Annotated in this window: 52 protein-coding genes and 1 tRNA gene (1 of these 53 running past the window's edge); 24 read left to right on the top strand and 29 right to left on the bottom strand. The window is 30.5% G+C overall.

The genetic code is table 11. From position 1 onward, the window contains the following. Positions 1–205: 205 nt before the first annotated feature. Positions 206–820 (bottom strand): hypothetical protein, encoded by a 615-nt coding sequence (locus tag ACXLDF_RS10265; RefSeq protein WP_457558433.1) that lies wholly within the window; start codon positions 818–820, stop codon positions 206–208. A 212-nt stretch (positions 821–1,032) separates the two neighbouring features. Between ACXLDF_RS10265 and ACXLDF_RS10270 the strand changes: the two genes are divergently transcribed. Then, positions 1,033–1,890, top strand: coding sequence for a phosphorylase family protein (locus ACXLDF_RS10270; protein ID WP_457558434.1), 858 nt, complete (start codon positions 1,033–1,035; stop codon positions 1,888–1,890). Here the strand turns inward: ACXLDF_RS10270 and ACXLDF_RS10275 are convergent. From ACXLDF_RS10275 to ACXLDF_RS10290, 4 genes are all read right to left on the bottom strand, one after another. Then, positions 1,887–2,978 (bottom strand): phosphatase PAP2 family protein, encoded by a 1,092-nt coding sequence (locus ACXLDF_RS10275; RefSeq protein ID WP_457558435.1) that lies wholly within the window; start codon positions 2,976–2,978, stop codon positions 1,887–1,889. The genes ACXLDF_RS10270 and ACXLDF_RS10275 overlap by 4 nt on opposite strands. A 267-nt stretch (positions 2,979–3,245) precedes the next feature. Further along, the gene (locus ACXLDF_RS10280) at positions 3,246–4,493 is read right to left on the bottom strand and encodes a hypothetical protein (RefSeq protein WP_457558436.1); all 1,248 of its coding nucleotides are present in this window, start codon (positions 4,491–4,493) and stop codon (positions 3,246–3,248) included. 104 nt (positions 4,494–4,597) lie between these two features. Next, positions 4,598–4,927: a hypothetical protein gene (locus ACXLDF_RS10285; protein WP_457558437.1), complete on the bottom strand. Its 330-nt coding sequence runs from the start codon at positions 4,925–4,927 to the stop codon at positions 4,598–4,600. After that, a complete protein-coding gene (locus ACXLDF_RS10290) occupies positions 4,915–5,640 on the bottom strand; it encodes an oxygen-binding di-iron domain-containing protein (RefSeq protein ID WP_457558438.1) in 726 nt (241 codons plus the stop codon). Before ACXLDF_RS10290 ends, ACXLDF_RS10285 begins: the two co-directional genes overlap by 13 nt. Before the next feature lie 371 nt (positions 5,641–6,011). Here ACXLDF_RS10290 and ACXLDF_RS10295 point away from each other — a divergent pair, with 371 nt between their 5' ends. The 3 genes from ACXLDF_RS10295 to ACXLDF_RS10305 all read left to right on the top strand — a co-directional run bounded on the left by ACXLDF_RS10295 (position 6,012) and on the right by ACXLDF_RS10305 (position 10,103). After that, complete coding sequence (locus ACXLDF_RS10295; RefSeq protein WP_457558439.1) at positions 6,012–8,306, top strand: hybrid sensor histidine kinase/response regulator; 2,295 nt, start codon at positions 6,012–6,014, stop codon at positions 8,304–8,306. An 87-nt stretch (positions 8,307–8,393) separates the two neighbouring features. Beyond that, complete coding sequence (locus tag ACXLDF_RS10300; RefSeq protein WP_457558440.1) at positions 8,394–9,032, top strand: DUF47 domain-containing protein; 639 nt, start codon at positions 8,394–8,396, stop codon at positions 9,030–9,032. A 63-nt stretch (positions 9,033–9,095) separates the two neighbouring features. Next, the gene (locus tag ACXLDF_RS10305) at positions 9,096–10,103 is read left to right on the top strand and encodes an inorganic phosphate transporter (RefSeq protein WP_457558441.1); all 1,008 of its coding nucleotides are present in this window, start codon (positions 9,096–9,098) and stop codon (positions 10,101–10,103) included. A gap of 237 nt (positions 10,104–10,340) precedes the next feature. On the opposite strand, the gene ACXLDF_RS10310 is transcribed toward ACXLDF_RS10305, so the two are convergent. Further along, positions 10,341–13,493: a hypothetical protein gene (locus ACXLDF_RS10310; RefSeq protein ID WP_457558442.1), complete on the bottom strand. Its 3,153-nt coding sequence runs from the start codon at positions 13,491–13,493 to the stop codon at positions 10,341–10,343. Between the two features lie 315 nt (positions 13,494–13,808). Between ACXLDF_RS10310 and infB the strand changes: the two genes are divergently transcribed. From infB to ACXLDF_RS10340, 6 genes are all read left to right on the top strand, one after another. Beyond that, positions 13,809–15,602, top strand: coding sequence for a translation initiation factor IF-2 (infB, locus tag ACXLDF_RS10315; protein WP_457558443.1), 1,794 nt, complete (start codon positions 13,809–13,811; stop codon positions 15,600–15,602). Positions 15,603–15,820: 218 nt separating this feature from the next. Next, positions 15,821–16,243: a 30S ribosomal protein S6e gene (locus tag ACXLDF_RS10320; protein ID WP_457558444.1), complete on the top strand. Its 423-nt coding sequence runs from the start codon at positions 15,821–15,823 to the stop codon at positions 16,241–16,243. A 47-nt stretch (positions 16,244–16,290) separates the two neighbouring features. Continuing rightward, complete coding sequence (locus ACXLDF_RS10325) at positions 16,291–16,473, top strand: 50S ribosomal protein L24e (RefSeq protein ID WP_457558445.1); 183 nt, start codon at positions 16,291–16,293, stop codon at positions 16,471–16,473. Positions 16,474–16,659: 186 nt separating this feature from the next. Then, positions 16,660–17,331, top strand: a complete 672-nt coding sequence (locus ACXLDF_RS10330) for a cobalamin B12-binding domain-containing protein (protein ID WP_457558446.1) — start codon at positions 16,660–16,662, stop codon at positions 17,329–17,331. After that, entirely contained in the window at positions 17,331–18,356 is a 1,026-nt protein-coding gene (locus tag ACXLDF_RS10335) for a uroporphyrinogen decarboxylase family protein (RefSeq protein ID WP_457558447.1), read from the top strand. Before ACXLDF_RS10330 ends, ACXLDF_RS10335 begins: the two co-directional genes overlap by 1 nt. A 53-nt stretch (positions 18,357–18,409) precedes the next feature. After that, positions 18,410–19,336 carry a PAS domain S-box protein gene (locus ACXLDF_RS10340; RefSeq protein ID WP_457558448.1) on the top strand — a complete coding sequence of 309 codons (927 nt, stop codon included), beginning with the start codon at positions 18,410–18,412 and terminating at the stop codon, positions 19,334–19,336. 30 nt (positions 19,337–19,366) lie between these two features. On the opposite strand, the gene ACXLDF_RS10345 is transcribed toward ACXLDF_RS10340, so the two are convergent. Then, positions 19,367–20,179 (bottom strand): ABC transporter ATP-binding protein, encoded by an 813-nt coding sequence (locus ACXLDF_RS10345; protein WP_457558449.1) that lies wholly within the window; start codon positions 20,177–20,179, stop codon positions 19,367–19,369. Between the two features lie 24 nt (positions 20,180–20,203). Next, positions 20,204–23,074, bottom strand: coding sequence for an FtsX-like permease family protein (locus ACXLDF_RS10350; protein WP_457558450.1), 2,871 nt, complete (start codon positions 23,072–23,074; stop codon positions 20,204–20,206). A 157-nt stretch (positions 23,075–23,231) separates the two neighbouring features. Between ACXLDF_RS10350 and ACXLDF_RS10355 the strand changes: the two genes are divergently transcribed. The 4 genes from ACXLDF_RS10355 to ACXLDF_RS10370 all read left to right on the top strand — a co-directional run bounded on the left by ACXLDF_RS10355 (position 23,232) and on the right by ACXLDF_RS10370 (position 26,219). Beyond that, positions 23,232–23,702, top strand: coding sequence for a hypothetical protein (locus ACXLDF_RS10355; RefSeq protein ID WP_457558451.1), 471 nt, complete (start codon positions 23,232–23,234; stop codon positions 23,700–23,702). A gap of 791 nt (positions 23,703–24,493) precedes the next feature. Then, the gene (gene rpl7ae, locus ACXLDF_RS10360) at positions 24,494–24,862 is read left to right on the top strand and encodes a 50S ribosomal protein L7Ae (protein WP_457558452.1); all 369 of its coding nucleotides are present in this window, start codon (positions 24,494–24,496) and stop codon (positions 24,860–24,862) included. 13 nt (positions 24,863–24,875) lie between these two features. Next, positions 24,876–25,115, top strand: a complete 240-nt coding sequence (locus tag ACXLDF_RS10365; RefSeq protein ID WP_457558453.1) for a 30S ribosomal protein S28e — start codon at positions 24,876–24,878, stop codon at positions 25,113–25,115. 150 nt (positions 25,116–25,265) lie between these two features. Continuing rightward, on the top strand, positions 25,266–26,219 hold the full coding sequence (locus ACXLDF_RS10370) for a hypothetical protein (RefSeq protein ID WP_457558454.1): 954 nt from the start codon (positions 25,266–25,268) through the stop codon (positions 26,217–26,219). A gap of 137 nt (positions 26,220–26,356) precedes the next feature. Here the strand turns inward: ACXLDF_RS10370 and ACXLDF_RS10375 are convergent, their stop codons facing one another. Continuing rightward, complete coding sequence (locus tag ACXLDF_RS10375) at positions 26,357–27,940, bottom strand: amidohydrolase (RefSeq protein ID WP_457558455.1); 1,584 nt, start codon at positions 27,938–27,940, stop codon at positions 26,357–26,359. A gap of 589 nt (positions 27,941–28,529) precedes the next feature. Between ACXLDF_RS10375 and ACXLDF_RS10380 the strand changes: the two genes are divergently transcribed. Next, complete coding sequence (locus tag ACXLDF_RS10380) at positions 28,530–28,766, top strand: DNA-directed RNA polymerase subunit N (protein ID WP_457558456.1); 237 nt, start codon at positions 28,530–28,532, stop codon at positions 28,764–28,766. 66 nt (positions 28,767–28,832) lie between these two features. Then, a complete protein-coding gene (locus ACXLDF_RS10385) occupies positions 28,833–30,329 on the top strand; it encodes a M20 family metallopeptidase (protein WP_457558457.1) in 1,497 nt (498 codons plus the stop codon). A 131-nt stretch (positions 30,330–30,460) separates the two neighbouring features. Here ACXLDF_RS10385 and ACXLDF_RS10390 read toward each other — a convergent pair whose 3' ends face one another. Both ACXLDF_RS10390 and ACXLDF_RS10395 read right to left on the bottom strand, forming a co-directional pair. Continuing rightward, positions 30,461–31,189 (bottom strand): hypothetical protein, encoded by a 729-nt coding sequence (locus ACXLDF_RS10390; RefSeq protein WP_457558458.1) that lies wholly within the window; start codon positions 31,187–31,189, stop codon positions 30,461–30,463. A gap of 316 nt (positions 31,190–31,505) precedes the next feature. Beyond that, entirely contained in the window at positions 31,506–32,879 is a 1,374-nt protein-coding gene (locus tag ACXLDF_RS10395) for a hypothetical protein (protein ID WP_457558459.1), read from the bottom strand. Positions 32,880–33,010: 131 nt separating this feature from the next. Here ACXLDF_RS10395 and ACXLDF_RS10400 point away from each other — a divergent pair. Next, positions 33,011–33,113: transfer RNA gene (locus ACXLDF_RS10400), tRNA-His, on the top strand. 167 nt (positions 33,114–33,280) lie between these two features. On the opposite strand, the gene ACXLDF_RS10405 is transcribed toward ACXLDF_RS10400, so the two are convergent. Next, entirely contained in the window at positions 33,281–34,585 is a 1,305-nt protein-coding gene (locus tag ACXLDF_RS10405) for a hypothetical protein (RefSeq protein ID WP_457558460.1), read from the bottom strand. A 405-nt stretch (positions 34,586–34,990) separates the two neighbouring features. Here ACXLDF_RS10405 and hisS point away from each other — a divergent pair, with 405 nt between their 5' ends. Beyond that, positions 34,991–36,385 carry a histidine--tRNA ligase gene (hisS, locus tag ACXLDF_RS10410; RefSeq protein ID WP_457558461.1) on the top strand — a complete coding sequence of 465 codons (1,395 nt, stop codon included), beginning with the start codon at positions 34,991–34,993 and terminating at the stop codon, positions 36,383–36,385. 49 nt (positions 36,386–36,434) lie between these two features. Here the strand turns inward: hisS and ACXLDF_RS10415 are convergent, their stop codons facing one another. Both ACXLDF_RS10415 and ACXLDF_RS10420 read right to left on the bottom strand, forming a co-directional pair. Further along, positions 36,435–37,454, bottom strand: coding sequence for a metallophosphoesterase family protein (locus ACXLDF_RS10415; protein WP_457558462.1), 1,020 nt, complete (start codon positions 37,452–37,454; stop codon positions 36,435–36,437). A 43-nt stretch (positions 37,455–37,497) separates the two neighbouring features. Further along, positions 37,498–38,076, bottom strand: coding sequence for a hypothetical protein (locus tag ACXLDF_RS10420; RefSeq protein WP_457558463.1), 579 nt, complete (start codon positions 38,074–38,076; stop codon positions 37,498–37,500). Positions 38,077–38,165: 89 nt separating this feature from the next. On the opposite strand from ACXLDF_RS10420, the gene ACXLDF_RS10425 reads away from it, so the two are divergent. After that, entirely contained in the window at positions 38,166–38,993 is an 828-nt protein-coding gene (locus tag ACXLDF_RS10425) for an HAD-IIA family hydrolase (protein ID WP_457558464.1), read from the top strand. A 138-nt stretch (positions 38,994–39,131) separates the two neighbouring features. Beyond that, a complete protein-coding gene (locus tag ACXLDF_RS10430) occupies positions 39,132–39,872 on the top strand; it encodes a HEAT repeat domain-containing protein (protein ID WP_457558465.1) in 741 nt (246 codons plus the stop codon). 95 nt (positions 39,873–39,967) lie between these two features. Here the strand turns inward: ACXLDF_RS10430 and ACXLDF_RS10435 are convergent, their stop codons facing one another. The 5 genes from ACXLDF_RS10435 to ACXLDF_RS10455 all read right to left on the bottom strand — a co-directional run bounded on the left by ACXLDF_RS10435 (position 39,968) and on the right by ACXLDF_RS10455 (position 43,910). Further along, positions 39,968–41,806 (bottom strand): bifunctional N(6)-L-threonylcarbamoyladenine synthase/serine/threonine protein kinase, encoded by a 1,839-nt coding sequence (locus tag ACXLDF_RS10435; RefSeq protein WP_457558466.1) that lies wholly within the window; start codon positions 41,804–41,806, stop codon positions 39,968–39,970. A 71-nt stretch (positions 41,807–41,877) separates the two neighbouring features. Then, positions 41,878–42,123 carry a 30S ribosomal protein S27ae gene (locus ACXLDF_RS10440; protein ID WP_457558506.1) on the bottom strand — a complete coding sequence of 82 codons (246 nt, stop codon included), beginning with the start codon at positions 42,121–42,123 and terminating at the stop codon, positions 41,878–41,880. Positions 42,124–42,347: 224 nt separating this feature from the next. After that, positions 42,348–42,695: a 30S ribosomal protein S24e gene (locus ACXLDF_RS10445; protein ID WP_457558467.1), complete on the bottom strand. Its 348-nt coding sequence runs from the start codon at positions 42,693–42,695 to the stop codon at positions 42,348–42,350. 120 nt (positions 42,696–42,815) lie between these two features. Further along, positions 42,816–43,496, bottom strand: coding sequence for a DUF359 domain-containing protein (locus tag ACXLDF_RS10450; RefSeq protein ID WP_457558468.1), 681 nt, complete (start codon positions 43,494–43,496; stop codon positions 42,816–42,818). 84 nt (positions 43,497–43,580) lie between these two features. Then, positions 43,581–43,910: a hypothetical protein gene (locus ACXLDF_RS10455; protein ID WP_457558469.1), complete on the bottom strand. Its 330-nt coding sequence runs from the start codon at positions 43,908–43,910 to the stop codon at positions 43,581–43,583. Positions 43,911–44,091: 181 nt separating this feature from the next. Here ACXLDF_RS10455 and ACXLDF_RS10460 point away from each other — a divergent pair, with 181 nt between their 5' ends. Then, complete coding sequence (locus tag ACXLDF_RS10460; RefSeq protein WP_457558470.1) at positions 44,092–44,424, top strand: iron-sulfur cluster assembly protein; 333 nt, start codon at positions 44,092–44,094, stop codon at positions 44,422–44,424. 67 nt (positions 44,425–44,491) lie between these two features. Here the strand turns inward: ACXLDF_RS10460 and spt4 are convergent, their stop codons facing one another. Together spt4 and ACXLDF_RS10470 are read right to left on the bottom strand one after the other, a co-directional pair. Continuing rightward, positions 44,492–44,680, bottom strand: coding sequence for a transcription elongation factor subunit Spt4 (spt4, locus tag ACXLDF_RS10465; protein ID WP_457558471.1), 189 nt, complete (start codon positions 44,678–44,680; stop codon positions 44,492–44,494). A gap of 74 nt (positions 44,681–44,754) precedes the next feature. Continuing rightward, a complete protein-coding gene (locus tag ACXLDF_RS10470) occupies positions 44,755–45,333 on the bottom strand; it encodes a DNA-directed RNA polymerase (RefSeq protein WP_457558472.1) in 579 nt (192 codons plus the stop codon). Positions 45,334–45,556: 223 nt separating this feature from the next. On the opposite strand from ACXLDF_RS10470, the gene ACXLDF_RS10475 reads away from it, so the two are divergent. Next, complete coding sequence (locus ACXLDF_RS10475) at positions 45,557–47,305, top strand: hypothetical protein (protein ID WP_457558473.1); 1,749 nt, start codon at positions 45,557–45,559, stop codon at positions 47,303–47,305. Between the two features lie 107 nt (positions 47,306–47,412). Here the strand turns inward: ACXLDF_RS10475 and ACXLDF_RS10480 are convergent, their stop codons facing one another. From ACXLDF_RS10480 to ACXLDF_RS10505, 6 genes are all read right to left on the bottom strand, one after another. Continuing rightward, a complete protein-coding gene (locus ACXLDF_RS10480) occupies positions 47,413–49,044 on the bottom strand; it encodes a mucoidy inhibitor MuiA family protein (protein WP_457558474.1) in 1,632 nt (543 codons plus the stop codon). 12 nt (positions 49,045–49,056) lie between these two features. After that, the gene (locus ACXLDF_RS10485) at positions 49,057–49,779 is read right to left on the bottom strand and encodes an HAD family hydrolase (RefSeq protein ID WP_457558475.1); all 723 of its coding nucleotides are present in this window, start codon (positions 49,777–49,779) and stop codon (positions 49,057–49,059) included. Positions 49,780–49,952: 173 nt separating this feature from the next. Then, complete coding sequence (locus ACXLDF_RS10490) at positions 49,953–50,363, bottom strand: hypothetical protein (RefSeq protein ID WP_457558476.1); 411 nt, start codon at positions 50,361–50,363, stop codon at positions 49,953–49,955. A 156-nt stretch (positions 50,364–50,519) separates the two neighbouring features. Continuing rightward, positions 50,520–51,656: an HgcAB-like fusion protein gene (locus tag ACXLDF_RS10495; RefSeq protein WP_457558477.1), complete on the bottom strand. Its 1,137-nt coding sequence runs from the start codon at positions 51,654–51,656 to the stop codon at positions 50,520–50,522. Then, a complete protein-coding gene (gene cpaM / locus ACXLDF_RS10500) occupies positions 51,653–52,315 on the bottom strand; it encodes a corrinoid protein-associated methyltransferase CpaM (protein ID WP_457558478.1) in 663 nt (220 codons plus the stop codon). Before cpaM ends, ACXLDF_RS10495 begins: the two co-directional genes overlap by 4 nt. Positions 52,316–52,358: 43 nt before the next feature. Beyond that, positions 52,359–53,132, bottom strand: coding sequence for an HAD family hydrolase (locus ACXLDF_RS10505; protein ID WP_457558479.1), 774 nt, complete (start codon positions 53,130–53,132; stop codon positions 52,359–52,361). Positions 53,133–53,246: 114 nt separating this feature from the next. Between ACXLDF_RS10505 and ACXLDF_RS10510 the strand changes: the two genes are divergently transcribed. Both ACXLDF_RS10510 and ACXLDF_RS10515 read left to right on the top strand, forming a co-directional pair. Beyond that, positions 53,247–53,750, top strand: coding sequence for a hypothetical protein (locus tag ACXLDF_RS10510; protein WP_457558480.1), 504 nt, complete (start codon positions 53,247–53,249; stop codon positions 53,748–53,750). Positions 53,751–53,908: 158 nt separating this feature from the next. Beyond that, complete coding sequence (locus ACXLDF_RS10515; protein WP_457558481.1) at positions 53,909–55,945, top strand: Eco57I restriction-modification methylase domain-containing protein; 2,037 nt, start codon at positions 53,909–53,911, stop codon at positions 55,943–55,945. 47 nt (positions 55,946–55,992) lie between these two features. Here the strand turns inward: ACXLDF_RS10515 and ACXLDF_RS10520 are convergent, their stop codons facing one another. Together ACXLDF_RS10520 and ACXLDF_RS10525 are read right to left on the bottom strand one after the other, a co-directional pair. Next, positions 55,993–56,421, bottom strand: a complete 429-nt coding sequence (locus ACXLDF_RS10520) for a hypothetical protein (protein WP_457558482.1) — start codon at positions 56,419–56,421, stop codon at positions 55,993–55,995. Positions 56,422–56,534: 113 nt separating this feature from the next. Then, positions 56,535–57,671, bottom strand: the 3' portion of a protein-coding gene (locus tag ACXLDF_RS10525) for a lycopene cyclase family protein (RefSeq protein ID WP_457558483.1). It continues 108 nt past the right edge of the window; only the last 1,137 of its 1,245 coding nucleotides appear in the window; its start codon lies beyond the right edge, outside the window; its stop codon occupies positions 56,535–56,537.

Here is a 57,671-nt window from a genome sequence, read left to right on the forward strand (position 1 = left end):
CAAATTTTTAATCAACAAATTTTAAAATTCGATGGTATATTTGTAAATGAGTAAATTATGCAGCATTTCCAATTTTTAGTTAATCTCTCAAATGTTGACTAAGACTCATAAATCTATCTATATAATCAAGAAATAAAATCAAAAAATGCATTTAGGTCAAATATACAAAAAATTCAATAACAAAACAATCAAATATGATAAAAATTTATTTTGTTGATTTGCGTTCTGGAAATAAGCGTTTAACTAATGTTGCAGTTTTTGTTTCAAAATCGAAATTAATCAAATTAGCCTTATGTAATTCGTGACAAGCCCGAAGAATGATTGCTCCTCCAATACCTGATGCGTTTTTCAATTGTTCTATGGTCATTTCACTTGATTCGCCATGCAGCAAAAGCAAAATCTTAAAATGAGCTTCTGTGGAATATACTTCGCGGAATAAAGATGTGTATATAGCTAAAGTGGCACGCATGTCTTGAATGCTCACATTTTCATCCCCACTTGCCAATTTGGTTAGTTTTTCAAGTTCAAGTTTGACATTTGCATATTCTTCAAGTAGTTGATGCTGTTCTTGTGTTAAACCAGAGATAGCTTTTTGTTGTTCTTTGGCTTTTTTCTGCAGTCGAATCTTTTCTTCTTCTAAATATTCCTGCTGTTCCCGTAATTCAATTATATCCAGTTTGGTCGTAGAAATCACTCTTTCAACTTCATTGATTAGATGTGATATGTTAGTTTTTGTTGTACGAACTAATTTTAAAGCTTCATCAAGTTTATCTAGTTCTAATCCATTTTTATTTAAATTAGATGACGGTTGCGCTTCCATATCTACAATATTGTGTTTTACAAATTTAAATACTCCTCTTCATAAAAGTGATCGCTATTTATTCCAATTTTAATTTGAAATCAAAAAAAAACATTCAAAATTTTACTTTCAAATGAATAATTACATAAGAATTCATTTTAGATAATATTTTCAACTGAAGAAAAGTCTTCTTCCAAAAATTGAAATCATTAAAAATATTTTATTTACTAATAATGAATGAAAATAAAAATCACCCGATGTCCCAATGGTTATCAGAAAGCTTGCAGAAATACAATATAAGCGATTATGAAATTATCCAATCCTTCTTAGGATGTAAACCAAAGGAAATTCTTTCAAAAGTGATTATGGCTCCTTATTGGGATCCAGAATTTTTTAAAGAAATTTGGCCTAATCAAAAAACACTTGTTATTAATCGCGTATGGCAGATTTCTTTAGATAAAACATCATTTACATTCATAAAAACTGGTATAGGGGCACCATTATTTGGAGATATTGCTTTTTTGCTCACACTACCATCAGTTCATTGTGAAGAAGTTCTGTTTATTGGTTCAGTTGGTGGGTTAGTTCCTCATCTTAATATTGGTGATCTTGTAATACCAACTGAATCAATATCAGGTTTAGGTTTTTCACGCTATCTTTCACCAAACCAACTTAGTGAAAAAGATTATTTTGGTCAAATTTCAATGCCCGATTCGCAAATAACGACAAAACTTCAAATTGCTGCAAAATCTATAATCCAAAAACAGAATTCAATACAATCTGAGAAGCAATCACAGAAAACCGAATTACATTTGGGGAAAATATTCAGTACTGATACAATTGTAGGGCAGTTTGCACATATTGAAGAATTTGTGAACATGGGATGCATTGGAATTGAGATGGAAACTGCAATCTTTTTTCATATAATGAAGGAAGCAAAAATCCCCGCAGGAGCCTTGTTATTAGTTTCAGATAATGTTATTACTAAAAAATCGCTGTTTAGTGGGCGAACTAAAGTAGATAAAGAAAAAAAGAGAGAAGTAAAGCGGTTATTAATTCCTGAAATTATAAAAAAGATGTATGAATTTTAATTTTCAGTATTTTTTATCGTATTTTTTACAGGATTTTTTTCAGATTTTTTTTCGTTAACTCCTTTAAAATTTTTAAAAAGCCAAACAAAAAAGCCAGGAAGTCCTAAACCTAGCACAATAGCAAAAAGAAAATAGCGGACACCCCTCATGATAGGATTCCATGCATCAGGAAAAATTTCGAATAAAAGACTTAATCCAAAATAAAATCCAATCCCAATAACAATCCCAATTGTTCCTGCAATAATTTTTTGTTTTAGTGAAAGTTTCTTCGGATTATAATGAATATATCGATGTTCGATAGGAAAAGTAATGCTTAGTCCAATAAATAGTCCTGCGGGTTGAGCCATATCTTCAACTTGTTCCCATAAAGCACTAGGATGGATCAAATAAAGTAAAATAGAACAAATCGACCATAATAGAAGACCTGAAATTACTCCAATCCAAATTCGTTTTCCCATCGACCAAGGTGCAGCACTAATTTTTGGTTCCCAGTACGAATACAATAATAGCAAAAAGCCAGCGAGACCAAATCCTCCAATAATATCACCTAAATCGTGAACACCAATCACTAACCTTGAAATTGGCACTAATACTATTAACAAAGTGGTTCCAATCCCAACTAACAACTTAGAGCGTTTTGATTCAAATTCTTGCACATTTAACCCTACATATCCCCAAAAAGAGACAGTTCCTGTAGTATGCCCACTTGGAAAGCCATAACTTGCTTTAATTGTGCTTGTACTTGGGCGTGGATCTTGAAATGTAAGTTTAAAGAAATTTGTAAAATTGAGTGAAATCAGAAAATTGAAGATAATCCGTTCGGCAAATTCTTTATCAATTGTGAGGTAAATCAATAAAAAGAAGACAATATAGGCATAATCACTACCTAATTCAGTAATCACTTTAAAAATAGAATAAATAGTTGGATTCTGGCTGTAAAGGGGCTCATTGAGACCAATTTTTATTAAAACGATTCCTATAATAACAATTGTAGCAATAATTGAGCTAATAATCCAAATGTCCTTCGAATTAACCCGATGGTGTGGACTGGTAGAATAATTGGAATGTGATAATTCATTTATTGGCATAAATATTTATTCATCAAGGAACTATAAAAAAATTAGCTTAATATAGGCTTGTTCTAATCCATTTTAATATGATTTTCATTTGTTCTTATCAAAATTTTCTACACGTTGCATTTCTGCTAATAATTGTTTTATTCATATATTAAACTAATCTACACCGAATTAGGAACTAAACAGTGTAAATTAGTTTAGAAACTTAAAAAATTAAAGAATTAAAAATAGAAAATTATAAAATCCCAACTAAATATACAAAAAAAAATAATCAAATAATTAATCTACGCATGCACCCTCAATCGCTGATAATAATGGATTTAAAATAACTAAATCTTGAGGATGAATGATGTTTAAATAATGATTCATTAATTTTTCATGTAAAATTGTATTTAATTGGCGTTTATATTTTGAATAATAAAAATCAACTAATGTACGTTCAAAAATGATCCAAATGTCCATGAAATGAGCCATTTCACTAGCAGTTGAATATACATTTAATATATTATCCTTTTTTATCCAAATCAGTTTAGCGTCCATCTGAATCCGAGAAGTAATTTCTGGAAAATCAATTTTATCCAACAGAAATCGAAGATCTACAGTAAATTTTTTTGGTTTTACAATTGATTGCAGTATTTGTAAAAATTCTTCGATTAAATCAACTAATAGCAATATTTTACGTTGATTATCAGGAATAATTATTATATAACCAGATTGCTCTAAACTGTTAAGAACGTCCAAAATTCCTTCTCCATATTTAGATTGTAGTCGAAAAACAGCTTGATGAGATTTTAAATCTGTAAATAACTCAATCAATTCAAAATCTTGATATTTATTTTTTAGAATTTTATATTCATCAGATTTTCCATTAATAAGATTAATTAGCTTTTCGCTACCACAAATATAATCCCTGTGTTCAATCATCATATCAAAATGCAGCATTTTCTGATAAAAACAATAATTGAATACTTCTAGAATAGTCTCTTCTTTCTCTCTAGAAAACCTTGGAAGGTTTTGTATCTCAGTTTTTCCGTCAATTTCTGTCAGAAAAGGAAATTTGTGCTTAAGATGGACCCATTCGGATAAATTCTGATCATTAATATCTAATACAGGAATCCAATCGAGAGAAATTGGTTTTCTAAACAAAATATAGATTAGTTTTATTTTAAAATCTTCATATACTTCTGGATCTTGCCTTGAACTTGAATCCATTGGATAATTTGAAGCAAAATAAGAAAGAAGGGAGAGAATCTGGTCTTTATAAATAATTAAGTCTTGATCTGAGATAATAGCAATAATTAATCCTTCAGATTTGAATAGAGAAATTTTCTGGGAACCGTTATCAATGACGAAATGAGTGGATTTATTCTGAAAAATATTTTGAGAAAAACCATCAATAGCACTTAAAAATCCAGATAAAAGGACTTCGTCAAGTACCAATTGATTTTGATTAAAATCAAACATTACTTTAGCTAAGCCGTATTGATCAAATACAAAAGCTTTTTCGACTTGGTATTTTTGATGCATTGCAAGTATTTCCTATAATAACTTTTATTGAAATGTAAAATAAAAAATAAATTGAATTAAAACAAAATGTAAATTATTTATATAATATAAATTATGTTGAAAAATTATTTTCTCCGAAATCGCTTGAAAATACTTCTTCTCTTTTTTGAGCTTCTTTTCGTCAATAATTCTTCTGGTACAGGAATTTGGTTTTGCCTGGCTAATACTATAGCGGTCATTTTTGCAGGAAGATTACGAGAACCATAATTGACAAGTAGTTTATTTACTGCTTGAATGTGATTATCTTCTAGCCAATCAATTTCATTCTGATCAGTTAAAGCAATACCTGATTCATAGCAAATTTTAGCCATTAATTCTTGCCCGTATAAACCTAATCCACGGGTGACCATTAAATTTACAAAATTCATTAGTTTTTTGTCATCTAAATCAGCCATGATCCCACCTCGAAATTTAAAAGTGCTTCAACACACTTTGGAATAAAATCTTCTTTTATAATTGAACCATGTTGTGGACAGATCATTTTTATTTCAAAATCCTTGATTTTATTTGCAAAACTTTCAATCGCAGACTTATGAGCAATATAAGGTTCATGAAATATCCGCATAGCCTCGATGTAATTTTCATTAGCATATAGATGCCAATCAACTGAAAATGCGGCAAAAATATCACTAGAAAAGAGAGTTTTTGTTTTCATATCATAAGAAACATGTGCACCTGCAAAATGCAGATACGGAGAGGTTATAAACATTAATTCTCTTCCATTATCTAATTGTAAAACATCTCCATCTTCAATTGTTGTAATTTCAGTTCGAAATCCATAATAAGGTAAAAGTAATGAAGTTCTAAGAGTTGAAATTATCTCAAAATTATCTACTCCAATAATTTCTTCAAATAGAGGAATTGAAGCAGCTAAATCTGGATCTTGATGATGAACAACTATATAGTTGATTTTTTCTATTGGGACGACTGATTCGATTTTCTGTTTTACAATATTAAAATGTTCTGGAAGACGTGATCCTGGATCAAATAAAACAACAGAATCACCTTCAATTAGCAGATATGGATTATTAGAAAAACCTGCCTTAGGATCTCCAAATCCAACCCAATATATTCCATCATTCACTTGAATTGCTTTATTGTTTTCCATTTTACATAGCACCAAAAGATAAATAGTAATTTGTTGGTAAAAATATTACTGATTAATTCTGTTTTGTATAAATCTCTTAAAAAAAAAACTCTTTAAAATTATAAAAGGAGAGAAATTTTTCATTTCAACTAATTAAGTTAAAGAAATAGATATATTATCACATAAATGGTATTAATTATAAATTTTAAAAAAAACATGACCTTTCACATTAATCTTCACCATCTAAATGAGTGATATTATGTCAGAGTGCTAGATGAGGGAGAAAGATTATCGTGAAACTTCATGAAAAAAAATAAAAATAACAACATACAATTATCATGAGAATAAACATTAAATAATTGAGCTTGCTATAATTAAGGAATATATTTACAATGAACAAAACAAATCCATCGTTTAATGCCATAAAGTATTTTTTAAGCAAATTTCCTTATGCAGCGGTCATTTCTGATAAGAAAGATAACAATTTATATGTCAATCCTCAATTTACAACATTGTTAGGTTATACCATAGAAGATATATCAAATACAAAAAAGTGGGAAGAACTTGCATATCCTGAAAAAGAATATCGAAATATAATTCAAGATATAATTCCTGAAATTTTAAATCATTTTAATAATATTATTGAAGATACTTCACCAAAAAGATTACAACATGTAAAATGCAAAGATGGTACAATTAAATCAATAATTTTTCAAGATATTCTAATTTCAGATGATTATTTTATAACAATTTTAGAAGATATTTCAGAAAAATTCCAAACACAACAATCTCTTAAACAGACTCAAGAACGTTATCAGCGAATTGTACATCATCTACCTATCCCTCTTGTAATTTCTAATCAGACTCAAGAAATTTTATATGTAAATAAAAAATTTGAAGAGACTTTTGGCTATACGATCAAAGAGATCCCAAATAATCAAAAATGGATGGAATTAGCATACCCCGATCCAAAATATAGAGAAAAAATCCGAAATCAAGGAGAAAATCAGCGAAACGCCTCTAAAAAACCCCGGGAACGACAAGTAACATGTCATAATGGAAAAATAAAATGGGCAATACTGGAGGAAATTGAAATTGGACAAGGAGAGTACTTAACAACATTTCGAGATATCACAGCACAAAAACAGGCAGAAGCAATCGCGCAAGATAAAGCGAATGAATATCGCAAAATTGTTGAAGATGCTAGCGATTTGATAATTTTAGTTGATATAAATCGCATTATTATTGAAATTAACCCAGCATGTGAAGAATTACTTGGTTATTCTCGTAAAGAAATGATTGGGCATGATTTTCGAGAATTTGTAGATAATCGATATTGGGATCGTATGGATAAAATGGGTAATCTTAAATTTTCAGGTCAATTGTCTCAAACGACTTATGAAATTGAAATGATAAAAAAAAATGGTCAAAGATTTTTTGTTGAAATAAATACCAGATTTTCATATAAAAATGATAAAATGATTAATGCTACTGCAATAATTCGAGATATTTCAAGACGAAAAAAGGAAATTGAAGAACAAATCCATAGAGAGAAAATTGAATCAATTGGCTTATTAGCAGGAGGAATTGCTCATGATTTTAACAATATCTTAACCAGCATTTTAGGTTCAATCAATCTTCTTCAAATTAGTAAAGAGATACAAAATAGTAAAGAAAATCAAGAATTGTTAGCAGATTTAGAAAAAGCAACAATTAGAGCAAGAGATTTAACAAATCAACTTCTAACATTCTCAAAAGGAGGAACACCTGTTAAAAAATTAGAATCCATTAAAGATATTCTATATGATACAACAAAATTTGTTCTTCGAGGTTCAAAAGTAAAGTATCATTTTGAAATTTCAAAAAATTTACCAAATACTCAAATTGATGGAATACAAGTATCTCAAGTAATTAATAATTTAGTGTTAAATGCCCTTCAAGCTATGCCGAATGGAGGAAATTTGTATGTTCGAGCCCATACTGTTAAGATTACTCATGATGATGCGATTCCTTTAACACCAGGAGAATATATTCAAATAGAAATTGAAGATACTGGAGAAGGAATTCCCAACGATCTCCAAAAACACATTTTCGAACCATATTTTTCTACAAAACCTACAGGTTCTGGATTAGGTTTAGCCACAGCATACTCAATTATTAAAAATCATAACGGTTTCCTTACATTTCATTCAATTGAACATGAAGGAACTATTTTCCTTATTTTATTGCCAATATTAAAAATTCATCAATCATCTGCACCTTCAACTATATCTTTATCAACATCCATGCAAATTAAAAAAATACTTTTCCTTGATGATGACAAATCAATTCATAATATTATGCAACGATTTTGCGATCATCTAAATATTGATTTAGTATCTGTTTATTCAAGCAAAGATGCTTTATTTTTATTAAAAAAATCCCTAAATTCAAAAGAGAATTTTGATGTTATTATTACCGATCTTACTATTCCAGGAGATATAGGTGGTGATACAATCGTTAAAATGATTAAAAAAGTTGATTCAACAATGCCAGTTATTGTTTCAAGTGGTTATTCAACTGATCCCATAGTAGCAAATTTCAGAGAATACGGATTTGATGGATTTTTGAAAAAACCCTATACAATTGATCAATTAAAACAAGTTCTTACTTCAATTACACAAAAAAATTCTAATCAATATTCATAATATTTTTCTCTTGATAAGTGCGAATAAGTCTAAGCTTGATTCGATATAAAGATCATATTAATTAAAACTGCTGAGAATTATTTTTTTATGTCAAAAACAGATAAGCTTAAGCTACGCAATCTTTTTGATCAAGACAGTGATTTATTGGAAAAAGCCTTTCATACAATGTGTACTTCATTAAATGCATATATCGAAGAAAATGATGAAGAAAAACAAAAAATGGCGCGTGAAACGATTAGAATTGAAAAAGAGCAAGATGCTCTTCGTTCACAGATGATCAAACGCTTATTTTCTAAAGAAACAATGGTTTTTTCACGAATGGATCGATTAAAAATTATTGAGCAAATGGATAAAATTGTGGATGAATGTGAAATTGTTGTACGCAAACTTCTTCAATATAATCCATCAATACCTTTGAATATGAAAGAAAAATTGATTTTAATCTCAAATAATAACAGAAGCATAGGCACAGAATTAAAAAATCTTATTCAAACTGTTTTTGATGATTTTTCACAAACTGATGCATATATTAAGAAGATTACTGATCTACGAAGAGAAATTCGTGAGATTCACTGGAAATTACTTGAAGAAAACTATAAATCTAACAATAACTTTATGATTTTCTGTTATTTTCGTGATTTAATAAAAGCAATAGCAAAAGTGGCAGATAGAAGTGAAGAATTTGCAGATCAACTATTCGGTTTCATTTGTAAGTATTCATTGTAGCTTATGTATAATTAAAGATTTTATTAAAATAAATGTAAAATAAAAACCCAGGATGATTAAAAAATGGAACCTCTCGTTATTCTTCTTTTGGTGTTAATGGTGGCACTAGCATTTGCAATTGGAGCCAATGATGAGACAATGGCAACAATCGTGGGCAGTCGTGCATTAAATCTTAGGACAACAGTTATTTTAGGAGCATCTTTAGTATTCATTGGTGTGTTGCTATTATCAGCGAAAGTTGGAGAAACTATAGGAAAAAATTTGTTGGGAACAACTGTACAATATGAAGTTTCCATGATGTTGGCCATTTTGGTAAGTACATCCATCTGGTTGGTTGTTGCATCTCAAACTGGCTCTCCGATATCAACAACACACTCAGTAGTTGGATCAGTGTTTGGAATTGCTGTAATGTATAGTATTCAAAATTCAATATCTTTTGCGAATACACTTAATTGGAGTAAAATGGGTGATGTTGCTCTAGGTTGGATAATTTCTCCGATCTTAGGGTTTTTAGGAGCTTATCTTATTCAATTAATTGTCAAGAAATTCATAAAAATAAATTTGAAAGGCTTGGATAAGCTTGAACACACAGAAAAATCATTTATGTGGTTACTAATTATTTCAGTGTGTTGGACTCAAATCTCCCGTGGGGGAAATGATTCAGCAAATGCGCTTGGAATCTTGTTTGGACTAGTGAATAGTGGAGATGTTGATCCAAGTCTTCAATTTTGGTTAGTAGCATTAACTGGTATGGTTTTAGCAGCAGGATTAGTTATTGTAGGAAAGAATGTTATTGCTAATGTTGGGAATAATTTAATCGAAATGCGCCCAAGTGATGCCTTCAGTATACAAATTTCGACCAGTATTGTGATATTTTTGGCAACAATCTTAGGATTACCAGTATCAGGTAGCCATATTTTGATTTTCGCGGTAATTGGGGCAGGCCGGGTTAAAGGTGAACGACCTGATAAAAAATCGTTTCGTAAAATGGTTCTCAGCTGGATAATAACTTTTCCTGTAGCTGCAATTTTGTCTATGTTATGCTATTTAATTTTTGGAGCAATTTTTTGAGATTTTTACAATTTTATTAATATCATCAATAATTTTCTCTGTACTTAAGAAAATTAATCTTTGTGCGAATAAATTCATATTGAAAACAGTGTTAAAACTTATTCGCACATAGATAGCAGAAATTTGAAAAATTTTATTTTTGATATTTATCAAAAGCTAGCAAAATTTTTACAAAAATAAATAAAAAATAGACTTCACAAACAGATACGTAAAATAAAAATAAGAAAAACAAAAAAATTAAATTGGTCGTGAATTAGCTTGGAAAATTGGATAAATGAAACTGCCAAAAATCTGTGCGTAGCCTTCTAATATTGAAACAATTGCAATAAGATCTTTTTCATCTTTAGCTTTCGGACAGAGGACAATTTCTTCACCATCACGAGCTAATGCGTAAAAGTCGTTAGCACCTTTCAGATTCCTAAATTGAATATTACCGAAAACTTTCATTTTTTCTACAATAGGACCGTATTTTCCCAAATCCCAATTTGTTGTATATAAAAATCGTGCGGATTTTTTCTCATAAGCAACTTGTGAGAGAGCTTCTAATACTTTTGGTTCTACAGTTGGAGTAATGATTGTTATGGTGCTTTTCGTGCGTTTCATTGAAGCAATTATGGATTCAATTAATGCCTGTGTTCCAAAAACATGCCAAGTTGCACTTCGACCTAAAGAAGGAACTTTGCGAGAAGCTTCACTGATCGCACTTAGTTCATCTACATCTTCTTCGGCAATTTCAACTGCTTCATCAATGGAATTCATAAAGTTAAGCGTGAAATCAGCAATAGCATCCTTTGTGTCTTGGATGTTTTCATGAATTGTTTTAATCAAGTCGGTTTTCAAATTATTAAGTTTTTCTTGATAATCAGCTTTTCGTTTCTCTAACAACACATGCAGATCATTCTCTAATTTGTTAAATTCCTCTGTAACTAGCGAAATTTGTGAATCAATATCATTCTTTTGTTTTTTATCAAGTGTTTGAATAATTTCTTTAAACTTAGTGATATGATTATCAATTTGTTCTTGTTGAACTTTATTAATTTGGGCAACTTCTTCTGTAAAAAGTTCAATTTCTTTATCTAATTTTTGTTGTTGTAATTCATTTAATTTTTCAAATTCTGTTTTAACGAATTGAATTTGTTCATCTATTTTTTGATGTTGCATTGAATTTAAATTGTGTACATCATCTTTAATAAGCTGAATTTGATTATGTAAACTTTGTGAAATGGTCTGTTTAGTAGAATCAAAATCCTTTCTGACGATATCAAGTTGTGAATCATATACTTTTCGTTTTTGGTTTTTGAATTCACTCATTTCAGTAGCTAATAATGTTGCATGCTCATTATTATTTGAAATAACTTGTTGTCTATAATTTGCTACGTTCTGATCATGGGTTTGAACAATTCCTGTTACTTTTTGTTTTCCAGATACATGTCGCGAATCCATAGAACTATACCATTGATCAATTTTACTATTAGCAGTAGAATTGCTCTCATCGCTAAATTTCAGAACATTTTGTCTGTGTTTGTTAAAAGCTAATTCAAAATCATCATGATGAGAGTGAAGAGAACTTTCTAATTTATCTTTAAGTTGAGTAGTTGTTGTTTGGCAGTGCTCAACATTCATTTGAAAAAGTGAAGTAGTTTCTTCGTTAAGATCATGAGCAAGATCTTCTAATTCAAGACCCAAAGTTTCTTTTTGTTTTGTATCTAAAGCATTTATTTCTGAAGTCATTTTTTGAGTTTCAGCTGAAACAATTGAATCTATATCTTGCTTAATTTGAGTGGTTGTCTCTCCTGTTTTTTGGATATAGCTAGCAGTACTTTCTTCAAAATTCGCTTTCATTGAACCTGATATTTTTCCGACTCTTTCTTGGATTTCTTTATAGTTTTCTAAGAATTTCTTATGTTTACCAAAAAGCAGAGCTTTCCATGCACTACCACGTTTTGCAAGATCATGAGCTAATCCTTCATATCGATCACTTGTATCTTTCAGATTATCCATCAATTCTATAGCTGCATTTTTAAAAGCGAGTACTTGACCAGCTAATTCACTGTGGCGTGTTTCAACTCTCTCTTTTATATCATTTTGTATTTTTTCAGTATAATGTTTATTATTTTCGATTTGAATAGTTAGTAAATTAGAAAACTCATTTTTCAGATCATCAACTACATTCTTCATCCGCATTAGATATTTCTCTAATGTTTCCTTCACTTTTGGATGTAATTCAGAAACATTTTCTTTATGTAATTCTACATGTTCATCCAATTGTTGTTTACACTCGTTCTCTAAGGAATTAACACGCTCAGAAAAATCCTTTAAAATATCATCAACAATTTGATTCCATACATTTTTATGATCTACTGTTGTGTTATCATAAGTCTGTTTAAATTCTTCAGCAATTTGCTTTAAATCTTGATTTAAAGTATCGATCATTCCATGCATTTCAGTTTCAAATTCTTGATATTGAGTTTTATGTAAACTAGTAAAATCATCGATTTGAGCATTAAAATTCTCTTTATCTGTTTTAAATTTGGTAATGTGATCATCTATTGTCTGATTTACTTGTGAATCATGAGAATTAACTGCATTTTTGAATTGATCATAATTATGATCAATATGTTCATGTAAATCTTTTTCTAAGTCTAATGATGTTTTTTCATAACGATCTCGACTATTATACATGATGTTTTGGATTTCATTCTCTACATTGGTGCTAGTTTCTTGAAATCGATCTCTGGCTAAGAATAATCCTTTTTGGATTTCATCTTCTACATTTTTACAAGTCTCTTTCAGCCTATCTCTTGCATCTTCTGTTGTTTTCTTAACTTTTTCAGTGTATTCTATTCTTGTAGATTCAAATTCATCTCTTGCTTGAAAAGTAGATTGTTCAATTTGCTTTTCTAATTCGTTACTTGTCTCAGTATACCGATTAATCGCATTTTCTATTAAAGTCTTTTTCTCAACATCTTGTTGATCACTTTCTCTAAAAACATCAGAAATTTGAGTTTCAACAAAAGATTTAACTTGTTCAGTTGTTGATTTTTCACTATCTTCAAGATTTTCAAATCTTGAAGCTTGATCGCTTAAAACATTATCTTTTATTTCAGAAATAACATCTCGAAAATGCAACGCTTCCTTTTCAAATAATTCTAAATAAGGTTCGAGAGGAATATATCGATCTACTATTCCAGGAATTTTATGAATGAATTTTAATTGCTCTAATTTATCCACAATTGGTTGAATTTCCATTAAGTTATTTTTATTCAAAATTCCTGCAATTTCTGAAACTGTTACTTGTGTATATTTTAAAACCACAGTATAAACATCTAATTCAGCTTCAGAAAGGCCATAATGCTCATAAATTTTAGGGATTCTTTCTTTCAGAGACATATTTTATTCCTTCTTTATATTACTTTCTTACACTATTCTTATTTACTATTAAATTATAGATTTTCGTTTCACTCTAAAATATTTATCCTTTTAGTAAAATCAAAGAACTTTGTAAAAAATTATGTTGAATTTCTATTTTCTCATTTTGTATGCAGAATCTCTTTTTTATCTATATTATATTTGCAATTTTATAAATTAATTGCATTTGATCTTGGATAAAATAATAGAACAAAAAAATCTAAGGCGATTTCATACTTAAGAAAAAATTAATGAATTATTATCACTTATTTCAATTATTTCAAAGGAGGAATTCTGATGTCACATTCTAAACAAATTCGAGCACCAATTATCACTGTTTTAGGTCATATTGATCATGGTAAAACATCTCTTCTCGATTATATCCGCGGAACAGTTGTGCAACAGCGAGAAGCTGCAGGGATCACCCAACATATTGGAGCCTCCTTTTTCCCAATGTCTGAAATATTAGATTTTTGTAAAGCAAATGAAGCTCTTCGGAAAAAAATAACCATTCCAGGATTATTAATTATTGATACTCCAGGTCATACAGCATTCATGAACCTTCGAAAGCGTGGAGGTGCAGTAGCAGACGTTGCTATTTTAGTTATTGAAATGCCAACAGGTCCTATGCAGACAACATGGGAGGCAGTCCGCATTTTACGGGAACGAAAGGTACCATTTATCATCGCTGCAAATAAAATTGATCGAATTGATGGTTGGAAATCAATCCCAAATGCTGATTTCATTCATTCTTATAATAAACAAAGTAAATGGGCAAAAGAACTTCTCGATAAATATATTTATGAGACAATTGGATTGTTTTATGAAGAAGGATTTCCTGGAATAGAACGCTATGACCGGATTTCAGATTTTACTAAAAATCTTGCTATTGTACCGACAAGTGCAAAAACAGGAGAAGGTATTCCCACTTTGTTAATGGTTCTATTGGGAATTGTGCAACAGTACCTTCAACATAAAATTAAATATACAGATGGTCCTGCTCAAGGTGTTGTTCTAGAAGTAAAAAAGGAACAAGGTTTCGGAATGACACTGGATACAATTATATTCGATGGACATTTGGCAAAAGGGCAGACGATTGTAGTGGGAAGCACAAATGGACCAATTACAACTCATGTGCGCGCCTTGTTAACTCCAAAAGATATGGATGAAATTCGAGATCCAACTAATAAATTCCAGCAAAATGACGTTGTATATGCTGCAGCAGGAGTCAAGATTTTAGCACCGAATATTGAAGATGTGGTTGCGGGATCGCCTATTAGAGCCGTAGATTCCGAAGAAAATCTTAAAAAAGTAATAAAAGCAGTTGAAGAAGAACTTGAAACGATAAATATTAGTACGGATGAAGAGGGAATTATTTTGAAAGCAGACACTTTAGGTTCTTTAGAAGCTGCAGCAGGTTTATTTCATCAATATCAAATACCAATAAGAAAGGCCCAAGTTGGAGCAATCACCAAAAAAGATATAATGGATGCTGTTGCCGCGCGAGAACTTGACGAATATTCAGGACAAATATGCGGTTTTAACGTTAAAATTCTTCCCGACGCAGAAATTGAGGCACAGAATCAAGGGATTCGTATTTTTTCAAGTCCAGTGATCTATCAAATAGTCGAAGAATATATTGAATATATTGAAAAGAGAAAAAGCGACGAAATAGCCAAAGCTATGAATGATTTGATCCTACCAGGAAAAATAAGCATTCTTCCCCAATATATCTTCCGAAGATCAAATCCAATGGTGGTTGGTGTCCGTGTAGAAGGAGGAGTAATTATTCCAAAACAAAAACTTATCAATCAGGATGGAAAAGTTGTTGGAACTCTACATTCAATTACCATGAATAATAAGCCAATTCATTCAGCGAAAAAAGGGGACGAAGTCGCAATATCGATTACAGGAGCTGTATTAGGCCGAAATGTCCAAGAAACGGATAAATTATTCATTCGATCACCCGAAGGAGATATTCGTTTGTTACGAACAAAATATCGGAGTGAATTAACACCTGATACAGTCGATATATTAATTGAATATGTCAAAATCATGCGCAAAATTGAATCTCAATATTGGGCATTATAGAGAAGGAAATTAATAAGTGCGAATAAGTTTTCTTTTTGCGATAATCACCAAACTAATCCAAAATTTTTTTTATTTTGCTACATTTTTATATTCAGAACCCACTCCTTCAAAATCCTGAAACTAAGGAACGATGATTAAAACTAATATTGACTTATGATTTTATCTCGTGAGGGACGGTCTGGGTTGTTCAATAACAACCTGACAATGTGGTGACAATTATGAGCGAAGAAGGAACGTATAAAATAAATATTTCCGCAGCAGGAAAAGATGCCCCAGAAGAATTTAGAGGACAAACCAAAGTCTTAGTTTTAGAACCAGCCAAGTTTCAACCTTTAATTGGAAAAACCATCGGTGAAACCTTTAATGGTGGAATTATCGGATTACCAGGCTATCAGTTAAAAATTACTGGTGGTAGCGATGCTGGTGGAATTCCAATGCGCCGAGATGTGCATGGTCCCGTAAAAAAAAGAATTCTTTTAAGTAAAGGTCCTTGCTATCACCCTAAGCATAAAGGTGAAAAGAAGAGAAAAATTGTTCGAGGTAATGAAATCACCGATAATATGACCCAAATCAATACAGTTGTTGTTAAATATGGTAAAGAGAAACTCTTTACTGCAAAAAAGGAGGCAGATTCGGAATAAACGCTCAATAGAAATGAGAAAATTCTGAATTTATGGAAGTGATTAAAATGGTTAAAATATTAAAATGTTCATATTGTGGTAAAGAAATTCACCCAGGAACAGGTACTACATATGTAAAAAATGATGGTACAATTTATCAATTCTGCACTAAAAAATGCAAAACTATGAGATTGAAATACCGAAAACCTGCCAGAAAAGTTCGTTGGACCAATTACTTCGGAGAAAAATAAGATAAATTCATTATATTCAAAAATTATCTATCCATTTTTTTTGTTTTAACACTTTTTTGAAAAAGTATCTTATTCTTTTAAAAAAATCAACATATTTTTATCTACTTTTCAATAAAAAATTGGAATATTTCTTCTAGTTAATTTATAAATAAAGATCAAAAACTGAAAATGGCATAGGTGTAAACAATGAAGGAAAGATTAGAGAAAGCATTACTTGAAGTGAATTATCAAGATGTTCACGAAATTTTTCAAAAATTGCTTGCTCAAAAATCTCCATTGACAAAAATATTAAGAATTATTCATTCAGTAATGGAATCAATAGGTGAAAAATGGGAACAAGAAAAAATTGCATTATCGCAAGTTTATATGGCAGGAAAATTAATAGAAATGGAAATTGAACTACAACTTAAAAATCGAGAATATGATAATATAATTAATAATCAAAAATGGCAAAAAAAAGTATATACTTGTGTTTATGAAGATTACCATGCCCTAGGTTTATTAATTTTAAATTCAACATTACGAATAGCAGGATTCCAAGTCGAAAATTTAGGAATTGGACTCACTGAAGAAGAATTATGCAATTTAGTATCATCAAAGCAAATTACATTGTTACTTATATCAACTCTTATGTTGGCATCGGCTAAGCATTTAAAAACGACAATTCAATCTCTTCGTAAAATCAACCCAAATATTAAGATTCTTGTAGGCGGTGCTCCATTTAATCTACAACCTGATCTATGGATACAAATAGGAGCAGATGGATCAGGAATATCACCATATTCTATTATACCAATTTTAGATCAACATTTTCAATCTATTCAATCTTCTAAAACATCAATATCGGAGGGATTATAATGGACTCAATGGAACGTATCTTTGCAGCTGTTCAGTATCATGATCTTGATAGAATACCATTTATTCTTAATTTAACACATCATGGTGCAAAGATCCTTAATTTATCGATTAAAGAATACTATTCAAAATCAGAATATATGATCAAAGGTCAAAAACGACTCTGGAAAAGATATAAAGATGATGCGGTAATTGGGATATCGTATTTTGCTTCAGAATTTAAAGCGTGGGGAGGAGAAGTAAAATTTTTTTCTGATGGCCCTCCGAATTCAATGCGCCCTTTTTTATCAAATCTAGATTCAATATTCTCAATAGAACCACCACAAATTGATGAAATTCCAGAATTTAATGAAACTTTGAAGACAATTCAAGGGCTTCACGAATATTTTGGAGATTCAGTTCCAGTTATAGGAGGTATTCTATCACCATTTTCATTTCCAATAATGCAAATGGGATTTAATAAATACATAGAATTATTATACCAAGATCCATCAATATTTGATGAATTAATGAAAAAAAATATTTTATATTCCACAAATTGGGCAAATCGGCAGATTGAAGCAGGAGCAACAATGATAATATATTTTGATCCCATGTCGAGTCCTTTCATAATTCCAAAATCAAAATTTGTAGAAACTGGTTATCAAATTGCAAAAAAGATACTCCCAAAAATTAAAGCACCAATAATTTACCATTTCGCTTCCAGTCGTTGTCAAGAACTCCTTTCAGAGTTATTACAATTACCTATTTCAGGCATAGGTATTTCAAACCAAGATAATATTAAAGATAGTCTAAAAATAGTTGATAAAAAAGTAGCTTTGATCGGTAATCTTAGTGGAATCAACCTGGTACATACTTCTCCTGAACAAATAATTGAAGAATTAAAGACATTATTGAGCTTAATTTCTCCTGGAAAAGGATTCATTGTCTCAGATCATCATGGAGAGATCCCTTATTTTGTTTCAGATGAAATTTTAACCACAATTTCCCATTTTTTCCATCATTCAGCAAAATATCCACTAAAATAAAATCATAAAAAACTCATTTTTTAAATCAATTTTCAAACAGAGATGAATAAAAATTGAACCAGATTGCAGATTTTGCATTTGTATTAGATATGATTACGAAAATCACTCAATTTGCAAAAAAAGATAACATTTTAAAAAAAAGCAAAGAAGTTTTTCAAATGCTTTTTGCACCAAAAATTATTGAATACTATAAGGAGCTTCCAGAACATCTAAAGTCTCAATGTAATGAACTTGAAACTGTACCATTTATGTGGATATTTGAAGAAACAGCATTAATTATCCCAATAAAAAGGAATGAATATCAGTTTGGATTTATTTATATGGAAGACTTTAAATTTCCAGAATATCGCAAAAGATACCTTACACCTGCACTTTTAGTTACTAAAGTCCTTGCACTCAGCTTACAAAACTCAGAAAATTTTGAAAAAATCGCAAAATCAGAAGAGAAATTTCGCCTTTTTATTGAATATACAGTCAATTGGGAATATTGGTACCACCCTATGAAAGGATTTCTTTACATATCTCCCTCGTTTGAAACAATCACAGGATACACTCCAGAAGAAGGGTATGCAGATCCAAATATATTAGATCGAATTATTTTCCCAGAGGATCTTCCATTATTTCATGATTTTTTTTCTCTTAATAAAAAAACAATTGAATTTAGAATTAAAAGTAAATCAGGTAAAATTGTTTGGATTGCACATAGTGCTACTAAAATAATTTCAGAAACGGGAGAATTCATGGGAATTCGAGCAAGTAATGCCGATATAACAGAGAAAAAGCAGAAAGAATTTGAAGTTGATAGACTTAAAAGTATGATCCCCATTTGCGCAAGCTGTAAAAAAATTCGCACTGATGATGGATATTGGAATCAAATTGAATCATATATATCTTCGATTTCAAATATTGAGTTTACCCACTCTCTTTGTCCCGAATGTGCTAAAAAAATTTTCCCAGAAAATGAAGAAGAAGAAAGATAAGAAGAAATATAAGAAAAAAGAGATATATTTTTATTTGATTTTTTTAAGCTTATTTGTTAAAAAGTAGATTGTTTCTTGAATTTCATGCTTGATTTCATCGTTTCCATAGGATTTTTCGATCTTATCTTCTAAGTATAATTGAAAATTATCTTTTTCATCAAATTCTGGGGTCTCAATGTATGAAATTTGACCGTCTTTAATATGGAAAACCCTATCTGCTATGTATTGCATGTTTGGATCATGAGATACAATAATTATTATTTTTTCTGGAAATTTTTTGATGATTTGGCGAAAAAGCCGCATGATTTCCTTTTTAGAAGAAGTGTCTAACTCTCCTGTAGGTTCATCACATAGAATCACCTCAGGATCTTTAGCTAAAGCCATCGCAATTGCTATTCTTTGCTGTTCTCCTCCACTCAACTCTGATGGATAATGGTGTCTTCGATCATACAATCCAACTAATTCTAAATATTTTTTGACAATATCTTTTATTTCTTCTCGTTTTTTCATTTTCATTTTAAGAGGAAATGCAATGTTTTCTTCAGCAGTCAATTCTGGTATAAGATTAAAAAATTGAGCAATATAACCCAAACTATTTAATCGGTAATCATCCCATTCCTTTTCAGATAATTTAAAAATCTCTTTTTCATTAAGAAATACTATTCCTGAAGAATTATCTATAATTCCAGCCAAGATATTAAGTAAAGTTGTTTTTCCACAACCGCTTGGTCCCATTATGAGCGAAATTTCCCCTGCTCTAAAATTAGCGGTCAAATTATTTAAAGCATTTACCTTTATTTCTCCACGTTTATAGATTTTACTCAAATTTATGATTTTTAGCATTTTTATCCCTCAAATAAATATATATTAATCAAAGCTACATCTCTCAGACTTTCTTTTTGTTTTTAAAGATTTAATTTGTGATACTGTTATAAGAGTTAAACTGACTAAAAAAATGAATGAAACGATTACAGATACTAAAATCATTTTCAAATATGGAAATTGGATGTGATATGGATATTCTCCAAAGTTATTCAGGAATCCAAAAAGGCCTAAATTTCCAACAATAGAAAGAATAGCACCAAATATACCTATTCCAAGATATACCATATATTCTTTCATGGTGATTCTAACCAATAATTTCGAATTTCCTCCATTAATATATATTTTTTCCATATCGTCTTTTAAATTTAAAATTTGTAAATAAAGAATCCAAATAATACCTCCCATTATTATTATCAAAAATTGGCATGTTACAATATCCATGAAATCAGAATAATTTACATCAATTCTATCATACCTTAAATGGAGGGAAAAGGTTGAATCAATTAGTGGATTACCTGAAACATTTGTATTTTTCATATAATTCATTAATGATATATATTGTTCTTCTAAGTTAGCATTTACACTATCAGAAATTCTAAAACCATAAGTTATTTCATCACAAATAATTGAAGGAAAATTGTCAATATTGCAATAAAAAAAGGGAGAACTCGTAGTATCATAAGAAAGAAATGAATTGAAAGGAGAACGAGTATAATACCCAATAATTATGAATTCTTTTTGATAAGTTTTGGTTTCATTAAGAAAATATATAATAGTAATGTTATCACCAATATTCAAATTTTTTTCTTCTAAAAATCCCTTTGTGGCAATTAATGTATTATTTTGTTTCAAATCTTCCATTAATTTATCGAATTTTGATGAAAACCACGAGTTAGGCAAATCTTTAAAGTAATTTTTCCATAGATTTATATCAATTCCCCTTATCCAACAATTGGATATTCCAGTTTCATTATACTGGCATGATATTTCAGGAATATAGATAAAATCTTCATATATATCATGATTCAAATTATCTTCAAATTCAGATGTGATTTTTTGAAAATCAGATTGAGTGGATATATCTATATCAGTATAACTAAATGCTATATCAGATTTTCCATTTAAAAATAATGCCATTTCATTTTCCCGTTCAGTATAGGTATTTGTAATTGTAATGATTTGAAATACTAAGCCAAGAGAAATTGAAATAAGGAATATTATTTTAATGTTCTCTTTGATTTTTCTTTTAAATTTTGAAATAAGAAACTCATTCTCAAATGAAACTTTATCTTTCATAAGATGTTTCAAAGATTTCGTTATTTTCTCAATATTTAGTAGTATTAAGAAACAGAAAGCGCTAATAATGAAATATGGAGTAAATATTGATATAAAGCTAAAAAATGGGAATAAATAATAAGATAAGACACTTATAAATACATTCTCAGAATTAATAAAAGAACGATTTTCAAATTGAGAAAAGATTAAGAGTATTATCAAAATTAAAAATAATATATTAAATCGCTTTTTGCTTGTTTTAATTAAAAAAAAATCTTGAAACTGTTCTTCACTACGGGATAAAAACTGTGAATTTTTCATAATTTTCTTTAATTGAATTCGTGATGAAATCAAGGACAAAACAGTTCCACCTACAATACTGATAGCTAATAATGATAGATTGAAACTTTGCATGCTTAGTTCTTTCGATCTTTCAAAATTGTAAAAATAGAATTTTAAAAATTTACCTTGTAAAAAGATAGTAATGAAAAGCCCAAAGAAATAAGATAGCAAACCTCCTAAAATTCCCTCGAAAACTGCCTTACTTAAATATTTTCTAATAATTACATCTCGAGGAACACCATTTATTCTTTTAATCAAAATCGAATCAGAATCTCTTTGGAAAATAGATTTTTGAATTATCCCTAAAAACCAAACACCCACAAAAAAAGCAGGAATAGATAAAAGTATTTGAAGATATTTAAAAATCTTAATCTCTTGCTGAAAGGTGTTTATTTTATCAAGAAGGAGTGGTTGAAGATAACTTAGATGATAAGCATAATTATCTATAATAGAAGTTTGAAAATCATTAAATAAGCTTTTTATATCCTTATAATTTCTATTAACTAGAATATCTTGTGGAAGTTTTACATTTAATGCTATTTCAAAACTAAAATCCCTTAAATTACTCGGCCGAAATTGTGTGTAAATATTCTCATAAAAAAAACCAATATCCATTAAAATCAAGCAGTTTTGTTCGGCGTACGGCCAATTATTATATAGAATCGATAATTGAAAAAATCTTTCCCATGAATTAACTTTTAACTCCCCTCCAATAGATGTTGAAAAATTAAAAATCGAATTGTAATAACCAGTTTTATTTATAAGAGCTTCACCAGTAAAATCATCATATTCAATTGGCACAAAGTTTACATTTTCTCCGATACTTAAATTAAAGTAATCCAAACAATAATTGTTGGGATAAATTGAGTTTTTATCCAGATTTCCCATATCCTCTGAAAGTAAAGAACGAAATGAAGAATTATTAAAAATATCATAATCAATCGCAAATATAAATATTTCATTAGTTGGAAAATTATTTGCAACAAATAAGGATTTAAAAATATCCGTTGTAAGAAAAGCGATATCAGAAGAAATTTTAGCTGATGCGAACATGGTCAATGAAATTCCCATTTCTTTAACAATCGATTCTTTATAGGAGTTTTCCATATACGTCTCAAGCTTATCGTATTGTCCTTGACATTGCATATCTACAATTTGATCTTGAATGATTAAATTTTGCATTGAATTTATACTACTATCCAAATAGAGATTGGTGCTAATTACACCGATCATTGATATAATTATCGCAATTATCTTGAAAATTTCAAATTTATAATTTTTTAATTTTATTTTCATAAAAATCATAGTTATGAGAGATTTTTGGTAAAATTTCCAAATTAAAAAAAAAAAAATGAAGTTATTAATTTTTCGATTAACTGCTGGAAAAATAAAATATTTGCATGATAACCATTATATATTATTCCTTTTTTTATTTTTATTTGGGTGGAAACTTATGAGATTGAAGAAATCATCCAAAATACTAACAGCATTTTTCATTGGATTTACCATTATTTTTTCAATGAATTATGTATCTGCTTATGCCTTTGCAACAGAAATTAATATTGCATATGGTACGTGTTCAAATACAAATACTTCACTAATTGAAAAAAACGATGGAACATTTCTAATAGTTGTATGTAAACAATCTTGGGGTATTGGGAAGATAGATGTTTTAATTGACATTAAACAAGATAATGCACAATATATGGATTATGACTATCATTTTTATGATGGATCTGGAAGAGTTATGATCCGGTGGAAAACAAATGAGGGTTGGTCGGTTTGGAAATATGCTCAGATAGGAAGCTGGACAAACGCAAGATTACCCGATGATGTACGAGGAAAAAATGTTGTTCAAATTGAATTTAGAAAAACTCTTTTAGGATACTTTGAATTCAAATTAGATTTTTTAAGGTTAAAGTAAATTTCAATTAATATCATCCTTTTTTATTTTCAGTCTTTAAAATTTTTTTCTAACCTTTAATGAACTGCCTTATTTTTTTTTGTAAAAATTACTTATTCTCTCAGCTCTTTCTTCCAATGATTCAATCTCAGCTATGCGCTGATGGAACACGAATTATACCGCGTTTTCTTGATTAAAGAATTGAAGGACCACCATCCATATGATTAGTTGACCTAACTTGATATTAGGTCATAAATTTATAATAATAGGCAAGTTTAACGGTTAAAAACAGATTATAATAAGCATTTTGATGATGAAACACGTGTAAAAATAATTAAAGAATATGGTTCTGGCTTGAATCTGATGTGCAGAAGATTGTAGCGTTTATTGAAGCAAATTGAACAAAAGAAGGAGTCAAGGGTAATGATTTCCTATAAACATTAGCTTACAAAATTAGGATTTCCTTTTTTGGAATATGCATGTGGAATTTATGATGCCCTAATTATAGAAGTAGAGCATAGGATGGATATTTCATTAGAAGAGCAATTGTTAACAGACTTAATAACACTGATTAGCGTTGTTTTCAATTAATAAAATTATATCAGTTTCAGGTGCTTCAGAAGAAGGGCTACAGTCAGGAAAATTGAGAAAAGCAGAAATAGGTAAGATAATCGAAAGATATATAAGAAGAGATCAAACCGAAAAATTTTATTTTTACGCAACTTTTGCTTCTATATTGGTTAAATGCGTTTAACCGATGAAGTAATGATAAGAAGCCCTAATAGGCAACTTTGAATGAGGTTGACACACAAATGTCCTACATCGATATAGAAATTCCGGATGCTCTTAAAACTAAAATCTTAGACCTTGTGAAAACTACGGTCAATAAGCAAGGCAAAATCAAAAAAGGCATGAATGAAACTACAAAAGCTATTGAACGAGGAATTGCAAAATTGGTTGTGATTGCTGGCGATATATCTCCAGCTGAAATTGTTATGCATCTCCCTGCTATTTCAAAAGAAAAGAAGGTACCATATGTTTTCGTAAATACACGGGCTGAATTGGGGAAAGCTGCAAATATTAGTATTCCTTGTTCTGCCTTAGCAATTACAAATGCACCAAAAGAGATTGAGAGCGATTTAAAGGATATTATCAAAAAAGTAGCTGCATTGCGAAAGTAGGAGGGAATAAATCATGGCAAAGAAATCAAATGAAGATACCTCCTTTCAAAATCGGGGCCAATGCAATGCTCAAATCATCCAAATTATCGGCCGTACTGGATTAACAGGAGAAATTTTGCAGTGCAAGGTGCGAGTGCTAGACGGTCGAGATAAAAATCGGATCATTACTCGAAACATTAAGGGACCGGTTCGATTAAATGATATCGTGATTCTTCGAGAATCTGAACGAGAAGCTAAACGAATTCGAAAATAAACTTATAATCTTGCTTCTCTTTTCTTTTTTTTTACTATTTCTTTTATTTCTTTTAATTATTTCTTTTAATCTATTTTTTCAATCAAATATTGCAATCAAAATACTATTTACGAACGCTTTTTAGGAAAAAAATCTAATTATTCTATAATAATGGTAGATTCTCTCGTAACTCGAACTCTTAATGTTGATTTTCTTTATTTTGATCTACTTTTCTTAATTCTTTGGATTGGATATATGATTTATAAAAAATATTGGATCCCGATAATATGGGGCATTCTCGGATGGGTAATATATCTGTACGTTGATTATTATCTTTGGTATATTGTAATGGGTGTTCGTGAATATGATGGAAATATTGCACCTACGTTATTTTTTCAATGGTTTTGCTTCTCAGCAGGGTTTGCTCAATTTTCTTATGTTGCAGTAATGTTTGAAAAGCGTAGCTGGCGAGAAGTCTTATTTTGGACATTATTCTTCTATATTGGCTGGAGTGCTACAGGAATACTTTCCCAAATAATCCCATGGAATGATACAATATTACGAGTTAGTCGCAATATGAACAAAGACAAACAAAGAATTCTTTTTACGATTATGACAATATTTAATATTATTCTTGCACTCTTCTTGAAAGTATTCAAAAAAATAAAGTGGGAAGACTTTTTCTACCTATTTGCTGCGGGAACATTAGTAGAAATGAATTTAGAACTGTCCTTAGCTGTATCTGGTATACGGTTAGAACAAGGAAGCTGGAGTTTTGAGCTTTTTATCGTCAATACACTGATTGAATTTAATATGGGAATTGTTCTGATGTATTTACTCTGGGGGTTAATATTCAAAGGTCATTCTCGAATTTTTGATCCGATGCTCAAATGGAGAGATAGAAAAAAAATCAAAACTAATTTTAATTATATATACTATCTTTGCACCAATTCACATGGAAAAACGAAAATGAAAGAAGTAAAAGGAAAAAAGCGAAAATTAACAACATTTATTTCTCATTTGCTTTATAATGCTAAAGGATATTCAAAAATATACCCACATGAGCAAATTCAAGAAGAAATGAAATATATTAAAGAAAGATACAGTATAGATTGGTGTAAATAAGTTTCTATTTGCCATAATTATGAATGAAATTCAAAAAAAGATGAGAATTATTGTAAAAAGATGAAAAGATTTTATTTATTTATTTCAATAATCACATTTGCCTCATCAGATTAAATTAATTGGATCATTAAAAAAAATTACATTGGAAGTTTTCTTCCACACATCGCATGCCACAACATTGAACAAATACCCATTCCTTCTCTATAGGGGTTCCCAGCCAAAATTAATTTTTCGACCTGTAATTCCCTTAATTGTTTAGGTTCTAATTTCAATGGATTTTTATTTAAAATCACCATATCAGCAATTTTTCCAATTTCCAAAGAACCTCGCTCTTTTTCTTCAAAACTGGTGTATGCAATTTCATATGTATACATCCTTAACGCCTCTTGAATTGTTAGCGATTGTGAAGAATCATAAGGATGGTTACATGCACCATATATGCCTTCAATGGGATCGGGATGCGTTACTGGCCCATCTGACCCTCCACTTAAATGAACACCGGCATCTTTAATCATTCGCAAAGGAGAACTCGATTTAACTCGATCACCTAAAATTTGATTTAAGTAACTTTCTGGTTCTAGAGGTGAAACTAAAAATCCAGGTTGTAAAGTAATCCCAATTCCCAATTTTTTGCACTTTTGAATATCTTCTGGAGAAATCAAGCAAGCATGAATTATTGTATGGCGATGATCCTCTCTGGGGTAATCCTTTAGCGCTTCTTCCAAAGCGCGTATGGCTTGTTTTATTGCAGCATCTCCAATAACATGCATAGCAATTTGTAATCCTGCTCGATTTGCTTCTTTAGTAAAACGAATTACTTCCTCATCAGAATAAAAAAGGATCCCCTTGTTATTAGGATCATTAGTGTAAGGCTCAATTAAAGCAGCATCGCACGCACCAAAACAACCATCTAAAGCAGTTGCAAAGCATCCACCAATTCGTGGTAATTTTCGCTTTTTTACCTTTGAAATATCCATGGTTTGAAAGAATAATCGAGTCTGTATGGAATTTTTGTGAGCTTGTGCGCGACCTATAAGCAATGCTAAAGTTACATCCAAATCATTAGGGAATCCAATACTTTCAACCGAATGAATCAACCCAATTCCATATTTCGCTATTTTATCGTATCCTTTTATAATACAATTTACTAATGTAATTGGAGAGATATATGAAGTGGCATAATCTAATCCTTCATAATAGGCTTCATTAAATAAATGCCCGAGATCAGACTTAAATCCTCTTGCTCGTTTTACTTTTTCAGGAAATTTCTCCATCATGGCGGAGTTTGCAACCAGTGAATGACCGTCGTATCCAATAATAATTAGAGGTTTTTCAGAATAAATTTCATCGAGTTCTTTACGGGTAATAAGCCGTTTTTCTTCAACACTGTGCTTGGAAATCCCAAAACCAGCGATTATCTTAAATTTTTTAGCATTAGGTAGAAAATTTCGGATGATTATACCAATATCTTCGAAATTTTTTGCATCACGCACATCAAAATAAGCCGATGCGATCGTTGCCCAATTCGAATAATGGATATGACCATCGCCGAAAGCAGGAAGAAGTGCTCGATTCCCTAATTCGATTTGCTCACCTTGATTTTTATATGTATCAGGAATTTCATCACCCACATAGCGAATGCGACCACTATCAGTAATTAAATAAGAATAGACATGATTTTTTGCATCGCATGTAATAATATTGCCGTGATAAATTTTCATAATTATTTTTAAATTTGCTCTGCGAGTTAAAAAAAGCACTGTTTTTATTTGAAATCATATTCATTTGCTAATATATTAACAAAACTAATTTTTATATAGTTTTTTTACTATCTCATAAAAAAGAAATCTAAGAAAAAAAAAATCAAATTTAAAATTGGAAAAATTTCTGATTCTGCATCTTTATCCTATCCGGGTTAGAGAATTCGCTGTTAATTTTCATTGTATCTTTGTCACCTCGTATAATTTATTTTTTCATAAATACTTTTAATAAAATAGTAATTGAAAGATTTAATCATATATTATAAATTGAAACGTTAGAATTTAGATGTTATTATTATAACGTTTAAAATTTTTTTATAAACTACCACATTAATTATAAGTCAATACTTAACAATACTTCTTTCTTACAATTACTATAAAAAAATGGCATTTTTTGTTGTCTAAATATAGGAATCATCATTTTAGGAAATCCTGTATACTATTATTTAAGATTCGCTAAACAATGGCTAAATTCAGAAATTCAACTATTTTTTTCTTGAATTTTTCTGAATCTTACACAAATTTTATACCCTATGCTACCTTATTTATCATGAACTTATTCGCACTAATTCAACTTGTGATAAAAATGATTATACCTATGCGTTGTTTCTCATGTGGAAAACCTATCGCTCATTTATTTGAACCATATAAACAAATGCGCAAAGAAGGGATACCCATTGAAGAAATCTGGGAAAAGCTCGGGATCACTCGATTTTGCTGCCAACGAATGCTAGTAAGCCATGTAAATATCATCGACGACTTGCTAAATTTTAATCGTTTACAATAATATTCTTTTTTTCACTTGATTACATAACATAGATTTTTTGGTGTCAATCGAATAATTTCAAATATAATGAAAGAAAAACAAATCACTCCATTTGAACCACTATCTAATAAAGAACAAAAATTGCTAGTTATGGTGGATAACCATAGAAATGAACTTGTTGATTTGCTTATAGATTTGATTAAATTCGACACTAGAACATATAATGAAAATTATTTCAGCGATCTTCATCCGATTGTGAAACATTGCAGTGATTTTTTTAAAAAATGGGATATCAACACAGAAATAATAGAATGTCCCCATCAAGGAAATGAAAAACAATATACTTGGCCAAATTTAATTGTTAATCTTAAAGGAAATAAACCGGGACGCCGGTTAGGATTTATGGGACACTTAGATGTTGTTCCTTTTAATAAAAACACTTGGAAAATAATCGAAAATCCGTTAAAACCAGAAATAATTCAAGGAAAAATATACGGAAGAGGCGCGATCGACATGAAAAGTGGTGTTGCTGCCCAAATGATGGCAATAGCTCTATTAAAACAATCTAAGGTTGAATTTTCTGGAGAATTACAGATGATTTTAACACCAGATGAAGAAATCAGCGGAAAATACGGTGCGGCATTTTTATCCAGTAAATTTCCAGAAGTAGTGGCTGCAGATGCGCGAATTATTGGAGAGCCAACAGGGCAACCCCCAATTAAAAGCCCAGCTATAATTATAGGGGAAAAAGGTGCAAATTGGATTCAATTACACTTTCACGGAGCTTCTGGACATGGATCTCAACCAAAGCCAAAATCAAATGCACTAAATAAAGCCGCTCGATTTATTAATAATGCCCAAAAGGGATTGAAATTTCACGATCCTAAACCGCCAGTTACTTTTTCAGACCTTATTAAAGGAATTTTAGCAAGGTACAACATTTCGACACTGCTTGGTTCTCTATTTTCAAAATCAAAACCAGATAAAAAAGGAAAAACTCGCGATTACAATGAAGATGGACTCACATTAAATGCATACTTTCATACTACTGTCAGTTTTAACCAAATTCAAGCAGGAACAAAATCAAATGTCATTCCAGACGATTGCACATTAATTATGGATATTAGAGCATTACCAGGTATTTCCCTTCAAGTAATCATTGATGATATCATTCGTTTTGCTAATAAGTTACATTATAAAATTGAAGTTCCTGTAAATTTTTACAATAAAAAAATTCATAATCACTCACGTTATGTTCGAAATCGATTAGTTGACATTACTTTAAAACCAATAATTATGAATACAGGCGAAATAGAATCTAAAGACAACGAAATTTGCACTATTTTAGCTTCCCAATTTGAGAAAATATATAAAACTAAGCGTTTATTCTTTCTTTCTCCTGGTATGACCGATGCAAGTCATTTTCGAAAAACAGGTATAAAGAATATTGTTGTGTTCGGACCCAGTGGAGATAATGCCCATAATGCGGATGAATTTGTCTATATTGATGATTTAGTAAAATGTACAAAGGTATACCTTCTTACAGCATATAGATTTTTAAATAAAACACCAGAGATTGACTAATAACATTATAATTGTTAGCTAAAGATAAAGATCTCAAGAAAGTATGACCAAAGAAATAAATTGATTTTAGAAATAAATACAGGAAAAAATTAAATAAAAAATCAAAAAGACATAATTGTTACTTTAATACTCTAAAAATCAAAGGTAAAATCATCCTTTTTCTTCTTTTTCTTCTTTTTACCCTTTCCTTCAGTGCGAGGTCTTGTTTCATATGGAACATAACTTGCAAAAGCAGCCCCTGATTCTACAGATAAAGAATCATCTTCATCCTCATGTCTCCATCCCAATTCTTTTTTAGAAAAACTGAATAACAAAGCATGAAATACCCAAAAAATAGTTAAAACACTTTGCATTACAAAATACATGCTTATAAATCCATTATCATCATTGTATTGAGCCAAAAGTCCAATCCCAACAACACCTTGAATCCCTACAACTAATAAAAAGAGTAAAATTCCAGTGATAACTGTAATTACATTATGTTTTCTGAAACTGATGCAACCAAGCATGTAAAGCAAAGAAGAAAGGATATAAACTCCATTAAAAATAATTAATGTTCCTCCATACATTAAGTTAAAGAGCCAAAAGATCAATTCCATCAAAAAGGTGATTATAAAGAAAATATTACCTATTATCATCATACCTGTACTTTTAACAAAACCTGAAAAAAATACTAGCAACATTCCAAAGATAAAAACAGCATGGCTAACAATTATTAAAGGAACTGGTGTTCCAATTACAGATGAAGCATTTCGAAAATCTATCCATAAGTTAACTGTAATAACTCGAAAATATGCAAATGAACGAAGAAAAGCTCCTAAGGCAGCAATAATAAAACCAATTAAAGCACCAATTTTCATATTTTTCACTTTTATAATTTTATTTGTTATCAAATTGGGAATTTAAAGAAGGTTCCCATCTTGACGTTTACTTTATAAGATCGTCACTAAAGCCTAATAAGTTTTTTGTATCACATACAAAAAATGAAAAAAGGATTCAAATTCTTATTTTTTGAATTCTCTGAATGCAAGAGTATTTTTTCTGGATTCTATTAAAAATATCAAAAAAGAATAAAGTAGGAATTTCTTTTTATTATTGATAATATATACAATCCTACATTTTAGATAGATAATTCTTGAAAATTGTAATTATTTGTTCAATTGATGCAAATAATTTTTAATAATTTACCCAATTAACATGATAAATCATATTTTTAAAATTTAAACGACTTGTATTTGGATCTTTTTCCAAATGATTTAATCTTAGCACCATCCATTCAAAACTTCCCTTAAAATTCACTTTTCCCCACAACCATATTAGAATATCATAGAAAATAACAGTAATAACAGCAAACATTAACACAATCCATTCTTTTCCATATGGAAGACGCTCATTAAGGAGATTGGTTGATGGAACAGTAAAATTGAAAATAATTCTTGGAGCTAAAGACCAAATTTGTAGTGCAAAAATTGTCATTGGAATCATTCCCCATCGCCGAAAATATCTGGTGAATAGATGATTTCCAAACTTTGCACCGTTTCCGCGAAATTCAACCAACCACAGGAGTACATTCACCACACTTATTTGTGTCCAAAGCAGTAATAGATAATATCCCATCGGTGGTCTTTCAAAAGTAATATTAAAATTTCCAAAAATCATTATTCCGATTGTTATCAAAAATATCATTGAATTACCATAAAAAATATACCGTGGAGTCTTTTTAAAGGGTTTTGGTGCTGATAGCATTATCCCAATAATTGCCCCAGCAAAAGTAGTGGAGATAAATGGAAAAATGGGATAAAGATCACCTGCAATTATCACACAAAGATATGTCACAAATGATGCATTTGTATATTGTAAATATTCACTAGGCCATGTTGCATGATAACCTGAAGGTTCATATGGGATCCAACTTAAATTATCAATCCAATTCCAAATCAATGGAGTAAATCCCAACACAATCATAAAGAGAATTGCATATATCGTAATATTTCTACGATATTTCGATACTCCATTATTTATACTTAAGAAATAAAGGATAATTGCGTTCAAAATATATGTATATCCAATTATCTGCAGTGCTTCCATAATAAAAAGACGCCTCCAAAGAAATGGCATTATATTCAACAATTTTTCAGCTCGAATTGATGAACCAAAGTAGCCATAATAACCAAATGCTTCTGTAAGATATCCTACTATTAAAATCCCAAATCCAGTAAGAAATTGCTTCTTCAATAAGTTTTTTACAGATTTACCTTTTATTGTAGATTTAAAAAAAGTTAAAGTAGTAACAATCCCAGAAAGAAGCACAAAATATCCCGCCCAACTTCCAAAAAATGCTAATAAAACTAAAGATCCCGCAAGAAAATAGGGAATTGAACCATTAAACATCGTATCCATATCAACCCATGAATAATCATAAATATGGTTGAATACATGAAGGAATACCATCATCCAAACAGCTAAACCACGCTGAAAATCCAAGGAAGCAATTCGATTCAACGATTTTTGAGTAGAATTTTCTTTTTTTATCAACTCTTGCTTACTCATATTAAATCATTAAAGATCTATCTATTTAAAAGTTCAATTCTTCAACATCTGCTTTAATTCCGAAAGTTAATCAATGTAGAGGAAATTTTTTTAATTATCTTTCTTTGCATACATCATTTAGTATTTAAAAAAGCCCGGTATGTTAGTCGTAGACTGCAGGGTTGTGGTGGAAAATACACTTCGTTTAAACACAAATCCCCTGTGACCGTGGTTCAATTCCGCGCCGGGCTACCATTCTACTTTTCAAACGGGTTAATATTTTCAACAAGACAAAGGAATATAAGCGTTAAAATTGCTGAAGAAAACTTAAATTTACAAAAAATAGAAGATTTCTTTTACTTTTAACATTGAAAGACAGAAAATGGTATAACAAAAAAGATATAAACGTCTTATTCAATATTTTATGATATTTTTTCAAGTTCAGCAAGTTCAGATGAATTTTGGTTTGAAATTCGTTCCATTTGGTATTTCTCGCTCTTTTTTCCTGAAAATTTGCCTGCAATCCAAATTAAGCACCATTCCACAGAATACTTATAACCTACTTTTTCCCAGAATTTAGCAGCTACCCCCCATAAACCAGCCAGAACAGTACCCAATACAATTACCCACACAATAGAACTATTCCAATTATGAAATGCAGGGATTAAATTTAATAAACCTGTTATCAACCCAGAGAAAAACGCTTCAAAAATATATACTGTGAGTGAAATCATTCCATAGCGAGTGATAAAACGGAATCCTTTAATACGGCGTATTTTTCGATCATAAGGTGCGAAATCGACGATAGATAATGCCAGGCTAAAGAAAAGAAATACCACGCCTAACTGACTAATATGCCTAAAGAAATCTTCCAACAGAGCAATTCGAGAAGTTTCATAGATTAAGCTTGGATGAATCCCCCCAAGAGAATACAAGCCAAGAAATCCAACTCCGAACCAAAATATTGTTTGAAACCATGTATACTCCAAAATATATTTAGGTTTTTCTTTTCGTGCTAAAGCAATACCCAAAATAGCCCCAAAACAAGCATAAGCTACAAATGGGAATAGAGGAAAATTATCATATACAAAACAACCGAGAATCCATGCTAATACATAGCGGTGAGAATCGATTAATGAATCAACTGCAGGAGCCCCCATCCAACGGAAAGGTAATGTTAATAATAAAATTAATGAACCCATACAAAAGAGAATAACATAGACTTGACGATTTTTCAATCCACTTGTAAGTCGAGAATTAAGAATTCGCATAATAAGGGGGACTAAGATAGAATTTAAACCTAAAATTGTCAAAGCAGAACTACTTACAAGCCAAAATGGCTCTGAAAAGGTGGGATTTCCATTTTTAACTAAAAAATATAACCAACCAGAATCGCCACTTAAAAATATTCGAAACACGAAATTCAGCGCGATTAAGAATATTCCGAGAAATAAACCATAGTAAGTTAGCTGGGCGGGAGTATTTTTTCCTGATTCTATACGTCGATAAAACATATAGCTGTTAACTGCCCCTAATATTGTAGAATAGACTCCTGCGATTGTTAAAAAGAAGATAAGGAAGCCCATTACTGGATCAGCCTGCTGTTCCCCACCTTCAAGTTCTTGTGCACCAAGCCATTCATGAAGACCAGTATGAAGAATAACCATAAAAATTACTGCAAAACCGCGTACAACATCAAAAGCTTGGATTCGTTCAATAATTTTCACTTTTAATCACCTAAAATATCTTGCATTACCAATTAACACTTATGATTGTTATTCTAATTAAAATCATTGTTTTTCTAGTTAAATCATTACTTTGCTAGTTAAAATCATTGCTTTGCTATTTAAAATCATTTCCTTAATTGAGCCAATTTTTTGCAGATCAAATCATTATATTGCTGTGATTAAGAGATGAAAATATATCAATATTCTTTTTAAAAAGAAAAACTTATTCGCACATGTTTTTGGGTTTTGATAGTTAATGGCACATTCTTTTCTAATTAGCAACCTCGATTAAAGCAAAAATATTATTGCTGAAGTTATATTAGTAGAATTGATTGAATATTAGCCTTGAATAAAAATCAAATAATTTAATGGTGAGTCCTTCTGGCCGAGCAAAGCGAAAAAGAAATGGAAAAAATAAATTTGCAGAGACCTTCTGGTACTATTGATTTTCTACCTGAAGAGATGAATAAAAGACGAGAAGTCTATATCAAACTTGAAAAAATCTTTCAATCTTTTGGTTTTGAGCAAATTGAACTGCCAATGTATGAGTTTTTCGAAATTTACAAAAAAAGATCTGGTGAAAAAATCATTAATGATATTTTTACATTTTATGATCCTCCAAAACACCGCGCCGATGAAAATCCAGCACTTTATGCGCTTCGTCCTGAATATACTGCATCATTAGCGCGGTTTTATATCACAAGTGAATTAATGTATCGACCCAAACCTCAAAAATACTACTATATTGGTCCGTGTTTTAGATATGATGAACCTGCACCTGGACGTTTTAGACAGTTTACTCAAGCAGGTATTGAAATATTTGGGGCGGATACAGCCACAGCAGATGCAGAAATGTTGATAGTTGCAATGAATGTTATGGAACGGTTTGAGATAGAAGAATATATTCTTAGAATTAATGATCTAACCATATTACGATCATATTTGGAGGAAGAAAAACTTTCACTAACACAACAAAAGAAAATATTTGGAATAGTTGATAGAATCACAAGTTTACTCCGAAAATTAGAAATAGGTGCATTAGACGAAGAACAGACAGAACAAAGCATTCTTGATGATTATTATGGATCGATGCAAGAAGAGAAGATCCCACAAGCAATTATTGAACGCTTAGAGCAACTTTTATATATGACAGGGGAATCTACAAATGTAATATCACGTTTAAATCAATTATTTATCGAATATCCAAAGACTCTCGAAGCAATAAATAAATCTAAGATTCAACGTGTTAGCACTCTTATTGAAGCAGCAGATATCAAGAATTATGTAATAGACTGCGGTATTGCTCGAGGTTTAGATTATTATACAAACATTGTTTTTGAAATTGATGTTCCTGTTTTAGGAAAGCAAAAACAAATTTGTGGCGGAGGCCGTTATAATGAAATGATTCGCGCTTTTGGAGGTGAAGAAACTCCAGCATTAGGCTTCTCCTTTGGATTTGATCGTATAATTCTTGCATTAGAGCGACAAGAGAAATTTCCACCAGAACAACCAAGATCAGAAATATTCATAGGAACAAAAGCAGAAACACAAACCTTTGGGATTGAAATTGCAAAAATTTTACGTAAAAATGGAATTCGGGTAGAAATGGATATTATGAATCGTTCATTTCGCTCAATTAGTAAATTTGTTAATCGGGTGAAAATACCTTTTCTTTTGTTTTTAGGCCCAAAAGAACAAGAAGAAAAGAAGTATACTTTGAAGAACTTTATTACAGGAAAACAAAATTCTAATCTCTCGTTAAATGATGTGATTTTAAAGATTCAAGAATTTGAAAAATAGAAATAAGGTTTTTTACACATTTTTTTTATTTTTTACTTAAAATATTACTCTAATTATTTAAATCACGAATATGAAGCAATTTCACAGTAGCTTCTTTATTATTTTTGTTTGGAAGATTTATTTTAGCGATGCAACCATCAATTCTATTCCCAACATACATTTCAGTTGAAAATAACGAAAGTAACCGCTGCTCAAAAAAGAACCGATATCCTGTGGAAAATTGTTGATGCCCCCTTATCATTAGGTTAAAATTATTCGCTTCCATAAAAATGTCGAAAATTTGTTTGTTAAATTCAAAAAAAGTGCCTCCACGATACCGATTTGGACAAAATTCTACCGATTTAGGGAGTGTTTCACTGGGATCATTCCATAAAATTTGTTGGGAAAGTTCATCCATATTTAAAATGGAAGATTTAGCTGCTTTCAACTCAATTTTTCGTAGTAATATAGGATTTAAAGGATCTTCATAGTTAATTGGTACTCCTCCATGTAGCGCAATCATCGAAAAAGAATTAAGAACTGAAAAGATTGCCACAAGTGGTAATTTTGTAAAAAAATCTGAGATTTGATAAAATAAAGATCTTGAAAATTGTCTTAGAACAGAATATTTAAAGCCGTACTGTTTATTCATAGTTTTTTCTTCATGATTTCCTCGAAGCAATAATACATTTTTGGGATATTTCAAATTGAATAAAAGAAGAAATATTAATGTATGTAAATCTAGGGGATTTCGATCAACATAATCTCCAAGAAATATAATTTTTACATTGCGCTGTTTAGTAGAAGCATCTTCTATTTTTTTTATAAAGAAAGAAATAAGTTGGTGAAGAGATGAAAAAGATCCATGAATATCCCCAATAAAAAAGAAATCTGTTTTGGTTGGACTAAAATTCTTGAACTCTAGAATTTGTTGGGGATAAAAAGATGAATAAAGTGTAGAAGCAGCTTGAATAAGGGCCCCTATATGACATTTAGCTTTTTTATCACCATAATACATAATAGAATCTTTATTTAGTGAAGCTATAAGTAAATAATAATTCCATAATTCATTGAATGGGAATGAAGCCATTGTTCATGAAATTAAAGCGCTGAGGTTTTAAAAATTAATCTTTTTAATTCCCAAACGGATGAAGACCATCTTTCAACGAAAATTTCTTCAGAGAATCTACTTCAACAAAATCTTCGCTAGATTCATCAAGGACTTTCTCAACAATTGAATTAATCATTTTTTCATCTTCATTAGAAGTAAAAATTGTTGATGATATGGAATTATCTACCGAATTCGAAGCAGATGAAGAAGCAAGATTGATAGTCTCATTAATTAATTCAGAAGAATTCGATAAACGCGAAGATTTTTGATCATTCGGAGAACTAGATAATCTTTGGGATGATTTATTTGATCTTTGTTCAATTGGTTGATATCTTATAATTGTACGTAGTCTATCTTCATATGATGCTAATAAAACATCAATTTCATGGGGGAGCATATCTTTTTCTGTGCGTTCAGCTTTATAGTATTTTGTTAACCAATATTCATATTCGGAAACATCTAAATTGTAATCATTTGCAGTTCGGATAAAACCAGCAACAAGGCGCGTTAACGTATAAAATTGACCTTGTTTTTTCAAACGATGGATTTGAGAATAGAAATCTTGATTAAAAAATTCCATAGAATCTTGGTTTTTGCTCATTTATTGAAAGCACCCTATTCATAAATTAGAATTTTCCTTTAAAAAATTTCACAACAATTTTCAAATAATGTTATTGTTTATATATCCTAATGAATGTAATAGAGCAAAAAGAACTGTTTATTTTTGATTTAGATGGCGTTATTTATAGAGGTTCAGAACCAATTGCTGAAGCGTTAGAATTCATTTCAAAACTTAATCTAATGAATAAGAAATGTGTCTATTTGACAAATAATTCTTCTAAAACACGCCAAGATTTTGCATACAAACTTAAAAAAATGGGCTTAGATGTAAAAGATAAAGAAATTTTCACATCTGCCTATATCTCTGCAGATATTTTAGCAAAAAAATATCCTGCAGCAACTGCTTTTATAATTGGTGAAAATGGATTGCATAAAGTGATGAAAGAACGAGGATTTAAGATATTAAATGAAATGTATCCTGAACTGATAAATTTAGAAGTACTTCCAAGTGATATTTATGCTGATTTTGTGCTAGTAGGCTGGGATCGATTTGTTACCTATAATAAATTCAGATGTGCCATGATGTTAATTCAAAAAGGAGCAGAGTTTTATGCCACAAATGCAGATAGTTCTTTTCCTGGACCAGATGCACTATGGCCCGGAGCAGGTGCCTTAGTAACATTTCTTCAGACAGCTCTCCATTCTCCTCCAAAAAAAATCTTTGGTAAGCCAGATCCTACTGGTATAAAATTCATTCTAAATCAATTAAAAATCGATCCATCAAAAGCTGTGATAATTGGAGATCGATTATCAACCGACATATTGGCAGGTAATCATGCACAGATTACAACTATTGCTGTAGAGACAGGAATCCACACAAAAGCCGATTTATGTCGCTATTCACTCGAATATCACCCACAGATTTTTGTTTCTAGCCTTCTTGATCTTTTTTCTTAACATATTTATTCTTGTTCAACTAAATTTTGTTTTTTTAGTGGTGAGCTACTTCAATACTTATCACATGTGGGAAACATTATCTTTTTAATCTCTCCCCCACTTTTAATGGTAGAAAAACTTTTTTCGGTGTGAAATTTTTTGAGTTCAAAAATTGAAGAATTAATTCAAAAGTTGGGTGATCCCAATACCAAAATTCGCCTCGATGCCGCTAATGAATTAGCATCAATGGGAGATGAAGCGTTAGAACCTGTAACCAAATTGCTCAACCATAACGACTATACATACCGTCGAATTGCGGCTTATATTTTAGGAAAAATGGGAAAGCCAGAATCGGTAGAAATTTTAGTAGAGGCTTTGGGTGATGACAATGCAGATGTAAGAAAAAGTGCTGCACAAGCGCTAAATCGGATTGGAAAACCCTCCATTCCCTTGTTAATTCGATCTTTAGGAAATATTTCTAAGGATGTGCGTGCATCAGCCGTGTGGAGCCTTAGTAAAATGGGTGCAATGGCAGTGGAACCCCTTCTGGAGACTTTGCATAGCGAGGTCAAAGATATTCGAGCCAGCGGTGTTTGGGCATTAACTAAACTCGGAAGACCTTCCATCAACCCTTTAATTAAGCTGATTATCCATGAAGAAAAGAATACAAGAGAGTCGGCGATTTGGGGGCTTTCTAAACTTGGAGCACCTGCTATAGAAACGTTAGCGAAAATCTGGAATGTAAGAATTGGGAAAGAAGCCATTGAAGGAGAATCTGAGACCGACAGTGTTGATTTAGACGATTTACTTGCCGGTGGAGAAAATGCAATTAAACAATGGATCAAATTCATGTTAGACAATAAACCCAATGCCAAAGAATTAATCGAACAAATGGAATGATTGTTTCTAATATAAAATACTACTTTTTTCCCCTTTTTGATTGAAGAACAATAATTTTACAGAGATTCGGATTTTTATCGAAGTGATTTAGATTTTTATCGAAGCGATTTAGAGATGTATCTCCCACGTAAGGATATTTTTTCCACCCGTTCTATAATTTTTTCATAATTACCAGCAATTTGATGCTTGTAACCATTTAAAAATGCAGGAACCATTAAATCAAAATAATCTCCATGAGAACTTTTAATTACGCGCTGAAATAAATGAATATCCATAGCTTTTTCTTCAATTCCAACATCAGGAACACTTAATCCGAAATCAATTAAAATTAACTGGTGGTTAGGCTTTAGGATTACATTTGAGGTGGTTAAATCGCCATGGGCAATCTCTAGATTATGCATTAAAGCTAAATATTCTCCAATTAAATAAGAATACTGTTGAATCTTTTGAGGAGTTAATTCAGGAATTATATCTTTTAATCGATTCCCTTCGATAAATTCCATAATCAAAGCAGCTTCATTTGGTATTATATCATAAACTAAAGGTACTGGAATCCCTGCTTGATACAAAGAAATTAGAAGTCGTCCTTCAGTAATAGTCCGATGAATTCGCAGGGGTAAATCTATTGCAGAAATTCGATAGGATTTTTTAATTCTATTTTTTAAAAGTGCAGGTTTTTCAAACCAATTGATCCGAACTAAAAATGCTTCAGCGCCATGACCAATTACTTCAAAATTTTGAAGGAAATTACTCAAAATTCCCGTCTCTCCATCAACATTGGATGACATTAAAATACTAGAAAATAAATTTTGAATTTGGGGATTAGGACTAACACTAAAATTTAAAGTATTGCTTATTTCCCCAAATTTTGATTTAGATATATGGACAGCTCTCCATGAAATTGGAACATCGTCCATACGCCATTTTGGAATTATCTCAGAATTTTCAATAGAAGTTTCTCCGCTGTTTTGATATTGTAAAATTCCCGTCCAGGCAATCATAGCCCCGTTATCACCAGCCAATCGTCTTGGAACTACGTTAAAATCAACTTGCTGATGTTCACATATGTCTGCAATGATTTTTTGAAGTCGTCGATTTGCAGCTACTCCACCTGTAAGTAGAACAGATTTTTTATGAGTATGAGCAATAGCGCGTTCGCACACTTCTCCGATCATTGAAAATGCAGTTTCTTGAAGAGAGTATACTAAATCTTCTTTACAAATAACCTTTTTCTGGGATTGAACTGCTTTTTTTGTTATTGATTCTTTAAGTAATCCATTATCATGAAGCATTTTCCGACAATAAGAATATAATCCTGAGAATGAAAGATCCATACCTTTTACGATATATGGAATTTTGATGAAATTTTTTCCTTTAAGAGCAATTTGCTCCATCTTTGGACCACCAGGATGGGGAATACCAAGATCTCTCGCAACCATATCAAGTAAATTGCCAATTGATATATCTATTGTTTCTCCAAATATTTGATATCGATTTGATTCAAATGCACTGATAATTGTATTTCCTCCAGAAACATATACAGTAAGAGGATCATCGCAATTACATGCCACCCGTCCAATTTCCACATGTGCAATACAGTGGTTTACACCTACTAGTGGAATTTTTAATTTTAATGCCAAAGTTCGAGCAACTGCAGCTCCAACTCTCAAACATGGACCCAATCCGGGGCCTTGGCTGAATGCAATTAATTGAATATCTTTTAAATCAACTAGAGCTTGTTGTAAAGCTTGTTTTAGTTGCTTCTCAAATACATTATAATGATGCTCTACCACGTCAGTTGGTTTTAATCCACCTTTTGGAGGAATGTATGTATCTGAAGAAAGTCCTAATACATTACCTTTATCATTTACAATTCCTACGCTGAATGTGTGTGCTGTAGATTCAATTCCCAAGCAAAGAAATGGTTGTGGCATCTGAAATCACGAAAAAGTATAAAAAAACAACTAAAATCATAAAAAAAAATTTTGAAAAATAATTAATTTATCTATTTTTTAGAAGGAATTTTACGATTTATACGTTTAAATTGTGTATATCCGCATTTTCCACAACTTTGACGGTCATAATGATCAGCCATAAAAACCCCAGGTCCGCATTTGGGACAACTTTTACGATTTCGAATAACTTTTCCATTCTCTACAGACCACATTGGACCTTTATTTTTATTGCGTGGTGGTTTTTGTCGTTTTTCTTTTGTTTTAACGTTTCGACGACCTCGTCCACCTCCAGCAATTTTAGGAAGAATGGTTATTTCTGCATTTTTGTCAATGATTGAATTGGGGGATGCTTTTTTACCGTCAACTAAAATAACAAAATATTTACTTTCTAAATGCAAATCTTTTAATAAATCCGCAATTTTGGCTGTTTTCTGTACACGATATGTTGTCATTGAACCAGTTGTGTAAATTTTTTGTAAGCCTTCTATTTTATTTATGCTCATTTTAATTTTTCACCTGATTATTTTTTCTTTTTCTTCTTTTTCTTTTTGGCTTTTTCAGCTTTCCATGCATCATTCCGCTTTTCCTTTTCCATATTACGGATCTTGATGTATGTAGGTTCAATTTTTTCAGCAGTGGCTTCATCATCATAAATGTGTGCCATTCCATGAACTTGCGGTATGCCAAATCGCGGTTTCATGCTACGAATAAAGGTCAATTCGCTTTTTGCAGTCATCATTGCTGCCAACTTCTCTCGAACTTCCAATCGATTTGGAGATCCAGAACCTAAATGCTCAATCTCAAACTCAATCTCTGTGCGATGGAGAAGAGGATTTACTTTTTTATTTAAAACGTTTATATCTACCAAATTTTTCACCTAAACTGAATCTGGTGGCCCACGGAAATACCGTAAGTGACCTTCGTTTTCAGCTTATATTCAAAAATGTATCATTACAAAAAAATTTTTGTGCATCTGAAAGCCTTTTGCTCACTCTGAAATGGGAATAAATTGGTTGAATAAAATCTTGATTTTATTTTGAATTTGGGGGCTAATTCGAATACCAACACATCCAGCAGGAATTTGAGGAGCGAGATCGGTAAGTGGAGGCTGTCCATAAAATACCAAACCATGATTTATTTCTAAAATAAGTGGAATAACAAGTAGATCTTCTTCTCCATCAATCCAAACGAGATATTGGTTAACATCATCACGTGTTTTCTTTATAAATTCAATGATTTCATCATTTATACAACCTACCGGATTATGAAATTTGCGTTGTTTAAAATTTGGATAGTTTATTATCTCAATTTTTTTCCCTCGTTGTGTACCTCCATCAATAAAACAATATTTAAGATAAAGTCGTAAATACTCTTTTTCCATAAAAGTTCTACTAACAACATCTCCAACACATGAAATGATAGGGAAAGAAGGTCGGTTTTTAATCAGATCTTGTTGATATTTGGAATAACTATTAAAATTTTGAGTTGAAGAAAAATTTGAATTAGATAATGGAACTGAGACAGAGGTGGACGAAAGAGTATGTTTGGATATTTGTTGAGCGATCCATTTGTCTATTAGTTCATCAGTCTGCTCAGGATTACCAATAAAATGATGACCAAAAGGTTGAGCTAATTGTTCTCGAAGTGTTGAAGGAATTTTATAGTACATAGATACAATAGAGTAAAAAAATTAAGAAAAAAAAGGATTTGTATTGAAAAAGATCTTCAAATATAGATCAAGAATTAGTGTTGATTAAATAATATGATACATGTTTTCTAAGCAATTCGCAGCAATTTCAACGGCTTTTTCTATGCGTTTTTTAGATAAAATTACAGGACGTAATTTATCACGAAGATATTCCAACATTTGAGAAATCTCATGATGAAGTGTTTGAGGTTTAGCTGTAAACAAAGTTAAAACATCTTGATGATGGCGATCTTCCCACAAATGCAATGCATCTTTGGCGAATTTTCGCGAAAGCTCAACACTAATCCCCCCCTCTGCACTAATCTTTTCAACCATTTGTTCAAATTCTTTATTGCGATATTCATGCGATACAAATCGGGTGACATTATCCACCATTTAACCACCTTGTTACTTAAGAAACATCGTTGTCATAAACCTTCCTCTTTTGATTATTAGGGATTAAGACTAATTCGCACTAATTTTCACTAAAATTATACTAATCAACTATAACAAGATATTTATGAATAATTATGCAATAAAACTCTATAGTTTATAACTGATCATAGATTGTAAAAAAATGATTATTATGAACATGAATGAAGAACTTTTAACAAAAATTAACGATGCTTTAGAAAAAATTCAACATCCAGCAATAAATGCATCTTTACCAGAGTTAGGAATAATTCAAAATATGAGAATTGAAGAAGGAAAAATTCATTTAACCTTAAAGCTTCCATTTCCAAATATACCTGATAGTATGAAAAATTTGTTTGTAAAAAATATTCAAGATGCGCTAACACCTTTTGGAATGAATATAAAAATTAACTTGGCACTTATGAATCAAGAAGAACAACAAAGATTTCTCCAAATTGAAAATGCAAATTGGAAAGGAACACCTCAAGGTATATAAGCTACAGTAAATCAAAAAAAGTCTAGATAATGACAATTTTAAAAGATCAATATTATAAAATCATCCACTAGCGAACCCTTAATGCATATTTTCCAGGGACATCAAAATTCAATCGCTTAGCAATTTGCGAATGTTTGGGATCAAGAATAATAACAGCCCCTGAAAAATCTTCACTCAATGTGTGAGTCTTACATTTAGGGCAATATTCTTTAGTGGTGATTAAATGACAATTTTTACATGCTCTTTCTTTAACCATGATTACATCTCGCAGTTATTAATATTTAGATAAGTATTGATTATAGAATGAAATTCATAAAACATAAAAAACAATTAGTCTTCAACTTCTATTGAATCTTGGAAACTTTCACTTTTTTCAATCTCATCAGCAATCCATTCAATTTTTCCAAGATAAGGTTGTCTCATCGTTAATCCTAATTTTCCAGAGCGTCCTGATCCCATGGATACAGCAATAATTCGACCACGCACCATATCTTCAACTGTGAGAATTCGATTGGTCTCTTTTCCTATAAAACGTTGACCCATATTATCATAATTAATATAATCATCAGTAATTTGGCTGACATGACACAATCCATCAGAAGGACCCAAACGGATGAAAGCGCCAAATTCTACACATTCAATTACAATTCCTTCAACAATTTCATGTAATTCGGGAACGTATGCCAATACATTAAATTTTACAGGAAAATATGGACATGGATCATTATGAAGTAATTTACCATCGCCTAATTCGATGACATCTACAACAACAATTATAAAACCGATTCCTTCGAAAATCTGACCAGAAAACTGTTCTGATAAGATTTCAAAGGCAGCATCTTCAATATTTTTCCCAAATTTAGTCGGAGGAATCCGTACAACGTGCTCAAGGGTAAGTTGTTTATACAAGTTAGAGTCTCCTAAAATCAGTGTGAATAAGTTTCCAACATGAAAAGAAGTATTCTATTTCTAAAAAATTTTTCTTTTTAATACGATAAAAAAGATGGAAATGAATAGAGAAATAGAAAAAGATTCAACAAATTTAATGAAATTTTAGCTGATTATATAATTTTTACCAGATTATTGAAAAATAGAGCTTTCTTTAAAGATGCTTACTTAAAATAAGTGATTCATGCCACCATCAAGAGATCCAAAAGAATCACGTAAAGTTATAAAGAACCGAACGACCAAAAGATCACACTCATCTACTCATTTAAAAAGATCATCGCAAGCAATGAAACTTACTTCTCACTCAGATGAACAAAAAGTTAAAAAAAAATTGGTCGAATTTGTAAAAGAAGAATATATCCAAAAAAAGCCCAGAGAAATAAGATTACTTAAAATAAAGCCAAAAACGGTATTTAAGAAAGGAACTATATTACCAAATATAATAATCAAAGCGTTTCAAATAACATCTTTTGTGATATATCTGGATTTCGGCGAAGAACTAAGATTTTATTTATTCAGTTCAACAGGGCAATCATTAGGAGCAACTACAGTTGAAAAAACAGAAAAAATGTTAAAAGAGTTGCATGGAAAGGCAATCACATTATATAATTTACCAAAAGTTTCCAGTACTGCAAAATTTGATAAAGATTCTATAGAAATTAACCAAAAATTCCAGAAAATGATAAAACTCTATAAACAAAAATGGGGAAATCCTTTGAAGAACATTCCTACAATCTCTGTTCGAATTTTTCAAAATAGATCTCATCCAGTTCGATTTGGAGTACAATCCAAAGGGAACATTATTTCAGTTAATAAAGAATTAATAAACAAACCAGAACTTCAAATAATAATTCTTCGCGAAATTTTTATGATATTTTGGGATTTAGATGAAAATAAAACAACAGATGTGCTCTTAGCAACAATTTGGGCACTTTCCAGAGGAAATGCTCAAAGTGCTAAAGAATATACTTTTCGATTAAGAAATTTTGCATTTTCAAGAAAAATTCACAAAAAAACGCAGGAATGGATAAATAAATGGATCGAACCTTCTCTTCAAAATGTAACTATTCAGTTAAACCCATTAAGTGAATTGGCAGACTTAATATATAAAATAATTTCCTACATTCAAAAATATGAAGTTTATCGCGACTTTCGTTTAAATGAAGCATTATTGCTTTATGTAATGAGTAGTTCTTCGAATATAATTAATCAACAAAAGAATAAATTATCAATTTGTAAAGAGAATGAAATATTTTTACTCAGTTTTGTTGAATTTTGCTATTCCCATTCAAAATTAATCATGCAATATGAATTAAAATTGGGAACAAATCTCTCTTCTTTTTCTTTATGGATACTTTATTTTGGGCTGAAAATTAACTCCGACTTTAATTTAAATATTCAAAAATCATCAGAAAAAATTCTTCTTCCACCAGTACATGAAGATGAAAAGATGAAATTTAAAAGAATCATAAAATTATGGAAAAAACAAAAAATATATGAACTTTACAATTCAATCGTGCCAGAATATGAATTTCACCCAAAGAAATCACAGTTACTGAGAATCTTCAAGGAAAAAATTCTGAAAACATTTCCCAATATCGGAATTATCCAAATTTCACCCGAAAATTCAGAAATGATTATAAATAAAAATGAGTCAAAAAAAATAACAATAATTTTAGAAAATCAGACAGATCTCATATTATATCATGCAGAATATGAGATTAAAGTTCAGCCCACAAAAGGGATAAGTGTAATATTCGAAGATACTCCGCATTCAAATGTTTTTGATATGAAAATTCAGTTCCTTATAAAAATTAATCGAGAATCTTCCCAAAAAAGACATCTCATTCAACTTTTAGGGCATTTTGACGATCCTTTCGAAAATTCCTCAGAAAGAATAACCATTCCAATAATTAGGCTTGAGATTTATTAGAATCTTTAAAAAAAAGAACATTTTAATTTAAAATGAAAAAAAATCAGAAAATCGGAAGAATAATGAAACTAATCTACACTCAAAAATGAAAATTGTCACCTATTTTATTATGGAAGTGGGGGTGTAATTTTAATATCTTTTTCCCATGTAACTTCAAACGAATATTTTATTACTTTTTCTTCTTGATTTTTCAATTTTTCCATGTCGATTTCCCAAGTAATTACACCTAATTCTTGCTTTTTTGGAGGTTCTGAAAAATTTATCTTTCCGATCTTTATTTTCTCAGAATCAGAATGGGGAATTCGATCCATAATTTTCAAAATATTGGATCTGTTTCGAAATATCTTAATTTTAATTTCGTATTCGTAGAATTTTGCCACTTTCCCTTTTAAAATTCCTTCTTTAGCTGATTGACGATTTACTAATTTTTTATCAATTCTTAAATCATGGCTTTTTCGAGTACCAATATCAATTGTTTCAAAGGGTGCAATTAAGGGTAAGGAGATCTCACTAATAAATTCATTTTGTTCATATACTTTAGCTTCTCCTGGTAATATCAATTGCTCTCCATTTGATATTGTATCTTTAATTACAAGCAAATCTGGAGCTGCACTACTCCAGAAATAGCCTTTTTTGGTATTTAAGGCAAAAACACTCAATATAATTGGATGAGGTTGTTTATCTGCCTTAATTGAGACTTTCTCAGGAATCGAATAGGATTGAACACCTAAATTTTCAGATATATCTGCATGCACTTCTTTCAATTTAGGAGCAGGTTTTTTATTAACCATATCCAAAGCAGGTTGTTCAAAATATGTATCAATTTCTCCATCTTCAGGAGCTGCAGCGGGTAACGGAGCCATAGCTCTTTTTTTCATATATTTCAATCCACTTCTTGAAGAGCGTGATTTGATAATAGGTTCTGGAGATATTGCTCTAATAATGAATGGAGATGGCTCAACAATTTTAACTGGTCGTAGATTGGCACTAGAAATTTCTAATTGTATATTTTCCCAATTTTCTTCCATATAATTGAAGATATTGGCCATCAACTTTATTTCTGCTTTATTTTCCAATAGGTTAATATCATAAAATGGAATCCACGATGCTTTATTTACTTGGAATTGGATTTCAAAAATAAATTCGCCATCTTTTACAACGTCTACACTTATATTTATTTCCCAATATTCTTCAAATGATGATGTTCGCGACAGAAATTGAAGTTCTCGCTGTAATCTATCCAATTCTTCATTTAATTCGCGTTTTTTTTCTTCAGCATTTTGTTTTTCTTTAATTTTTTGTTGCATTTCTTTCGTTATGAAATTATCTGTAGCTGAAATTTTATTAAAATCCATCTTATCACGAATTAGATAAATAGGGGCTCTTGAATAGAACTCTTTTCCGAAATTTCGCAAATTTTCAGTAGATTCATCAACAAATTCCAGCAGAAATTCAATTTCATGGTGTTTTTTCTTGACTTCTTTAATTTTTTGCCTGATATTAACAATTTCCTCATTTTTAGAAATACGTGAAGTGTGCTTTTCAATTCCAATATTTAGAATCTTTCCATTTCCTGTCCCTTTAATACGAACAGAATTTTTATCTAAAAATTTTGTCATCTTCCTTAACAAGATTTTATGTGAACCTTTTGAAAGATTACATTTGCCCACACGTACAATTCGTGCACCTTGTTGATATACAAAAACTTTTTTAATATGTGTATCTAATTCAATTTCCATTTTAATCATCTATTAATTTGATTGCTCATTAATAATTTCTTGTTTTCTTATAATTTGAAAATAATCGTGAATATCGGTTAGATTATCCAAGATAAGTACAGATTTTTCATCCAATTCTTTTGGAAATTTAGGTATTTTTCTTTTCCTTCTAATTAAGATCGGATGTATTCGTGCACGAACAGCTGCTAAGGCATCAACTACTGAATCTCCAATAAATATTGCTTCAGATGCACGAAAACCCAAATGATTAAGAACTTGAAGAATTCCTCCTGGATTTGGTTTACATAATTCTTGAATATCCCCTAAACCTGCAATATAATCGAAAAAACGAATAATATTAAATTCTTGTAATTCTGGTTCAGCAATAAATTTAGGAGTATTTGTTACAATTGCCATAGGAACGCTTTTTTTCTTTATTTTTTCGAGAAAGGGAAGAACATCAGAATATAATTGCATTTTCCCTTCTTGCATCAATTTTTTGCGCCCAATCACATCCCGTTTATCAAAAAAGTGCCAAAATTGTTTATAATTTTCGATACCCCAAGATTTTAAAACTTGAATGAAATCATCTCCCGTTCGCCAAAGTTGATCCCTGGATTCAACAGAAGGCATAGGAAGATGAAAATCTTTTGCAATTACTTCTTGAATCAAACCGTCGAAATAAGAATGTGTATCGGGAATTTCAATTAATGTATTATCCATATCTAGCAAAATGCAATGAATTATTGGGCGCATAATTGTTTCACATCTAATGAATAAATTATAAAATAAAGATTAACTTATTTAGCTTCATCTTTGGTTATATATGTCAACTAGCTTGAATACTTAATTGTAGTCCAGAGTGAATTTGCTTTATGATTTTAAAGAAATATTTTTTCTAATAAATTCAGATAATACAAAAATGAAAATTATTTTGATTGCACAAATCCAATCTGGCCATAATTATTTTGTCCTGATTCATCAGTAGCATATACATTTTCGAATAAAACTAGCGAATTATCTTCTTCTGCTTCATTATTTTCATCTATTTTATTAGGATTAGGGTCGAGATATTGTTCAAATACAAGCCGAAAAACAGAGCCACAAGTATCACATTTAATTTTGTAAGCAATAGAAGATACTTTACTTCCATCAGAATTTGTTTGAATGCTTTTCTCTTCAGCATCAACAATATGCAACATATCAAGCTTTGTTTCATTGCATCCTGGAGTAAAACATTGATATAACGAGATCTGCTCCCGTCCCCGCCTTCCTAAAGCAATAAATGCATAACTAGGGATATCTTCCCATAATTCCTCGAAGTTGTTTGAATTTCCCATAATAATGTGTAGAGCAAGATAGGGGAATAAAAAAGGTTGTGGGTTCAAAAAGATAAATAAAAATTGCTTTAGGGATATAAAAAAAATATGAAATCAAAATCTTTCATCTTTGACTCTATTTATCCAAAATGGCTAATAAATTCTTGAATTACATTGTTAATTAGTCATTTTTTTTTCTGGTATAAGTTGAAGGCATGAAGTAGGACATCGTCGAATGCATGCATTGCAATTAATACACTTTTCAGGGTTGGTAAGAACGATCTTATTGCGATTTTCATCTAAGGTATAGATATTTTTAGGGCAAACTTCCTTGCACATACCGCATCCAATACATTTTGTCTCATCAAATGTTATCTCTCCATAAGGATTCAATTTGAATTGCATTCCTAAAAATTCCATCTTTTCTTTTCCCTTTTTCCACGTGGCTTCTCCCAATTCACTTTTAAAAATTGGAGTTAACCCATGTAAATCTTCACTCATCAGCAGAAAAAAAAGAAGTGACCATCCGCTATTCCAAGCAAGGTATATTGGATTGAACCAAATTATACCCCAAATAATGATTATTAGCAAAAGTATGCCGATTTCGAATATAACTAATTTCATTTTTCCTGTTTTAAAGGAAAAATACGGAACAGTTATCAATGGTATGTAAATCATGATAAGCAGCATACCAATTAATTGTACATATAGTGTCTTATCCAAAAATGGGATAAATATGTTTAAAATAACATAAATAATACTTAAAATAAAGAAGACAGAAAAAAAGTATAAATTACCCATTTCCAATCGAGCAGATAGAGGAAAATTAACTTCTCGTTGAAGGGGAGTTTTTATTTTTTGATTATTTAGATAATCAGGAATATCTTTTGCATATACTGGCCCAAATATTGCATTCCAACCAGTTTTATTTTTTATTTCAATAGGGTCAATTCCTGTTGCGCTTAATTGGGGAAGAATAAGGGTGCGATGTGAAACTTTTTCTTCAATTTTCGATGTCTTTATTATAGATATTACAGATTCTGTGAGAAAATCATCCCCGCATGCACCACACCAAACATTGATGCCATTTGAGGGTGCAATCAAGAGCCAACAATCTAATTCTTGAATTGCTTTTAATACCCGAAATACAGTTAAATTAAAATTACATGTAATCAAGACGGGACTATATTCTGTTGGTTGACCAATTTTCACCAACTGAGGTTCTATAGGAAAGCCAATCCAACGAAATAAATATCCTGCAAATAACTTTAATGGTGAACCATAAATTGTACGAAATTTTTTTTTAATACTCATTTTTTTCTCGCTCGGAATAATGAAAGAGAATCAAATATATATTTTTTTTCTTCCACCAAGATAAAATTTGTGGATTCCAACAATTGTGGAAAATTCTTCAGTGCATGCGTTGATAACTTAGTTTGAAGAAATGTAATAATACTTAATGGAGTACGAATAAAAAAATAAACCACTTTTTTCCACCAATTCTTAGGACGGGTTTCATCTACTACAATTAATTCGCCTTGAGGCTTCAATAAGCGGTGAATTTGATGTAAACAGAAAATTTGCTCTGCCTGATACATTTCACTTAAGGAGAGAATGGCTGTGATTTTGCTAAAACTTGCTGGGGGAAAAAATTTTTCAAGATCAACGATTGACATGTGGTGTATTTGAATTTTATTTGCAACGTTAGCAACAGTTATATGCTGCTTAGCCACAACCAGCATTTTTTCTGATTTATCAATTCCATTTAATATCAAATTTTTTTTAGAAAGTGCACATGAAACTAAGAAAGTTCCTGTTCCCATTCCAATATCTAAAATCGAATCTCCATGATTCAGATATTTAGAGATGATTTGCTCCTTAATTCTGGAAAGATATCCAAAAGTAAGAATTTGGATACCTTTGTCGTATTTTTCAGCCCTGTTCTCTAGTGATTTCATATATACATATGACATTTTTTTAATTATGATCTCCAATTCTGAGTATAATATTGAATAGTTAAATATTTTTAATCATTTCAGGTAATTCGTTCAAGCTAGATATTTCTAAAGTTGGACGTGGACATTGAGGAGTTAACACACCACCATCACGATTAATCCACACAGTGGGAATACCAAAATTTACTCCAGTAATGATATCAATGACTGAATTGCCGATATATACCATTTCATCCTTTGATTGCTTTGATTCATGAAGAACAATCTCTAATGATTTAGGATCAGGCTTTTGAACTTCATAATCACCAGAAAAAAAAATATAATCAAAATATTGAGTAAGATGATATTTTTGCATTAATGAAAGAGTAATTTTCCCAGGAGATTGCCACGGAGTATTCGACCACAATCCCAAAATATATTTCTGCTTTTGTAGCTGTTTCAAAGTTTTATGAACATCTGGATAAATAGAAACATATTTTTCTAAGTTTCGTTGAAAGACATCAAGTTGAGAATTTATTATTCGTTGTTCGGAGGATAAGGATAATTTAAGTAAATAATTCTTTATTCTGGAAATCATACTCCGATGTTTTTCTTCTTTTAATGCTATTGAATCATAAATAATCGAATGTACATTTTGAGATTCGAATTTAAGGATCTCAGAATTTATCTTATTTTGACTTGCAAATGTTGGATTTCTTTCAATTCTTTTAATTTCTTGTTTAAGTAGAGAAATCATTTCTGGAACAACTTCTTCTTTCAATCGCTCATGCCATTTTCCAGTTTGATTAAAATTCAGCAGAGTTTCGCCTAAATCAAAAACCAAAAATTTCCGCATTCAATTGTTCTCCGTGACTTTCAGTATGATAAAAAATGGTCTCTGAATAATTGATATGTATTATACAATTTAAGTGTAATAGGAAAAATCTTCATATCCCTTTGGTTGAAAAAAATGTCTCCAATGTCACATACAATTGTTGCTGTCAATGGCTTAAGTTCGATTAGCGAAACTTTTTTAGCCTTTCGTGGTTGGCTTCACAGTTTACCTGTGTTTAATCAAATTTTAATTTTCATTGGTTTAGTTGCACTTACAGTTGGTTTCTGTACAATCATTTATTATATCGTAAAAGGTGCATTTGTATTATCAATTGAATTATTAAAAACATCGATTAATATCCTTAAAACAATAATCCAGTCAATTTCACGACATATACACGCACCAAAACATTACTCTAAAACAACACAAAGATATCGAACAGATATAAATAAAGTATATAAACCAGCATCGCAAATTGAAACGCATCGGCCTGCAACTTCAAAAATGGAAGCTTCCCGACAAATTCACTGTCCAGAATGTGGACAATCATTCACACCAGAAATGATCCAAGTAATGCAAGAACAACATCATGTTTTTTGTGAATACTGTGGAAAAAGCTTAGAATTTGTAACTGCATAAGTGTTAAAAACTGAGTTTTTTGCTTTTTTTTCATATTTTTTCAGAGATTTCTTTATACTTGATTAATCATTAAAAGTATCTTAAAAATATATGAAGAAAAACAACTTTTTCCATTAATTCGATATTTTTTTTGGTAGTGTATTCCTTTTTTTTTTATCTTGTTATCAGATCGAGATATTTATGGAAAGTTAATTGATTTTTGGAGACAATTTTTAAAAGCATTAGAATATCATTCAGATATAATTAATTCAGAGAACTATTCAGAATTTTATAACATTATATTTTTAAATTTGCAAGATTTGCCAGATAATCAAATAATTTTTCACAGTAATAATACTTCAAGCAGCAATTCTTGGATAGACTTTTTTGATACCCTATTCTTACAAAAGAACTTAGAAAACCAATTTATTTATATAACAAAACAATTCTCACAAATTATTATGGAACGAAATAGTGAAATTAAAAGTAAATTGGGCCAGGTATTTACCCCTATTACAATAGTTAAAGAAATTATCTCGAATTGCAATTTACTATGGAAAAAAAATTATCAAAATCAAATTAAAAATAAAGAAAAACAAATAGAACAAATTAATATTCAATATTATTTCAAAAAACAACCACAAAAATTTACACAAAAACATTGGTTGGATGTTGGTTGTGGTTCAGGGTTCTTTATTACTTGGATATTGATACAAGAACTTCAAAATCATCCATTTCTTAAAGAGAAAAAATTTTCACACAATAATCTTCATTCCAGAGATTCCAGAAGAAAATCATTATGGAAGGGTATAAAGAATAAACTTGCAGCAGTTGATCTCGATCCTCTAAGCATATTCATGACTATAATACTTTCCACAGTTATATCTTTACTTTTTATCAAAAATCAAAAATTGGATATTTCTCTTGAAATTCTTAAAGACATTCCACCCATTCAAATATTTCAACTTGACTTTTTGGATAAATCAGATGATCTACAAAAATTTGAGCCTACAATTATTATAGGTAACCCTCCTTATATTTTTTATCGAGAACTCTCAAAATATTATCTTTCTTATCTTAGAAAGGCAGGTTATCAATCTGCAAATGGCCAATTCGATATATCGGATGTATTTATTGAGAGAAGTTTAAGATTACTACCACCAAATGGAATATTGGGATTGATTATTCCCGAAACGATACTTACATTAAATTCACGCCAGAATATTAGAAAATTGATTGTTTCTTATTGTGATTTCATTAAGATCAAGAAGGTTTCAAATACATTTTTAACTGCTGTGGTTGAAAATATTGAAATTTTTCTACATAAAACAAATAATGATCAAAATGGACATATATCAATAGAATATGCTGAATCAACTCGATTTCATGGAAAAAAGTCCAATCTCCTCCAGAATTTTTCCAATTTGCTAAACCTTCACCAAATAGACAAAAGTCCCATTGTAATTTGGTTAAAAAAAAAATTTATTAGTATAAATGAGTGGAATCGAAATAACCATCTAGAAAAAATTCATGTTTTTCGAGGTGTTGAATTATCAAAAAAGGGGGAAATAATGCAGTGCCCTTCATGTAAGATTTGGATGCCCTTTTCAGAAAAACGATTAAAATGCAAAAATTGTCATCAAAATCTCCCGAAATCAAATGGTATTATTAAAACTTGCATTATTCAACCATTTCAATTAAAAAAAAGTTCGTCAGCGCTTTTAAAATCCAATTTAAATAATCAGAAATATTTCCTTCAAAATTTTTCTGAATCAACTACTCATGCAGAACCCGATAGTCTGATTTCTTTAGGTTATAAGGGAATTCAATATAAATCCTTAAAATATTATGAGAATTCAAGAATTATTGTTCGGCAATTACTACATAACATGTATATATGTGCAGCTTCAGTTGATTCAGGAATACTAACATCTCAAAGTATTTATAATATAATTTTACCCAAAAGTCTGCATTCTTATCAAACAATGTTGATAAATCAAATTAGATCTGAATTATCTGCGTATTATTTATTTATGACTTTCAGCCATGGAAAGCGACTTTTTCCACGTATTTTACTCTCCAATTTAAAAGAACTTCCCTTTATTCCCCTTAACATCATAAAAAATCAAGAAACGACAATTAATCATATGGATATCTTGCCATTTGATTATATAAATGAAATTCAAAGAACATTAAATTTCTTTCAAAAAAAATAAGTTGGAATTAGATTTTCCATCTACTTGTTATTGTGAATTAAATGAAATTACTCGTATTCATATTCTGATTCTTTGCCTATTTTCTTGCTAAATAATAACAGAGTAAAGTAAAAAAGCGCAAAAATACCGATAACTATGCCAACTATCCCTATATCCATGAAAATTTGATTTTTATTCAAGATAAACAATAAAAGAAATCCACTTCCAATCAACATACATATAGAACCTAGAAGAAATAATTGACTTTTAGTTAGATCATTGCTCCAATAATATACTCCAAATAAAAGAAAAGTAATTGCAGTTAAAAAGAGAGCAGAGAGGAGAAGAGGAGATATATATGCAATTTGAAGGAAATACTTTATGGTTATATAGACACCTCCAAATATACTTCCTGTAAGCATAAAAACAAACATTTTATGATTAGTTTTCATTGGATGTATCATTCGTATAGATGATGATTTAGATAAAGAATTCATTTTTTTTCAACAATAATAAAGCGAAATGAATGCTATTTAAAAAAAAGGGAGGCTAAAATTGTCACCACAAAAAACGACAAATTTAACTTTTCACTTATTTCACTATTTCATATTTATGTTAAAATTATTCTGATAAAAATTGGTATTAATTTCAAGTAACGAAAAGTAATTGGCAGAATTTTTATCCAAAACTCCGATGTCATTAATAGTTTTTTTATAATTCGACCAGGAAAATCCATATCTGCGTCATTAAAAACCATCTTTTGGATCTTTGAAAGTTTGTAAAATTTGAAAAGTCGTTCATAATCTGCTTTCTGTAAATTTAAAAGGAAAATACGAATTAAAAAGTGAATTTTCAACTCTATTCCCAAAGTTCTTTTAAATGGCTGTTGATATTTTCTACGAAAGAATCGGTAAGAAAAATCTTGATTATTTAAGGCACTAAAAATCGCAGGAGCTAAGATCTTTGCTGCACTTAAGATCATAATAATACCTCCGCCAGTAGTTGCCTTGACAAATCCTGCAGAATCACCGATTAAGACCACGTTGTCCCAAACAAATCGATAAGGAACACCAATAGGAATTATACCACCTTGCCTATCTTCGATACTTGATGAAGAAACATGAAGTATTTGTAGGAACTGTTTTAATTTTTGGGGTGTATGATGTTGGCATGCTAATCCAATGCGAGAAATTCTATTTTTTCCTTCTGGAACGATGTATCCGAATAATTCGCGCCATCTATTATTAAAATACATCGAAGTTATATTATAAGGATGATTTATTCGAGCCCTAACTTGTGCTGCTGGAATAACGACATTTTTATGCCCAAATTGGCGACCAACTTGAGAAATTGGACCATCAGCACCGACTAAAATATTACAAGTGATTTTTCGATGATTGGTTTGAACTTCAACTAATTTTTTGTTAATTTGTTTAAATCGAAGGAATTTTTCCTTCATGAAATAAACTGCCCCATGTTCAAGCGCCTTTTTTGCAAAATACTTATCAAATGCAATTCTATTGATTACTACAGGGCGCTCTTGGGCAGAAACACAAATACTTTGGAGATTAGGAGAATATAAATATGCTTTATCAATGCGATTTAAAACAATTTCTTTTGGAATTCTTACTAAAGATAATAATTTTTGAGAAACAATTCCTGCACATTGAAAAGGAAACCCAATTTCGGAATGTTCTTCTACAACACATACAGAAATCGGCGAATTAAAAGAATTGGAGTAAGAAGA

This window comes from Candidatus Harpocratesius sp., from assembly GCF_054039255.1.

Coding starts and splice junctions, on each gene's coding strand:
- ACXLDF_RS10300 (WP_457558440.1), top strand. CDS start 8,394: ATGTCAAAAACAGATAAGCTTAAGCTACGCAATCTTTTTGATCAAGAC.
- ACXLDF_RS10385 (WP_457558457.1), top strand. CDS start 28,833: ATGAAAGAAAAACAAATCACTCCATTTGAACCACTATCTAATAAAGAA.
- ACXLDF_RS10425 (WP_457558464.1), top strand. CDS start 38,166: ATGAATGTAATAGAGCAAAAAGAACTGTTTATTTTTGATTTAGATGGC.
- ACXLDF_RS10495 (WP_457558477.1), bottom strand. CDS start 51,656: ATGAGTATTAAAAAAAAATTTCGTACAATTTATGGTTCACCATTAAAG.
- ACXLDF_RS10305 (WP_457558441.1), top strand. CDS start 9,096: ATGGAACCTCTCGTTATTCTTCTTTTGGTGTTAATGGTGGCACTAGCA.
- ACXLDF_RS10285 (WP_457558437.1), bottom strand. CDS start 4,927: ATGGCTGATTTAGATGACAAAAAACTAATGAATTTTGTAAATTTAATG.
- ACXLDF_RS10435 (WP_457558466.1), bottom strand. CDS start 41,806: ATGCCACAACCATTTCTTTGCTTGGGAATTGAATCTACAGCACACACA.
- ACXLDF_RS10450 (WP_457558468.1), bottom strand. CDS start 43,496: ATGTACTATAAAATTCCTTCAACACTTCGAGAACAATTAGCTCAACCT.
- ACXLDF_RS10365 (WP_457558453.1), top strand. CDS start 24,876: ATGGCAAAGAAATCAAATGAAGATACCTCCTTTCAAAATCGGGGCCAA.
- ACXLDF_RS10295 (WP_457558439.1), top strand. CDS start 6,012: ATGAACAAAACAAATCCATCGTTTAATGCCATAAAGTATTTTTTAAGC.
- spt4 (WP_457558471.1), bottom strand. CDS start 44,680: ATGGTTAAAGAAAGAGCATGTAAAAATTGTCATTTAATCACCACTAAA.
- ACXLDF_RS10390 (WP_457558458.1), bottom strand. CDS start 31,189: ATGAAAATTGGTGCTTTAATTGGTTTTATTATTGCTGCCTTAGGAGCT.
- ACXLDF_RS10310 (WP_457558442.1), bottom strand. CDS start 13,493: ATGTCTCTGAAAGAAAGAATCCCTAAAATTTATGAGCATTATGGCCTT.
- ACXLDF_RS10370 (WP_457558454.1), top strand. CDS start 25,266: ATGGTAGATTCTCTCGTAACTCGAACTCTTAATGTTGATTTTCTTTAT.
- ACXLDF_RS10480 (WP_457558474.1), bottom strand. CDS start 49,044: ATGGAAATTGAATTAGATACACATATTAAAAAAGTTTTTGTATATCAA.
- ACXLDF_RS10355 (WP_457558451.1), top strand. CDS start 23,232: ATGAGATTGAAGAAATCATCCAAAATACTAACAGCATTTTTCATTGGA.
- hisS (WP_457558461.1), top strand. CDS start 34,991: ATGGAAAAAATAAATTTGCAGAGACCTTCTGGTACTATTGATTTTCTA.
- ACXLDF_RS10330 (WP_457558446.1), top strand. CDS start 16,660: ATGAAGGAAAGATTAGAGAAAGCATTACTTGAAGTGAATTATCAAGAT.
- ACXLDF_RS10375 (WP_457558455.1), bottom strand. CDS start 27,940: ATGAAAATTTATCACGGCAATATTATTACATGCGATGCAAAAAATCAT.
- ACXLDF_RS10490 (WP_457558476.1), bottom strand. CDS start 50,363: ATGGGAAATTCAAACAACTTCGAGGAATTATGGGAAGATATCCCTAGT.
- ACXLDF_RS10505 (WP_457558479.1), bottom strand. CDS start 53,132: ATGCGGAAATTTTTGGTTTTTGATTTAGGCGAAACTCTGCTGAATTTT.
- cpaM (WP_457558478.1), bottom strand. CDS start 52,315: ATGTCATATGTATATATGAAATCACTAGAGAACAGGGCTGAAAAATAC.
- ACXLDF_RS10460 (WP_457558470.1), top strand. CDS start 44,092: ATGATTATTATGAACATGAATGAAGAACTTTTAACAAAAATTAACGAT.
- ACXLDF_RS10265 (WP_457558433.1), bottom strand. CDS start 820: ATGGAAGCGCAACCGTCATCTAATTTAAATAAAAATGGATTAGAACTA.
- ACXLDF_RS10320 (WP_457558444.1), top strand. CDS start 15,821: ATGAGCGAAGAAGGAACGTATAAAATAAATATTTCCGCAGCAGGAAAA.
- ACXLDF_RS10280 (WP_457558436.1), bottom strand. CDS start 4,493: ATGCATCAAAAATACCAAGTCGAAAAAGCTTTTGTATTTGATCAATAC.
- ACXLDF_RS10350 (WP_457558450.1), bottom strand. CDS start 23,074: ATGAAAATAAAATTAAAAAATTATAAATTTGAAATTTTCAAGATAATT.
- rpl7ae (WP_457558452.1), top strand. CDS start 24,494: ATGTCCTACATCGATATAGAAATTCCGGATGCTCTTAAAACTAAAATC.
- infB (WP_457558443.1), top strand. CDS start 13,809: ATGTCACATTCTAAACAAATTCGAGCACCAATTATCACTGTTTTAGGT.
- ACXLDF_RS10290 (WP_457558438.1), bottom strand. CDS start 5,640: ATGGAAAACAATAAAGCAATTCAAGTGAATGATGGAATATATTGGGTT.
- ACXLDF_RS10485 (WP_457558475.1), bottom strand. CDS start 49,779: ATGCGCCCAATAATTCATTGCATTTTGCTAGATATGGATAATACATTA.
- ACXLDF_RS10335 (WP_457558447.1), top strand. CDS start 17,331: ATGGACTCAATGGAACGTATCTTTGCAGCTGTTCAGTATCATGATCTT.
- ACXLDF_RS10270 (WP_457558434.1), top strand. CDS start 1,033: ATGAATGAAAATAAAAATCACCCGATGTCCCAATGGTTATCAGAAAGC.
- ACXLDF_RS10420 (WP_457558463.1), bottom strand. CDS start 38,076: ATGAGCAAAAACCAAGATTCTATGGAATTTTTTAATCAAGATTTCTAT.
- ACXLDF_RS10325 (WP_457558445.1), top strand. CDS start 16,291: ATGGTTAAAATATTAAAATGTTCATATTGTGGTAAAGAAATTCACCCA.
- ACXLDF_RS10395 (WP_457558459.1), bottom strand. CDS start 32,879: ATGAGTAAGCAAGAGTTGATAAAAAAAGAAAATTCTACTCAAAAATCG.
- ACXLDF_RS10475 (WP_457558473.1), top strand. CDS start 45,557: ATGCCACCATCAAGAGATCCAAAAGAATCACGTAAAGTTATAAAGAAC.
- ACXLDF_RS10455 (WP_457558469.1), bottom strand. CDS start 43,910: ATGGTGGATAATGTCACCCGATTTGTATCGCATGAATATCGCAATAAA.
- ACXLDF_RS10345 (WP_457558449.1), bottom strand. CDS start 20,179: ATGCTAAAAATCATAAATTTGAGTAAAATCTATAAACGTGGAGAAATA.
- ACXLDF_RS10275 (WP_457558435.1), bottom strand. CDS start 2,978: ATGCCAATAAATGAATTATCACATTCCAATTATTCTACCAGTCCACAC.
- ACXLDF_RS10510 (WP_457558480.1), top strand. CDS start 53,247: ATGTCTCCAATGTCACATACAATTGTTGCTGTCAATGGCTTAAGTTCG.
- ACXLDF_RS10520 (WP_457558482.1), bottom strand. CDS start 56,421: ATGAATTCTTTATCTAAATCATCATCTATACGAATGATACATCCAATG.
- ACXLDF_RS10415 (WP_457558462.1), bottom strand. CDS start 37,454: ATGGCTTCATTCCCATTCAATGAATTATGGAATTATTATTTACTTATA.
- ACXLDF_RS10380 (WP_457558456.1), top strand. CDS start 28,530: ATGAACTTATTCGCACTAATTCAACTTGTGATAAAAATGATTATACCT.